We start from the raw sequence: 57671 nt of genomic DNA, 5'->3' as shown, positions 1-57671 counted from the left end.
GACCCCGGTCCCCGCGGCCGCCGAGCGGGTCTGTGCCGGCAGCGCCCTGCGGCTGTCGGACGACTCCGGCAACGACGCCACGAAGGCGAGCACCGTCGGCTCGGCCTCGGTCGCGACGGCGACCACGGGCTCGACCGTCGAGCGGAGCGAGCTGAGCGGCTCCACCACCGGGAGCAGCGCACCGCAGCTCCTCACCGCCCCGGCCGGCCGGACGACGCCGCAGGTCGCCGGCAGCAGCAGCCAGAGCGTCTCGTCGGGTGACCTCGTCGGCACCGCCGCGGCGTCCTGCGACGACCCGGGCCAGTCGACGTGGCTGGTCGGCGGGTCGACGGAGACCGGTCGCACGAGCCTCATCACGCTGTCGAACCCGACCGACGTCAACGCGACGGTCGACCTCGCGGTCTACGACGGCTCCGGGCAGGTCAGCGCACCCGGGACGACCGGCATCGTCGTCGCCCCGAACACGCAGAAGGTCGTGCCGCTGTCGGGCTTCGTGTCCGACCAGGGCTCCACGGTCGTGCACGTCACGTCCTCCGGCGGCCAGATCGTCGCGCACATGCAGGAGAGCATCGTGCGGACGCTCACCCCGGGCGGGTTCGACATCGTCTCCGGCGGTGCCGCTCCGGCGCAGCGCCAGGTGATCCCCGCGGTCGTGCTCGACCAGGCGCAGGAGGCCCAGAGCGGGGACGACGCCGCGGACGCCGGACCGATCGTCCGGATCTTCGTGCCCGGTACCCGCACCGCCCGTGTCACGCTCGGCATCACCACCGCGGACGGCGGCGGGTCGACCGTGAACGCGACCGCGGAGCCGGGTGTCGTCACCGACGTCGCGCTCGACGACTTCCCGGACGGGCGGTACTCCTTCACGGTGACCGCGACCGAGCCCGTCGTCGCCGGTGCCCGCACCACGACGCCGACCGAGGACGGCCGCACCGACCTCGGCTGGTTCGCGTCCGCCGAGCCGCTGACCGACCGCACGATCGCGGCCGTGGCCCCGGGTGACGCGCCGCAACTGTCCTTCGTGAACCCGACGCGTTCCGACGCCCGGGTGACGATCCGCTCGGGAGACGCGGAGCAGCGGGTCGAGGTGGCCTCCGGCTCGACGGCGACGGTCTCGGTGCCGGTGTCCCAGCAGCTCGTGATGACGGGGACCGAGGGGCTCGTGGCCGGGGTGTCGTACGCGGGCAGTGCGGGCATCGCCGGCTTCCCGGTCCGCGCGGCCACCGAGGCGTCGACACCGCTGCGGATCTACCCGTAGCGGGCACCGCTGCAGGGTCGGCCCGGGCGGTCCCCGCCGCGGGCGCGGCCGGCCCGGTCGTCGCCGTGCGGCATCCCCGACCGGGGGAGCCGCCGCGTCACCAGTGGCGGTAGCGGTCCGGCGCCAGGTCCCACGGGTCCTTGTCGAGCAGCTCGCCGACGGCACGGAACACCGCGGTCTCGATGATGACCCGGCGGTCGGTGTCGTCCTTCTCGGGGCTGTGGGTGACCCGTTCGACCGGGATCCGGAACAGCGTCACGCGGCGCTCGTCACGGTCCACGCGCCACCGGGGCATGCGCTCCGGCACCGGCGCCACCGTCGGCATGTCCGCGACCTGGAAGACGACGCCGGCGAGCTCCTCCGGCCAGAGCCCGAGCAGGTAGTGGGCGGTGTCGCCGACGATCCGGTCGAACAGCTCGGCGCGGGTGATCACCGGTGCGAGGTGCGGCCCGGTCACGCTCGACCGTCCGCCGCGCCCGTGTCGGGAGCGTCCCCTGGCGCGGTCGACCGGGGTGACGAGACGCGGCTTGCGGAACATCCCGCCATCGTACGCGGCGACGACCGCCGCGACGGGACCGACCGACCGACGGGCCCTCCGGTAGGGTCGGTGCCGGTATGGACGTGCGGATCTGCAGCAAGGTCGCCTGTGGCGGCAGCGCTGCGGCGACCCTGACGTACGACTACGCGGACTCGATGGTCGTCGTCGGACCGCTCTCCACACGCGTGGAACCGCACGGCTACGACCTGTGCGCCCGGCACGCCGCGCGCCTGCGGGTCCCGCTCGGCTGGGACGTCGTGCGCCGCGGCCCGGTCCGGCGCGGGTCCGACTGACGCGACCGCGAGGGGGCCGCGCGGTGCGACGGTCCGGCACGGTGTGCCGGCGCGCGACCGACCGACCCCGTCCGCGAGACGGGCCGGCGCGACACCGGTCCGTGACGTCGTCTGACGGTCCGCCGGACCCACCGTGCGAGACTGGCGCCATGACCACGGACGCCCGCACCGCCGCACCGTTCCGCATCGCCGACCCGGCCCTCGCCGCCGCCGGCCGGCACCAGGTCCGGCTCGCCGAGAACGAGATGCCCGGCCTGATGGCCCTCCGCGAGGAGTTCGGTCCCTCGCAGCCCCTCGCGGGTGCCCGGATCGCCGGCTCCCTGCACATGACCGTGCAGACCGCGGTCCTCATCGAGACCCTCGTGGCGCTCGGCGCGCAGGTGCGCTGGGCGAGCTGCAACATCTTCTCGACGCAGGACGAGGCCGCCGCCGCGGTGGCCGTCGGGCCGCACGGCACCCCGGACGAACCGGCGGGCGTCCCCGTGTTCGCGTGGAAGGGCGAGACCCTCGACGAGTACTGGTGGTGCACCGAGCGCATCTTCGACTGGAGCGCCGAGGCGGCCGTCGCCGGCGCGACCTGGACCGGCCCGAACCTCATCCTCGACGACGGCGGCGACGCCACGATGCTGCTGCACACCGCGGCCGACGCCGAGGCCGCCGGGGCCGCTCCCGAGCCCGGTCCCGACGCGAGCGCCGAGTGGCGGATCGTCCTCGACACGGTCGCGGCGTCGCTCCGCAGTTCGGGCGACCGGTGGACCCGCATCGCGGCCGACGTGCAGGGCGTCACCGAGGAGACGACCACGGGCGTGCACCGCCTCGTCGAGCTCGCGCGGGACGGCGTGCTCCGGTTCCCGGCGATCAACGTCAACGACTCCGTCACGAAGTCGAAGTTCGACAACAAGTACGGCATCCGACACTCGCTGCCCGACGGCCTGAACCGGGCGACGGACGTCCTCATCGGCGGCAAGGTCGCCTTCGTGGTGGGCTACGGCGACGTCGGCAAGGGGGCCGCCGAGGCGCTCCGCGGCCAGGGTGCGCGCGTGATCGTCAGCGAGGTCGACCCGATCTGCGCCCTGCAGGCGGCGATGGACGGGTACCAGGTCGCCCGCCTGTCCGACGTCGTCGGCCAGGTGGACATCGTCGTCACGTGCACCGGCAACCTCGGGGTCGTCGGGGTCGACGACATGCTCGGGCTGAAGCACCTCGCGGTCGTGGCGAACGTCGGGCACTTCGACAACGAGATCGACGTCGCCGGGCTCGAGGCGCTGCCCGGTGCCGAGAAGGTCGAGATCAAGCCGCAGGTGCACGAGTGGCGGCTGCCGACCGGGCGGTCGATCCTGGTGCTCAGCGAGGGGCGGCTGATGAACCTCGGCAACGCGACCGGGCACCCGTCGTTCGTGATGAGCACCTCGTTCACGAACCAGGTGCTCGCGCAGATCGAGCTGCACACCCGGCGCGACGCCTACCCGACGGGCGTGCACGTGCTGCCGAAGCACCTCGACGAGAAGGTCGCGCGCCTGCACCTCGACGCCCTCGGCGTGGGGCTCACCGAGCTCCGACCGGAGCAGGCCGCGTACATCGGGGTGCCGGTCGAGGGGCCGTACAAGCCCGAGCACTACCGGTACTGAACCGCCCCTGGTCCGCTCGCCACCCGCTCGTCAGCGCGGGAAGCCCGGGGGCCGCGCCGTCGCGGTCGCCGCTGCGCGGTCCAGCAGCGCCGCCCGCGCACGCAGCGCCGTGCGGTCGCGGTCCCGGCGGAGCACGACGACCCCGGCGAGGAACACCTCGGCGGGGACCGGCGGCACGGGGTGCACCGACGGCACGACCTCGGCCGCGAGCCGCTGGGCCGTCGCCGCACGGGCGTCCGGACGCATGTCGGCAGCGCCGCGGAAGAACGCGCCGAGCCGGTTCTCGAGCCGTTGCGGCAGCGCCGAGACGTCGGCGACCGTGGCCCACCCGACGAGCTCGGCGGGGAGCACCACCTGCGTGGGCCGGGCCCGCACGGCGCGCTCCTGCTGGACGACCGTGCCCGCGAGGAGGTCCCCGAGGCGCCGGGGCCGCGAACCGAACAGGGCCACGAGCAGCGCGATCGACCCGGCCGACCCCCACAGCTCGAGCAGCCCCACGAGCGAGCGGGTGAACGTCTGCCGGAACCCGACCGCACCCCCGTCGAGCCGGACGACCCGCGTGCCGGTGGCGTACCGCCCGACGCTCTTGCCGCGCGTGACGGCCTCGAGCGCCGCCGGGACGAGGACGAACACGACGACGAGCACCGCGATCGACAGCGCTGCCTCCCACGCCGGGTCGACGCTGCTCGGCCACAGCCGCGAGGTGCCGACGAGGAGCATCACGTACAGGGCGAGCAGGCACACCGCGTCGAGGAGGCCCGCGGCGAGCCGGAGCGCGATGCCCGCCGGCTGCACGTCGAGGGCGACGGCCTCACCGACCACGAGCTCGTCGGCCGTGTCGTCGAGCGCCCGGACGAAGCGGGCGTCGGCCAGGTCACGGGGCACGCGCGTCGTCGACATGGGATCATTCTGGCGGAGACCGGCGTCGACCGCCCGCGCGACGGTCGACACGACGACGGGGGAGACGACGTGGACCTGGACGCCTACGACGAGGTGCACCGCGACCGCTGGGGCGCGCTCGACCGGCTCGCCCGACGGCGCCCGCGGACCGGGCAGGACGTCGACCACCTCGTCGCCGGCTACCAGGAGGCCGCGACCGACCTCGCGCGCATCCGCGGCGCCGCACCGCGGACCGTGACCGGCGACCGGCTGTCGCTCACCGTGTTCCGTGCGCGGCTCCGCTTCACCGGCACCCCGGTCGATCCGCTCACCGCCGTGACCGCGTTCTTCGTCCTCCAGCTGCCGGCCGCGCTGTTCCGGATCCGCTGGCTGACGCTCTGGGTGGCCGCAGCGACCGCGGTGGTCGCGGCCGTCGTCGCGGTGTGGATCAGCACGACACCGGGTGCGGTCGACACCTTCGGCACGGCGGAGTCCCTGCGCCGGTACGCGACCGAGGACTTCCAGGCCTACTACTCCGACCACGGGCTCGGGGCCTTCACGGCGCAGGTGTGGACGAACAACGCCTACATCGCTGCGAGCATGGTCGCGTTCGGGATCACCGGGCTGTTCGTGCCGTACTCGATCGGGCAGAACGCGATCAACCTGGGGGTCTCGGCGGCGATCATGCACTCCGAGGGCCGCCTGGGCGACTTCTTCACGTGGATCGCACCGCACGGGCAGCTCGAGCTGTACTCGATCTTCCTCGCCGGCGCGGCGGGCCTGGGCATCGCGTGGTCCTGGATCGCCCCGGGGGAGCGGACGCGGGCGCAGGCGCTCGCCGAGGACGGCCGGGCCCTCCTGTCCGTCGCCGTCGGCCTCGTCCTCACCCTGCTGCTCTCCGGGCTGATCGAGGGCGTCGTGACCCGGCAGGACTGGCCGTGGCCCGTCAAGATCGGGATCGGCACGGTCGCCCTCGCGGCGGTGCTCTGGTACCAGTGGGTGCTCGGCGGCCGGGCCCACCGTGCCGGACAGCGCGGCGACGTCGAGGAGTTCGAGCGCGGCGCGACCGCGCTGACGGCCGGCTGACCCGACCGCACCGACGGCGGACCGGTCCGACGGCTCACCGGTCCGACGGGGCGGGCGCGGGGCGCGCCTCCCGGCCGCTACAGGCGACCGCCCGCCTTCGCGCGGATGTACGCGTCGGCGACCAGCGGCGGGACGTCGGCGGGCGTGCCGCGCACGACCTCCGCCCCGGCGCGGCGAGCCACGTCGGCGACGCCGTCGGCGTCGAGCAGGGTGCGTTCCGCGGCGGCCCTGCGGTAGACGTCGCGCTCCGCGCCGGACGGGAGGCCCGGCACCCGCCCGCCCCGTCGCCGGCGTGTGGAGCGGGTTGCGACCGCGTCGTCGGTCGTCCCGGGTGCGCCGGAGGCGGTCCGCTGGACCGCCGGGTCGTCGACGCCGGTGACCACGACGGCGTGCCGTCGGGCCAGACGGGGCAGGACGGCGAGCACGTCGCCCGACGCCCCGACGGACTCGAGGCCGGTGAGCAGCACCACGAGGGCGCGCGAGGTGGTGATGCCGTCGACCACGCCGGGGACGAGCGACCAGTCGGTGGCCCGGATGCCCGGCTCGGCGGCGGACAGCGCCTCGCCGAAGCGCTGCACAACGTCGGCGCGGGTGGCCCCGTGCACGCGCTCGCGGACGGCGTCGTCGAGCACGACGAGGTCGACCCGGTCGCCGGCCGCGGCGGCGAGGGCACCGAGGAGCAGGGCGGCCTCGATGAAGGTGTCCAGGCGGGGCTCGTCCTCGACGCGTCCCGCGCCCGCGCGACCGGCGTCGACGACGACCACGACGCGGCGGTCGCGCTCCGGACGCCACGTCCGGACCACGAGGTCCTGCCGACGGGCCGTGGCGCGCCAGTCGATCGACCGGACGTCGTCGCCGCGCACGTAGTCGCGGAGCGAGTCGAACTCGGTGCCGTGTCCGCGCAGCTGCAGGGTGGTCTCGCCGTCGAGCTCGCGCAACCGCGCGAGGCGGGACGGGAGGTGCCGTCGCGAGCGGAACGGCGGCGTCACGACGAGCTCGCCCGGCGCCGGCACGACGCGCTGCCGGGCCGCGAGGCCGAGCGGCCCGAACGCGCGGACCGCGACGCCGGCGGTGCGGCGGCGGCCGCGACGGAAGGGCGTGAAGCGCATCCGGGCGGTGCGCCGCTCGCCGGCCGGGACGTCGGTGCGGATCCGCCGGGGCTCGTGACCGGCGGATGGCTCCCACATGTCCCGGACGACCGCGCGCAGGCGACGGGTGCCGTCGTTCGCGAGCACGAGGGTGCCGTCGGCGGTGGCGTCACGGCGCGCGAGCCGGGGCATGCGTCGTTCCACCCGGACGCGCGCGGGGTCGGCGGCCAGCAGGACGTCGACGACGGCACCGAGCACGACGACTCCGGCCCACGCGAGGCCCGCCCAGGCGCTGCCGAGCAGCACGGTGGGCACGACGGCGACCGCGAGGAGCGCGACGAACCGGCCGGAGATCGCCACTAGATCGGCACCCGCACCTGCTCGAGGACCTGCTGCAGCACCCCGTCGGCGCCGACGCCCTCGAGCTCGGCGTCCGCGGCGACCCGGAGGCGGTGCCGCCACACCGGGACGACCATCGCCTGTACGTGGTCCGGGGTGATCGCGTCGTAGCCGGTGAGCCACGCCCAGGCCTTCGCGGCCGCGAGCAGGGCGGTCGCGCCACGCGGGCTCACCCCGACGCGCACGGACGGTGCCTGCCGGGTCGCTCGGGCCAGGTCGACGACGTACGCGAGCACGTCGTCACGGGCACCGACGGCACCGACGGCGCGCTGCGCGGCGAGGACCTCGTCCACGCCGAGCACGGGGGAGACCCCGGCGGACCGGACGTCGCGGGGGACGAAGCCGTCGGCGTGGCGACGGAGCACCTGCCACTCGACCTCGCGGGGCGGGACCTCGAGGACGAGCTTCATGAGGAAGCGGTCGAGCTGCGCCTCGGGGAGCGTGTACGTGCCCTCGAACTCGATCGGGTTCATGGTCGCCGCGACGAAGAACGGGTCCGGCAGCGGTCGGGCCGCGCCGTCGACGCTGACCTGGCGTTCCTCCATCGCCTCGAGCAGGGCGGACTGCGTCTTCGGGGGCGTCCGGTTGACCTCGTCGGCGAGGAGCACGTTCGTGAACACGGGGCCCTCGCGGAACGGGAAGGTGCCCGTCGAGGCGTCGTACACGAGCGAACCGGTGACGTCGCCGGGCATCAGGTCCGGGGTGAACTGGACGCGCTTGGTGTCGAGCGACATCGCTGCTGCGAGGCTCCGCACGAGCAGGGTCTTGGCGACGCCGGGGACGCCCTCGAGCAGGACGTGGCCCTGCGCGAGCACGCCGACGATCATCCCGGAGACCGCGCCCTCCTGGCCGACGACGGCCTTGCCGACCTCGGCGCGGAGCCGGCCGAAGGCGTCGCGGAGGGCGGCGTCGTCCTCGCCGCCGCGACGGCCGCGGGGACGACGGTCGGCGTCGAGGGCCGGGGCGGCCGCGTCCTTGCCGAGTGTAGGGCCGGCGGTGCCGGTGGGGTGCTCGGTCCGGTCGTCCGGGGTGCTGGCGGGGTCGGTCACGGGCGTGCTCCTCGTCGGTGGTCGTCGTGCGCGGTGTCGCGGCCGGTGGCGGTGGCGGTGTCGATGGTGGCGGTGGGGCCGGTGCCTGGACCGGTGCCCGGGGTCCGGCCCTCGGTGGCGGCGCGGACCGCGGCCTCGAGGGCGTCGAGCGCCGCGACCGCGTCGACCAGTCGGCGGTCGTCGCCGGCCGGCCCGCCGACCAGCACCCGGCCCACGTCGTGGTCCGGGCGTCCGGTGGCGCGGGCGGCGGCGCGGACCACCTCGTCGACGTGGGCGGAACGCGGCAGCCCGAGTCGACGAGCGGTGCGGCGGAGCGCGGCCACGCGGAGGGTGTCGAGCGCGTGCGTGCGGTCGCGGGTGCGGGCGTAGAGCCGGGCCCGTCCCTCCGTGGTCTCGGCGGCCCGCACGACGGCCGGCAGCCGTTCGACGACGAGCGGTCCGAGGCGTCGTCCGCGCCAGACCGCCGCGGCGACGACGACCAGCCCGAGGAGGCCGAGCAGCCCCGGCACCCACGGCGGCGCGAGGCTGCCGAGCGTCGGGGCCGCGTCCGGGGACCCCGCGGTCGGGACGTACCAGGTGAGGGTGTCCGTGCCGTCGGTCCCGCCGCCCTGTTCGAGCAGACCGAGCGCGAGCGCGGCGTTGCCGGCCGTCGTCACGGTGTCGTTGCGGAACGCGGCGGTCGTGCCGACCAGGGTGACGTCGCCGGCCGGGGTGTCCGTCCGGGCGAGGCCCCAAGCGCGGTCCTCGCCGGTGCCGGACGGGGCGCAGAGCTCGAGCGACCCGGTCGTGCCGGCGTCCGCGCCGTCGGAGCCCGGGCCCCCCGGGGTCCGCGCGTAGGCGGTCCCGTCCGTGGAGACCTCGCCGGCGGTGGCGGCGGCCGGGATCCCGCAGCGAGCGGTCGACACGGTGTCCCCGTCGCCGGGCCGGGCGGCCGGTTCGAGGGGGAGCCCGACGGCGTCGAGCACCCGGGGGTCCCCGCTGACGAGGACCACGTGCTCGGCCCGGCGGACCAGGCGCCGGGCGACGTCGGGGTCGAGCACACCGGAGACGTCGTCGACGAAGACCGTGCCGTCACCGACCCGGTCGGCGTCGCGCACCACGTCGACGCGGGTCCCGCGCTGCTCGAGCACCCGGACGAGCGCCATCGACCCGCTCGCGGTCGCGGAGCGCGGGTCGAGCGGGTCGCGACCGGGCGGCGTCGTGGACTGCACGACGGCCGTGAGGACGGCGAGGACGAGCGCCACGGCGACGACGAGCACCCACGCGCCGACGTGCCGGGTCCGTGCAGCGCGGCCGGTGGGTGTCGGGGTCGCCGGGGTGCCGGTCGGTGCGGGCGTCGCGGTCCGGGCGCTCACGCGGGCACCGCCGGGGAGTCCGGCCGCGCGGGGTGGGCGGTCCGGACGGCCTGCTCGGTGTCGAGGACCTCGCGGGCCGTGCGCTCGTCGGCGGTCCCACCGAGGTAGCGCACCGCGTCGAACGCCGCGGCCGCCCCGTCGAGTCGGTCGCCGAGGTCCGGGAACGGCGCGCGTGCCCGGCCGGCGATCGCACGTGCGGTCGCGCCGGGGACGTCGGGCACGAGGTCGCGCTCGCCGAGGCCGCGCGCCACGGCGCGGTAGCCCTCGAGCACGGCCGTGTCGTGGTCACCGGCGCGCAGGGCGGCGCGTGCGGCCTCGGCGATCGTGCGGGCGGAGCGCAGGTCGTCCCCGTCCAGGACACCGCCGACCGTCCAACCGGTCACGCGGGCACGCCGACGGGGCAGTCCCCGGGCGACCACGACGAGCACGACGACGGCGACGAGGACGACGACCGCCGTCCACAGCAGGGTGTGCGCGAGGACGGGGGAGTCGACCCCGTCGCCGCGGAGCGACCCGAGCCAGTCGAGGACCGACCGGGAGGCCCGGTCCCACCACGTCGGCTGGGCACCGTCGTACGTGCTCCGCTCGAGTTCGCGCTCGAGGAGTCGGCGTGCCTCGTCGGCGTCGGGGGTGGTCACGGGCGTCCGCCCGGGAGGTGCCCGCCGTGTGCCGGCGGCTGCTGGCCGGGCCACTGCTGCGGTGCCGGGGGCTGGTGCGCGGGCCACTGCGGCTGCTGGCCGTGCCATTGCTGCTGCTGGGGGCCGGGCTGCTGGCCCTGCCACTGCTGCTGCGGGCCGGGCTGCTGGCCCTGCCACTGCTGCGGGACCGGGGGCTGCTGCGCCGGCCACTGCTGGCCGGACCACTGCTGCGGCGGCTGCCACGTGGCCGGTCGGGGGCGGGGCAGCGGGTCGGCGGGCGCGAACGGGTCGGCGGGCTGCCCGGTCTCGAGGTGTGCGGCGATCCGCTGGTCGAGTCCCTCGGTGCGGATCCGTCGGTCGACGGCGAGGAACGTCGTGATCGACCCGGTCAGCACGTCGACGATGCACTGCACCGCCGTGACGAGCAGGCTGCCGACGACGAGTGCGACGACCCCGGCGATCCCGGTGCCGGTCGACACACCGGTCTGCCCGAGCGGGTCGAACGTCCCGGCGAGCAGGAGCGCACCGATGGACAGCGGCGTCGCCGCGATGGACGCCGCGAACCCGAACACCACGGTGACGAGCAGCAGGATCCCGAAGGTGCGCCAGAACGCCCCGCGCGTCAGTCGCCAGGACTGCGCGGCCGCGGCGAACACCGTGCGGCCCTCGAGCACGATCGTCGGCACCGTGAAGGCGAACTTCGTCCCGAGCCACACGCCGACGACCGCGAACGCCAGCGCGAGCACCACGAAGAGCAGGACGAACCCGCCGAACGAGGCACCGTCGAACCCGGAGCCGCCGGCACCCAGGGCGAGGGCCGCGCCGAACACGACGAGGCCGAAGACGACGCCCACCACCACGCCGGCGCCGGCCTGCAGCAGGATCCACGCGACGACCGAGCGGCGTCGTCCGGCGAGCAGCGCCCAGAGCCCTCGGAAGGTCGCGCGCCGTCCGAGGATGCGCTGACCGGTGTCCACGGCGACCGGGGCGACCAGGAAGCCACGGCCGAGCGTCGTGAGGAACGGCAGCGCGACCGTCAGCACCAGCCAGAGGGTGATCGAGCCGGCGACCACGGTGTCGCCGCCCCGCCCGCCGTCGAGCGCCGAGGAGATCCGCGACTGCAGCACGGACTGCCCGATCGTGCTCGCGAGGGTCGACAGCAGCCCGAGCACACCGCTGAGCAGCAGGCTCCAGAGCAGCAGGACCCGCGCGTTGCGCCGGAAGACCGTGAAGGCGCCCGACAGCACGTCGCCGAGCCCGAGCGGTCGGAGCGGCAGGACCGGCCGGGAGCCCGCGGGGACCGGCCCCGCGCCGGGGCCCTGTCCGGTCTGGTGACCCGGCGCACCGGGCCCGCCCGGCCACCCGCCGGACGGCTGCTGCTGCCCCGACCACGGGCCGGGCTGCTGCTGACCCGGCCACCCGCCGCGCTGCTGCTGCCCCGGAGCCGCACCGGCTGCGCCGTGACCCGGCCACCCGCCGGGCTGCTGCTGCCCGCGATCGTGCGCCGGGCCTCCCGTCCGGTCGTCCTCGCCACGCGACCCCGGCGCTCCCGGTACCTGCCAGTCGGACATCGCCGCCCCCTCGTCGTGCTCCGGCCGCGCTGCGGACGCGCGGACACTCCCATCCTGGCGGAAAACCCGCCCTGCCGGGGCCGGACGCTATCGTGGCGGTGGGTGCCGGTCCGGCACCCACCGCCCGCCACTCGGAGTCCACACGCATGACACCGCGCATCCTCGTCGTCGACGACGACCAGGCCCTCGCCGAGATGATCGGCATCGTCCTCCGCTCCGAGGGCTACGAGCCCGACTTCAGTGCCGACGGCAACGACGCCGTCGACGCCTTCCACGCGACCAAGCCCGACCTCGTGCTCCTCGACGTCATGCTCCCGGGGATCGACGGCATCGAGGTCTGCAAGCGCATCCGCGCCGAGAGCGGCACGCCGATCATCATGCTCACGGCCAAGGGCGACACCGCCGACGTCGTCGCCGGGCTCGAGAACGGTGCCGACGACTACGTCGTGAAGCCGTTCAACCCGAAGGAGCTCGTCGCCCGGATCAAGACCCGGCTGCGCCCGACCGCGACCGACGGCACCGTGCTGCACGCCGGGGACCTCACCGTCGACGTCGCCGCTCACGAGGTGCGGCGCGGCGACACCGTCATCGCGCTCACGCCGCTCGAGTTCGACCTGCTCCGCGCGCTCGCCGAGAAGCCGAACCAGGTGTTCACGCGCGAGATGCTCCTCGACCAGGTCTGGGGCTACCACTACAAGGCCGACACCCGGCTCGTGAACGTCCACGTGCAGCGCCTCCGGGCGAAGATCGAGCACGACCCGGACAACCCGCGGATCGTCACGACCGTGCGCGGCGTCGGCTACCGGGCCGGAGGGGCCTGACCACGATGCCGCCGGGACCGTCCGCCAACGGCGCACCCGGCCGCGGGTGGGCCCGTCGTGCCCGCCGCCGGGTGCGCCGCTGGGTGCGGCGTGGCTGGTACGCGCTCGCCTGGCTCTGGCGACGGTCCCTCATGGTGCGGTCCGTCGCGATCACCGTCGCGACCACCGGGCTCGCGGTCGCCGTGATCGGCACCGCGGTCATGATCAGCATCTCGAACAACGTCTACGCGCAGCGCCGCGACCAGATCGAGGCGGAGTCGGCCCGCGCGACGGTCGTCGCCCAGGGCATCTTCGACGCCGCGACCGCGGGCGAGGACAACAACCAGTCCGAGCTCGAGACACTGCAGAGCGAGGCGCAGCAGTCGATCCTGTCGAACACCACGAGCCCGGGCGGGACGACCATCGCGATCGAGCGCACGCCCGGGCAGACCAGCCCGCAGACGCTGCAGAACCTCGCGAGCCCCGAGTTCCCCGACGCCGTGATCACCGACCAGCTGCGGCGCGAGGTCGCGAAGGACACCGGCCGCCTCAGCCTGCAGGCCGTGCAGCTCGACGACGGCGGGCGCCGTGAACCCGGGCTCGCGGTCGGTTCCGTGCTGCAGATCCCGAGCGCGGGGCAGTACGAGCTGTACATCGTCTACGACCTGTCCGACGCGCAGCAGACGCTCGACTTCGTGTCGCAGACCCTGTCCATCGGCGGGGTCGCGCTCATCGTGCTCATCGCGCTCGTGACGTCGCTCGTGGTGCGGCTCGTGGTCGTCCCGATCCGCGGCGCGGCCGAGACCAGTCGCAAGATCGCCGCCGGACGCCTCGACGAGCGCATCCCGGTCCGCGGCTACGACGACATCGCGATCCTGGCGCGGAGCTTCAACGACATGGCCGACGCCGTGAGCCGCCAGATCACCCAGCTCGCCGAGCTCTCCCGGGTGCAGCAGCGCTTCGTGTCCGACGTGTCCCACGAGCTCCGGACGCCGCTGACCACGATCCGGCTCGCGGGCGACATGCTGTTCGACTCGCGGCACTCCTTCGAGCCCTCGGTCGGCCGGTCCGCCGAGCTCCTGCACACCCAGGTCGAGCGGTTCGAACTCCTGCTCGCGGACCTGCTCGAGATCTCCCGGTACGACGCCCAGGCCGTGCAGCTCGACACCGAGCCGGTGGTGCCGGCGGCGCTCGCCGCGGACATCGTCGAGGAGTTCCAGCCGCTCGCCGAGCGGGCCGACACCGCCCTGCAGCTCGTGACGCCGGGCGGGCACACGACCATGCAGCTCGACGCCAAGCGGGTGCGGCGCATCCTGCGCAACCTCGTCGGCAACGCGATCGAGCACGCCGACGGGAAGCCGGTCCAGGTCGTCGTCGACAGCGACTCGCGGTCCGTCGCGATCGCCGTGCGCGACCAGGGCATCGGGATGCCGCCCGAGGACGCCGCGCGCGTGTTCGACCGGTTCTGGCGGGCCGACCCGAGTCGCCGGCGCACCATCGGCGGCACCGGGCTGGGGCTGGCGATCTCACTCGGGGACGCCCGGCTGCACGGTGGCCGCATCGACGTCTGGTCGCGGCCGGGCGAGGGCTCGACGTTCGTGCTCACCCTGCCCCGCGGCGAGGCCGTCGGCACCGCGACCTCGGCGATCCCGCTGCCCGAGCTCGACGAGGACTACGACGGCCCCCGCGCCGTCAGGGAGGACCGCTGATGCCCACGCGTCCCGACGACCGCCCGGCGTCCGCCGTGCCCCCGCGTTCCGTGCCCCCGCGCTCTGCAGCCCGCCCGCGCGTGCGCCGCCGCCTCCGTCCGCTGGTCGCCGTCGTCACGGCGGCCCTCGCCGCCGTCGCCCTGGCAGCCTGCGCCGCGATCCCGACCGACGGCCCGGTCCGCGCCGGGCAGTCCGTGCAGGACGAGTCGATCTCGGGGTTCGACTACCGCCCCGACCGCCCGGTCGCCGGAGCCGACCAGACCGCCGTGCTGCGCGGGTTCATCGCCGCCGGCACGGGCGCGCAGGACGACTACGCGATCGCCCGGGCGTTCCTCGCCGACGGGTTCGCGAGCAAGTGGAACCCCCGCCGCGGCGTCACGATCGTCCCCGGCAACGGCACGGTCGAGCGGGCGGCCGACCGGGAGCTGACCTACACGCTGACCGCGACGGCCACGGTGGACGCGAACGGCGAGTACACCCAGGCCGTCCGACCGACGACCTCGACCCTGACGTTCCAGTTCGTCCGACAGGACGGCGAGTGGCGGATCGCGTACGCCCCCGACGGGATCGTCCTGACCCCGGTGAGCTTCGAGGCGTCGTTCCAGGAGCACGCCCTCTACTTCTTCGACCCGACCTACCAGTACCTCGTGCCCGACGAACGGTGGTTCCTGGCGCGGTCGTCGACGAGCACCCGGATCGCGAGCGCGCTGCTCGCCGGACCGGCCGAGTGGCTCAAGGGCGCGGTCGTCTCCGCCTTCCCGGAGGGCACGCAGCTGTCCCTGAACGCCGTGACGATCGAGAACGGCACCGCCGCGGTGGACCTGTCGAGCGGTGCCCTGGGCGCCAGCGGAGCCGACAAGGCGCGCATGCGCGAACAGCTCACGCGGTCGCTGGCGTCGGTCGCGTCGGTGTCCTCGGTGTCGATCACGATCGAGGGCGCGACGTTCGCGAACCCCGAGCAGGACGGCTCCGCGGCGCAGGTCAACCCCGACGTCGACCCGCGTCCGCTGGTGCTCCGCGACGACCAGGTCGGCTTCGCGGCGGCCGGCGGCAAGGTCGCCGCGCTCGGCGGCGGAACCGGCGACGCCGTGGCCGCGCTCGACCCGACGTCGTTCGCCCTCGGGTCCGACGGCTCGACGGTCGCGGTCGGCAACGCGAGCGGTGTGGTGGTCGTCCGGGGTCGTGACGCCCTGCGGGTCGACGCGTCCGAGGGCCTGGTCCCGCCGTCCGTCGACGACCTCGGGTACGTCTGGGTCGGCCGGGCCGGCGACACCCGGCAGGTCACCGCCTACGGGCTCGGCGGCGACCCGCACCAGGTCACCACGACGCTGCCCGCGGGCCAGCTCGTGTCCTTCCAGGTCTCCCGGGACTCGACCCGGGCACTCGCCCTCATCCAGACCGCGGACGGCCCGGCGCTCTACGTCATGGCGATCACCCGCGGCTCGGACCGCACCCCGACGAGCCTCGGCCCGCCGGTCCGTGTGCAGGCGGCCACCGGCCAGGCCGTCGGTGCCGCGTGGGTGAACGACAGCGACGTCGTGTCGGTCGGGCAGGCCGACAGCGGCCCCGACGTCGTCCGGTCGACGGTCGGTGGCCGCTCGACGACGCTGCCGAAGGCCGAGGGCACCGCCACGACGGTCGCGGGCGGCAGCGGTGGGTCGATGCTGCTCCGGATGTCGGACGGCACCGTGCTGCAGTCCTCGGGCGGCGGGTGGGACACCACGGGCGTGACGGCGGACGTGCTCGGCATCCAGCGCTGACGGAGGCGGAGGGGCGCGGCGCGCGGGCGGGCGGTCGTCCGGGCGGGCGGTCGTCCCAGCGGGTCCGGTCTTCCTCCACAGGGCCGTCGGACTGGAGGCCCGTCCACAGTCCGCCGCACCGGCGCGCGTCCGACGGTGGGTCGCGCCGAGCATGGGTGCGTGCCCACCACAGATCCCCCCACCACAGATCCGCCGGCCGCGGTCCGACCCGCCGCGGTCCGACCTGGTGCGGTCCGACCCGCCGCGGTTCGACCCGCCGTGGTCCGACCCGGTGCGGCCCGACCGTGGGCCGATGCCGTCGCGGCCGTCGTCGGCCTCCTCCTGCCGGTCTCGTGCGTTGTCTGCGGCGCACCCGACCGTGCGGTGTGCCGGGCCTGCCGCGCCGCCGTCGATGCCCTGCCGCAGCGCCGCCGCCTCGTCGCCGGCGTCCGACTCGACGCCGCCCACGGGTACGAGGGGGCGGTGCGGACCCTCGTCCTCGAGCTGAAGCTCCGCGGCCGGGTGGACCTCGCCGGGGTGCTCGCCGCACGGTTCGGCGCCGTCGTCGGAGCGGCACTCGCATCCTCCCCGGGGGCCGTCCTCGTCCGCGTGCCCCCGTCCCGCTCCGGGCGCCGACGCCGCGGGTTCGACCCGGTGGTCCTGCTGCTCGCCCGGGCCGGTGTCCGGCGACCGCCCGCGCTGCTGCGCGTCCCGGAACCACGTCGCCGCACCGAGCACGGTGCCGGTGGTCCGCGCGGCCGGGCGCACGGCCAGAAGGAACGGACCGCCACCGAACGGGTCGCCGCGACCGTGGGGACGCTCCGTGCGCCGATCCGGCTGCGCGGTCGCGACGTCGTGCTGGTCGACGACGTGGTCACGACGGGCGTCACGATGGCCGAGGCCGTCCGCGCCGTGCGTGCTGCCGGCGGACGGGTCGTGCGCTGCGTCGCCCTCGCCGAGGTCGAGGGATGACCGACGATGCCCGCGGCCGGTGTCCGCGCCGGGGCCGGGTGCCGTCGCACGAGGCGGACGGCCGGCGTCCGCGCCGGGGTCGAGGGTTGCCCGACCAGGACGGCGGCGAGTGTCCGCGGTCCGGTCGCCGCCGGGGTGGACGCCGGGTGTCGCCTGGGTGTCCGGTGGGTGTCCGGGCCGACCCGCCGAGGGGTGGTGACGGCCCGGCTGCCGGGGGTCTAGCCTCGCGGCAAGGCGTTCGGGATCGCCGGATGGAGGCGACGCGCCGAAGTACGGATGGGAGCCGCCACATGGACGTGACGATCACGGGCCGGAACGTCGGGGTCACCGATCGATTCCGCACCTACGTGGAACAGAAGTCCGAGAAGATCGACGTGCTCGCCGACCGCGCCCTCGCCTTCGAGGTGCGCCTCAGCCGCCACAACGAGAAGTCCGGCGGGTCCGGGGGAGAGGACCGCGTCGAGCTGACGCTGATCGGTCCCGGCCCCCTCGTGCGGGCCGAGTCGGCCGCATCGGACAAGTACGCGGCGTTCGACCTGGCCTTCGCGCGGATCACCGAGCGGCTGCGCCGGGCCCGCGACCGCCGCAAGGTGCACCGTGGCCGCCACCGCCCGACCTCGGTCGCCGAGGCCGCCGGCTCCGGGTTCGAGCACATGGACGTGACGCCCGCGGACGGCAAGCTCATCGAGACCGTCGCGACCGGAGCCGTCCCGGTGGTCGAGGCCGACCGTGACCACGACGACGACACCGAGGTCTACTCGCCCGTGGTCATCCGCCGGAAGGTCTTCGAGGAGGGCCCGATGACCGTCGACGACGCGCTCTACCGGATGGAGCTCGTCGGACACGACTTCTACCTGTTCGTCGACGCCGAGACCCAGCGCCCGAGCGTGGTCTACCGGCGCAAGGGCTGGGACTACGGCGTGATCGGCATCGCCGAGCCGGGCAGCGGCGCCGCCGACGCCGAGGCACCGCGCGAGGCGACCACCGCCGTCGCCTGACGCACCACCACCCACCGTGTGCGCGGTCCGCCCCCGCGGGCCGCGCACACCCGCGTCCCTCCCAGCGCGGGCTTCCGGCGGGTTGCTAGCATGACTGGCTGTTCGGCTCGCGCAGGTCGCGCGCGACGACCCCGTAAGGAGCTCACGTGGCAAACGTGCTGGAGAAGGTCCTCCGCATCGGCGAAGGGCGCACCCTCCGTCGGCTGAAGGCGTACGCCTCGGCCATCAACGACCTCGAGGACGACTTCTCGAGCCTCACGGACGAGGAGCTCCAGGGCGAGACCAAGGAGCTCCGCGAGCGCTACGCCAACGGGGAGACCCTCGACGACCTGCTGCCCGAGGCGTTCGCCGCGGTGCGGGAGGCGGCGAAGCGCACCCTCGGCATGCGGCACTTCGACGTGCAGCTCATGGGCGGCGCGGCCCTGCACCTCGGCAACATCGCCGAGATGAAGACCGGTGAGGGCAAGACCCTCGTCGCGACCACGGCGGCGTACCTCAACGCCATCCCGTCGCGCGGCGTGCACGTCATCACGGTCAACGACTTCCTCGCGTCGTACCAGTCCGAGATCATGGGCCGCGTCTTCCGTGCGCTGGGCATGACCACGGGCTGCATCATCGCGAACCAGTCCCCGGCCGAGCGCCGCGAGCAGTACGCCGCCGACATCACCTACGGCACGAACAACGAGTTCGGCTTCGACTACCTGCGCGACAACATGGCGTGGCAGTCGTCCGACATGGTGCAGCGCGGTCACTTCTTCGCGATCGTGGACGAGGTCGACTCGATCCTCATCGACGAGGCCCGCACGCCGCTGATCATCTCCGGCCCCTCATCGGGCGAGGCGAACCGCTGGTTCACCGAGTTCGCGTCGATCGCCACGCGGCTCATCCCGGGCGAGGACTACGAGGTCGACGAGAAGAAGCGCACCGTCGGCGTCCTCGAGCCCGGCATCGAGAAGGTCGAGGACTACCTCGGCATCGACAACCTCTACGAGTCGGCGAACACCCCGCTCATCTCGTTCCTCAACAACTCGATCAAGGCCGTCGCCCTGTTCAAGCGCGACAAGGACTACGTCGTGATGAACGGCGAGGTGCTCATCGTCGACGAGCACACCGGCCGCATCCTCATGGGCCGTCGCTACAACGAGGGCATCCACCAGGCGATCGAGGCGAAGGAGGGCGTGGAGGTCAAGGCCGAGAACCAGACCCTCGCGACCGTCACGCTGCAGAACTACTTCCGCCTGTACCAGAAGCTCTCCGGCATGACCGGTACCGCCGAGACCGAAGCGGCCGAGTTCATGTCGACGTACAAGCTCGGCGTGGTCCCGATCCCGACGAACCGGCCGATGCAGCGCATCGACCAGACCGACCTCGTCTACAAGAACGAGAAGGCGAAGTTCGAGCAGGTCGCGGTCGACATCGCCGAGCGGCACGAGAAGGGCCAGCCGGTCCTCGTCGGCACCACGAGCGTCGAGAAGTCCGAGTACCTGTCGAAGCTCCTCGCGAAGAAGGGCGTCAAGCACGAGGTCCTCAACGCGAAGAACCACGCGCGTGAGGCAGCGATCGTCGCGCAGGCGGGTCGCCTCGGCGCCGTCACGGTCGCGACGAACATGGCCGGCCGTGGTACCGACATCATGCTCGGCGGCAACTCGGAGTTCCTCGCGGTGCAGGAGATGCACGCCAAGGGCCTGTCGCCGACCGAGACCCCGGAGGAGTACGAGGCCGCCTGGGACGAGGTCTTCGCCGAGGTCAAGAAGACCGTCGAGGAAGAGGGCGACAAGGTCCGCGCAGCCGGCGGGCTGTACGTCCTCGGCACCGAGCGTCACGAGTCGCGCCGCATCGACAACCAGCTCCGTGGCCGTTCCGGTCGTCAGGGTGACCCGGGCGAGAGCCGCTTCTACCTGTCGCTGACCGACGACCTGATGCGCCTGTTCAACTCCGGTGCGGCCGAGAGCCTCATGGGCCGGTCGAACGTGCCGGACGACATGGCGATCGAGAACAAGCTCGTCAGCCGCGCGATCCGCTCCGCACAGGCGCAGGTCGAGGGCCGCAACGCCGAGATCCGCAAGAACGTCCTCAAGTACGACGACGTCCTGAACCGGCAGCGCGAGGCGATCTACAGCGACCGCCGCCACATCCTCGAGGGTGACGACATCCACGAGCGTGCGCAGACGTTCCTGAAGAGCGTCGTCGACGACGTCATCGACACCCACACGGGCGAGGGCTCGCCGGACGACTGGGACCTCGACGCGATGTGGACCGAGCTCGGGACCCTGTTCCCCATCTCGATCTCGATCGACGAGGTCATCACCGAGGCGGGCTCGAAGGGCAAGGCCTCGCGCGAGTTCCTCGGTCGGGAGATCCTCTCGGACGCGAAGCTCGCGTACCAGAAGCGCGAAGAGCTCCTCGGTGAGGAGGCCATGCGCGAGCTCGAGCGTCGCGTCGTCCTCTCGGTGATCGACCGCCGCTGGCGCGACCACCTCTACGAGATGGACTACCTCAAGGACGGCATCGGCCTCCGTGCGATGGCCCAGCGCGACCCGCTGGTCGAGTACCAGCGCGAGGGCTACGCCCTGTTCCAGAGCATGATGGGGCAGATCCGCGAGGAGTCGGTCGGCTACCTGTTCAACCTCGAGGTCCAGGTGCAGTCCGACGGCGACAACGCCGTGATCGCGGCCAAGGGGCTCGACGAGGGCGAGGCCACCGGCCTCGAGTACTCGGCACCGTCGATCGACGGCGAGGTCGAGGTCCGCGACGAGCAGGGGCGCCTCGAGCAGGCTGCCACCGCTCGCGCGCAGCAGGCCCAGGCCGAGGCCGAAGCCGAGGTCGTCGACGGCCCCGAGCAGGGGTCGGCCTTCGGCAACGCGGCGACCGCGTCGGGCCAGGCGGCCACGGCGAGCAACCGCGCCGAGCGTCGCCAGGCGGCCAAGAAGGGCTGAGCCAACCACTGACGGACGGGAGGCGCGGTGCCGGCTGGCACCGCGCCTCCCGTCCGTCGTCCACCCGGCGCACCGCGCCGGCTGACGGTCCGTCAGAGCACGCCGACGGCGGTGGCCTGCCACCGCCCCTTCCGGACCTCGAGGCGGAGCGCGACCGCGCGGGCGTGGCTGCGGGTGTGCACGACCACGACGGCTTCGGCCACCCCGGGCGCGGGCTCGCACACGCGCACGCCGCCGACCCGCAGCGCCGGGCGGGTCCGGGTGCGGCCGCCCAGGCTCCGGGACCGGGCCGCGAGCGCCGCACGCTGGAGCAGGTGCCGGTGGACGTCCTCGGTGATCCAGCGGGCGATGCTGTCGACCTCACGTCCGCCGGTGAGGACCTCGACGACGCACAGGCCGAGCGCGCGGGCCGCCGTCGACGGGTCGGGCAGCGCCGGCCGGGGCGGAGCGTGTGCACCCGGCGTCTGCTCCGGCGGTGTCCGGACGGGGACGAGCGCCACCTCGGGTGGTGCCGGGTGCCCCGCCGGGTCGTCCTCGTCCTCGAAACGTCGCGCGTGTCCTGCCACCCCGGTCCCTCCCATGCCGTGAGCGTACGAATGCGTGCAACATGAGAAATACCAAACCCGCCGACTGTGGATGGACGACGGTTGTCCACAAGAGCGCGGACCTAGACTGTCGAGGTGTCGACCCTCAGTGACCTCGTCCTCGCGCAAGGCCGATCCTCCGAAGCGGACGTGGAGTGGCTCCACCTGCTCGTGGGGGACTGGCAGCTCCTCGCCGACCTGTCCTTCGCCGACATGGTCCTCTGGGTCCCGACCGCCCAGGAGGGCTCGTTCGTGGCCGTCGCCCACGCGCGCCCCAGCTCGGCGGCGACGCTCTTCTACCGCGACATCGTCGGTCAGGAGATCCGCGAGGAGTGGCGTGAGCAGATCACCGCGTGCTTCACGAGCGCGCAGGTCGTCGACTCCGCCGAACCCGACTGGTACGAGGACACCCCGACCCGGGTCCGCGCGATCCCGGTCCTCCGCCGCCTGAGCGCCCACAGCGCCGAGACGACCGAGCGGCCGATCGCGGTCGTCACCCGGCACTCCAACCAGGACGAGATGCGGACCCCGAGCCGCCAGGAGCTCAACTTCACCGCGGGCGCGAACGACCTGTTCGGCATGATCGCCACGGGCGACTTCCCCGACCTCGGGGCCCCGGCCGGTCCCCGCCGCGGTGCGCCCCGTGCCAGCGACGGGCTGCTGCGGCTCGACACGAACGGCACGGTCACCTTCGCGAGCCCGAACGGCCTCAGCGCGTTCAACCGGATGGGCTTCGAGGGGGAGCTCGAGCGGAAGTCACTGGCCGAGGTCACCACGGAGCTCATCGGTTCGAAGCTCGACGTCGACGAGTCCCTGCCGCTCGTCGTCACCGGGCGTGCTCCGTGGCGCGCGGACGTCGAGTCGAAGGGCGTCACGGTGTCGCTCCGGTCGATCCCGCTCCGGGACCACGGGGAGCGCATCGGTGCGATCGTGCTGTGCCGCGACGTCACCGAGCTGCGGCACCAGGAGCGCGAGCTCATCACGAAGGACGCGACGATCCGCGAGATCCACCACCGCGTGAAGAACAACCTGCAGACCGTCGCGTCCCTGCTCCGGATCCAGGCACGGCGCACGCACTCCGACGAGGCCCGGACCTCCCTGCAGAACGCGATGCGTCGCGTCGCGGCGATCGCCGTCGTGCACGACACCCTGTCGACCGGCCTGAGCCAGAACGTCGACTTCGACGAGGTGTTCGACTCCGTGCTGAAGCTCGTGACCGAGGTCGCCGCGTCGCACAACACCACCGTCCGCCCGAAGAAGACCGGCGAGTTCGGCGTGCTGCCGTCCGAGGCCGCGACCCCGCTCGCGCTCGGGCTCACCGAGCTCGTCACGAACGCCGTCGAGCACGGGCTGGACGGCCGCGACGGCGAGGTGGAGATCGTGGCGAACCGCGCCGACGACCACCTCGACATCGAGGTCCGCGACAACGGTGTCGGTCTGCCGGAGGGCAAGGTCGGGTCGGGGCTCGGCACGCAGATCGTCCGCACGCTCATCCAGGGCGAGCTCGGCGGCACGATCGACTGGCACACGCTGACCGGCAGCGGCACCGAGGTCACGATCACGATCCCGTTCCGCTGGCTCACGGCCGCCGGCGCCTAGCCGGCCGCCGGCGCGTCCCGCCGCTCGGCGCCGCCCGGCGCCGCCCGCCCGCCGCGCCGTGCCGCCCCAGCTGCCGGCACGCCGCACAACAGGAAGCAGCTCGCGCCACGGACTTCCGTGGCGCGAGCTGCTTCCGGTTGTGCGAGACCCCACTGCGGCGACCCGGCGGCCCGGCGGCCCCCACACTGCGTCCCCGCCCCGCCCCGCCCCACCGGACACGACGACGCCCGCCGCTCCCGGGGGAGCGACGGGCGTCGTCGTGTGCGCGGGGCCGGTGGTCCGGCCGCTGCGTCAGGAGGCGCGGCGGGCGCGGGCGGCGCGACGCTTGAGCGCGCGACGCTCGTCCTCGCTCAGGCCACCCCAGACACCGGAGTCCTGGTTGTTCTCGAGGGCGTACTGTAGGCACATCTCGGTGACGGTGCACCGGGCGCAGACCGACTTGGCCTTCTCGATCTGATCGACGGCGGGTCCGGTGTTGCCAACGGGGAAGAAGAGCTCGGGGTCCGCGGTGAGGCAGGCTGCCTGGTCACGCCAGTCCATGTGTGGTGCTCCTTGATGTCGATGCTCGAACGGCAGGCCGGGGACGCAGTTCGGGGATCGGAACGCTGGGCATGCACGAGGCACGAGGGGGAACCTGTGGGGGAGGCTTCCGCTGGGAGCGAGTCTGACGCCCGCTGAACGCTCGGGGGAGGAGCGTCGAACTGCGGGAGACGCACACCACATCGTGCCGTCCAAACGACCTCGAATATCGTTCCATACTGGTAGGGCCAAATCAAGGGTCCGATCTGGAGGATTGCTGTGCCCGACACCACCCCGCCGCGTTCGCCCGCGGTCATCGTGCTCCTCGTCGTGGTCGGCCTCGAGGCCCTCGCGCTGGCCGTGGTCACCGTCGTCCTGCTCGTCGAGCTCGTGACCGCACCGGCCGCGAGCATCGCGTCCGCGATCGCGCTCACCGTGCTCTCCGCCGTCGCCACGATCTGGCTGTGCGCGATGGTCGTCGGGCTCCGCAACCGCCGTCCGTGGGTGCGCGCCGGCATCGTCGTCTGGCAGGTCCTGCAGGGCGCGCTCGCGATCGGTGCGTTCCAGGGCGTGTTCCGCGTCGCCTGGGTCGGGTGGCTGCTCCTCATCCCGGCACTGCTCGGGCTCACCCTGGTGCTGTCCCGCGCGGTCTCGGCATGGCTGCTGCCGCGCGACGGCCAGGGCGACTGACCCCGCCAGCGCGACCCGCGTCGCGCTCGTGACGACCGACGGACGGGAGGCGCGGTGCCAGCTGGCACCGCGCCTCCCGTCCGTCTGCCCGTTGGGTCCGTGACCGGTCAGACCAACCCGAGCTTCTTCCGCAGGCTGGCGACGTGGCCCGTGGCCTTCACGTTGTAGAGGGGGAGCTGCACGCGGCCCTCCTCGTCGACGACGATGGTCGATCGGATGGTGCCGGTGACGATCTTGCCGTAGTTGTTCTTCTCGCCCCAGGCCCCGTAGGCCCGGTGCACGGTCAGCTCGGGGTCGCTCAGCAGGGGGAAGGTCAGCGCCTGCTCGTGCTGGAAGGTCTTGAGCTTCGCGGGCTCGTCCTTCGAGACGCCGAGCACCTCGTAGCCGGCTGCCTGGAGCGAGGACATGTTGTCGCGGAAGTCGCACGCCTCGGTGGTGCAACCAGGGGTGGATGCCGCCGGGTAGAAGTACACGATGACCTTCCTGCCGCGCAGGTCGGCGAGTGCGTGCTGCACGCCGTCCTGGTCCGGAAGGGTGAAGTCGGGGGCCGTGTCGCCGGCGGCCAAACGCTCCGTCATGGTGCTCCTGTTCGTGTCCGGTGCTCGAGTGGTCATGAGCACGCCGAAGCCATGCTATTGTTGTTTCCCGTTGCAGGACGGAGTTCCGGACAGCAACGAACAGCACGACAGCACGCACCTCTAGCTCAATTGGCAGAGCAACTGACTCTTAATCAGTGGGTTCTCGGTTCAAGTCCGAGGGGGTGCACCACCAAGGCCCGGTCGACATCGTTCGACCGGGCCTTCGTCGTTGTGGCACAGCGCCTGATCGGAGCGACACGCCCGAGTGCTCCTGTGCGGTCGAACTCGTCGGAGCGGCCGCGACGGTCGTCGTCCGGCCCGGACCGTTCGCCCCGACCGTCGGCGTTGACCGGTCGATGACCGGGCGCGAGCCGTCAGGCGGGGACGTCGACGACCCGGACCGGGCCCACGACCGGGACGAGCGCGCCGGCCGACGCCGCGGCGAGGTCGTCCCGGAGCCGTCCGAGCGCGGTGTCGGGCACCCAGAGCGTGAAGTCGACCGCCGCGCCGTACGCGGGGTCGTCGAAGCGGGCGTCGTGGTGTCGCACCCAGTCGCGCAGGACGTTGTCGATGCGACCGGCCTCGGCGTGCGGGACGGTGACGTCCACGCGGGTCAGCTCGGCACGGCGGAGGACCGTGGCCCGGTCGAGCGCCTCGGACACCGACGTCGAGTACGCCCGCACGAGGCCGCCGGCACCGAGCTCCACGCCGCCGAACCACCGGGTGACGACCGCGACCACGTCGGTGAGCTCCCGGCGCCGCAGCACCTCGAGCATCGGCACGCCCGCGGTGCCGGACGGCTCGCCGTCGTCGTTCGACCGGGCCTGGTCGCCGAGCACGCCGGTGACCATCGCGGTGCAGTGGTGCCGGGCGTCCCACGCGGCCCGGCGGACCTCGGCGACGACCCGCTCGGCGTCGGCCACGCCCGTGACGGGTGCGATGGTGGTCCGGAAGCGCGACTTCGTGATGGTGACCTCGTGCTCGACCACCGCGGCGACGGTCGACGGGAGGGTGCGGGCCACACGGTCAGGGTAGTGCGCCGCCGGGGGCCGGCGACGGCGGCGGGCTGTGGGTGGTCCGCGCTAGCATGACGACCAGCCGGTGACTGGGGAGCAGTGCCGGCGACTGGGGAGGAGTCCGATCGACATGGCGACACCAGCTCCGAAGGGCGGCGCGCTCGACGCCGCCGAACTCGCCCGGCGCCTGAACCTGCTGCTCGACTTCGAGGAGTCGCAGCGTGGTGCGCCGGTGCCCTTCGCCGCGATCGAGGAGTACGTGGCCGCGCGGGGTGGGTCGCTCTCGCGGGCGAAGTGGACCTACATGCTCTCCGGGGACGGGCGGCGCAACCGCGACACCGAGCTCCTCACGATGCTCGCGGGCTTCTTCGAGGTCGACGAGCGCTTCCTGCTCGAGGACAGCGCGGTCCCGGAACGGATCGGCGCGCAGATCGAGCTCGTGCGCGCGCTCCGTTCTGCCCGGGTCAGCGGGTTCGCGGCCCGCACCTTTCCCGGCGAACTGTCGCCGGAGGCGCTCCGGCGCATCGCGCAGGTGCTCGAGGAGGAGTCCGCGCGGGGGAGCGTCGCGTGACCGGGGCGACGGTCGAGTCCTGGTGGCGCCGCGGTGACGCCGAGGGCTGGTCGGACATCGAGCACGCGGTCGCGGCGGCGACGGACCACCTCGGCAAGCCGGTCGTGGTGCGTGAGGAGTCGTTCCTCGCCACCGAGCCGGTGTGCGGCTTCGTCGCGACGCTCCAGCACCAGCACCTCGTGATGATCTCCCCGACGACCTCGGAGACGTTCCGGTCGTTCGTGATCGGGCACGAGCTCGGACACCTGCTGCACCGCCACCAGGACCACGCCCCGCAGTCGGCGTACGTGCGCGACGTCATCCCCGACGTCCCCGAGTACAAGGTCGAGCGCGCGCTGGCCCGCGGTGCCTTCTCGAACGACTACGAGCACGAGGCCGAGCTGTTCGCCGACCGGCTGGCGGCGCTCATCCGTCGCCACCGCGGCCGCCCGAGCGCCTTCCGCGGGGTCTTCGGGTGATCCTCGCCGTCGCCCAGGCCGTCCTCCTGGTCGTCGGGTCGGGTGTGCTGCTCTGGCTGCAGCGCGGGCAGGACCGCACGCTCGCGCTCACCTTCCTGCTGTTCGCGGCGACCATCGTCACCAACGTCGACCCGCTGTACCGCTGGCTCGACCCGCTGCTCGGCGGGCAGAACGTCGTCACCGTCCTCAGCGACTGCCTGATGGTGGCGGGCACGAGCACGCTGCTCTGGGGCGTGGCGAAGGCCGTCGGCGCCGCCCGCCCGTGGATGCGCACGGCGATCGTCACATCGTGCGTCGTCGTCGGCGTGGTCGTGCTCGGCGCGTTCCTCGTCCTCGACCGGCCGGCGACGACCACGACCTTCATGCTGACGGCCGGCGACCAGCCCGCAGCGGCCGTGTACTCGATCGCGCAGACCGTGTACCTCGGGGTGACGCTCGGGGCCACCGCACTGATATGTCTCCTGCACCTGCGCGAGGCCCGCGGTGCGACCGACCTCGTGGGGCTCTGGGCGATCGTGCTCGGCGGCGTGCTCGGCGCGGTGCGGATGGTCGTCGTCGTGGTCATGGACCTGGCGCACGTGCTCGGCCGCACGGACGTCACCCGGGCGCTGGCCCTGCCCTACGACGTCACGACGCCCGGGGCGGTCCTGTGCGTCGCCTCGGGCATGCTCCTGCTCGTGGTGGGGCTCCGGCTCGCCCGACGCCGTGCGACCCGCCGCGTCGAGGCCGCCCTCGCCGCGCTGGCGCCGCTGCACGAGCGCGTCGGCACCGACAACGCCTACCCCGACTCCGACGACCCCGCGACGCGGCTCAGCCGCACCATCGTCGAGATCAACGACGGCGCCCGGCGGGCGCGGCAGCCGCTCGCGCCGGACGAGCAGGCCGCCCTCGCCGACGCCGAGGCGGCGCTGCTCGAGGCTCCCGGCCGGTCCTGACCGGACGTCGGGCCCCGGGACACGAGGACGACTCGACGCTCGCGCGCGAGCCGTGTAGGGTCTGTAGCAGGTGCTACACGTCGTGGAGTGCCGCCGGGGCGGACTCGGCCGCGTTGGGGGCGGCCGAGCACCCCCGGTCCTCCCGCGGGGCGCACGCCTCGGTGGCTAGGATCGTCGCGTGTTCGTCTTCGCCGCCATCGTCCTGTTCGTCGCCGCCGTCTTCAACGTCGTCACGTGGCCGCGGTTCTTCCAGCGGGTCGCGACCGACCCCCGTGCGCGTGACGCCGCCGGCGGGCCGACGACGTTCTACACGGTGCACCTCGTCCTGCTGCTGATCGCGCTCGCGATCGCGGTGGCCGCGGTCGTCGCGGGGATCCTGCTGCTCGTCTGACGGCCGGGAGGCGCGGGTCGCGCCCGCCTCGCAGGCCGCGGCTGCACGGTGGCCGCGTCGCCCGCCGCCGCGCGGTCGCCACGTCGGTGCCCGCCGCTGCGCGGTCGCCACGTCGGTGCCCGCCGCCGCGCGGTGGCCCCTTCGGCGCCGGCCTCGGCCGCCGCGGCGCTGCCCGGCGGCTCCGGCGGCGGCGCCTCAGCCCTCGGACGGCAGCGACGCCCCGAGGACCCGTTCGAGCGCCAGTCGCGCGACCGGTTCGTCCCGGGTGTCGAGCAGCACCCGGTAGGTGTCACGCGCGGTCACGAACTCGACGCACACCGCGTCGAAGTCGCACGGCTCGATGCGCCAGCCGTGCACCTCGTCCATCGGGACCTGCGTGGGTGCGTCGCGCTCGAAGCTCGTCTCGGCGTGCACCGTGTGGTCGTAGAACCGGAGCCGTCCGGTGGTGGCCCGCCAGCTGAGCTGCAGGTCGAGCGTGGGGGAGACAGAAGGGTCCGGCACGCGCCGATCGTAGCGGCGTGTGCCGGACCCGTGCCATCCCCACCGGGGACGAGAGCGTTGTCCGGACGACGAGGACGGTGTCCGCGTCGCGCGGCGGTCAGTCCTTGCCGGACCGGCCGTCGCGCCGGACCTGGTTCGCGGGGTCGCGACCGGTGATCGGGTACGGCCCGGTGACACCCTCACGCAGGGCGGCGATGCGCAGGATCCGGTCGCGCTGCAGGAACCAGCCGACGACGAGCAGCGGGATGATGACGACGAGCGAGGCGATCGTGTAGGTGCCCACCGGCCAGTCGATCGCCATGAGCACGACGACGGACACGAGGAACGCGAGCGTCAGCCACGACGTCACTGGGGCACCGGGCAGCTTGAAGCTCGGTTCCTTCGCCAGGCCCTGCTTCGCCCACTGCCGCAGGCGCATCTGGCAGAGGATGATCGTGCCCCACGCGGTGATGATCCCGAGGCTCGCGACGTTGAGCGCGATCTCGAACGCCTGCGACGGGACGAAGTAGTTGAGCGCGACACCCGCGACGGTGAACGCGGCGGTGAGCAGGATGCCGGCGTAGGGGACGCCGCCCTTCGACATCTTCGTGGTCCACTTCGGCGCGGAACCGTTCATGCCCATCGAGTGCAGCGCGCGGCCGGTCGAGTACAGGCCGGCGTTGAGCGACGACAGCGCCGCGGTGAGCACCACGAAGTTCATGATCGAGCCGGCGACCACCCCGACCTGCGGGTTGCCGAGCGACGAGAAGAACGTCACGAAGGGGCTCACGCCCTCCTTGTACGACGTGTACGGCAGCAGCAGCGACAGCAGCACGACCGAGCCGACGTAGAAGACCGCGATGCGGAAGACGACCGAGTTGATGGCGCGCGGGATGACCTTCTCGGTGTCCTGCGTCTCGCCGGAGGCCGTGCCGACGAGCTCGATCGCGGCGTAGGCGAACACGACGCCCTGCACGACGAGCACGGCGGGCAGCACGCCGTTCGGGATGAGGCCGCCGTTGTCCTGCCAGATCGAGAAGCCGGTGCGGACCGCCTCGCCGCCGGTCTCCACCGGGAAGGCGAAGACGAGCCACACGAGCGCGATGACGAGGAAGGCGACGAGCGCCGCGACCTTGATGAGGGCGAACCAGAACTCGAGTTCACCGAAGACCTTGACGGCGACCATGTTCGCGGCGAGGACCACCACGAGCGCGATGAGCGCGAGGAGCCACTGCGGCGCGGCGGTGAACGCCTTCCAGTACTGCAGGTAGAGCGCGACCGCCGTGGTGTCCACGATCGAGGTCATCGCCCAGTTGAGGAAGTACATCCACCCGGCGGCGTACGCGAACTTCTCGCCGTAGAACTCGCGGGCGTAGGAGATGAACGACCCCGAGGACGGGCGGTGCAGCACGAGCTCGCCGAGCGCCCGCAGGATGAAGAAGGCGAAGATGCCCGCGATCAGGTACGTCACCGCCAACGCCGGTCCGGCGGTGTGCAGGCGGCCGCCCGCGCCGAGGAAGAGTCCGGTGCCGATGGCCCCGCCGATCGCGATCATCTGCAGTTGCCGGGGCTTCAGACCGTGCTGGAAGCCCTCCTGCTCGTGCGAGAAGTCGTTCGCGGGCTTCGAGACACCCGTGTCGTTCTGCGCTGTCATGCGCGCCAACCTACATCGGCGGCGGCACCGGGGCGGCACGGCCACGATGCCTGTACGCTCCGACAGGTTGTCGTGCCGCGTCGGGGTCGCCGCTCCGACCGGCGAACACGGTCAGGGCGCGACCGCCACGATGGAGGGATGGACATCCTCCTCCGACTCCTCGTCGCGATCGGGTTCGCCCTGCTCGTCACGGCCGCCGCGGCGCTCGTCCTGCACCTGGTGCTCCGCACGATCGCCCGCCGGGAACGTTGGGCCGCCGTGCTCTCCCGCCGGACGAAGCACCCCTTCCGGACCGTGCTCCTGGTCGCACTCCTCTGGGCGGCGTTCGCGGCGACGATCCCGCACGACGCGGAGCAGTACCCGTGGCGGGACGAGGTCTCGCACGCGTTCCTCATCGCCACGATCGCGGTCGGGTGCTGGCTGGCGTGCGAGGTCGCGATCTTCCTCGAGGACCTCGGCCTGCACCGCTACCGCGTCGACGTGCCCGACAACCGGGTGGCCCGACGCATCCGCACGCAGGTCCTCATCATCCGTCGGCTCACGGTGGCCGTGCTCGTGATCATCGCGGTCGGCGCGATCCTGCTCACCTTCCCGGGCGTCGAGGCGGCCGGCGCGAGCGTGCTGGCCTCGGCCGGGCTCATCTCGGTCGTGGCCGGGCTCGCGGCGCAGTCGACGCTCGGGAACGTGTTCGCCGGCATGCAGCTCGCCTTCTCGGGTTCCATCCGCGTCGACGACGTCGTGGTCGTCGAGCAGCAGTGGGGGCGGATCGAGGAGATCACCCTCACCTACGTGGTGGTGCACCTCTGGGACGACCGTCGCTTCGTCCTGCCCTCGACGTACTTCACGAGCACGCCGTTCGAGAACTGGACGCGCACGGGCAGTGAACTGCTCGGCGCCGTCGAGTTCGACCTGGACTGGCGGATCAGCCCCACCGAGATGCGCACCGAGCTCGACCGCATCCTCGCCACCTCGACGATCTGGGACGACCGCACGAAGGTCCTGCAGGTCACCGAGGCCGTCGGCGGACTGGTGCGCGTGCGCATCCTCGTCAGCGCCCCGGACGCGGGCGGCCTGTTCGACCTCCGCTGCTACGTGCGCGAGGAGATGGTCGAGTGGCTGCAGCGCGAGCACCCGGACGCCCTGCCGCGCCAGCGCGTGCAGGTGACGCAGGGCCACGAGTCGGTCGGCAAGCGGCGTCCCCGCACCGACGAGCAGGACGCCTCGCTGTTCCGCGAGGGCGACGAGCGCTCCGCGCTCTTCACCGGACCGATCCAGACCTCCGGCATCCGCCCCGACCAGGTGCCGGACGCCCCGACCGCGCACCCGCGCCCGCAGGAGCGCTGACCGGCCGCCGCGACCCACCGCACGACGGACGGGAGGCGCGGTGCCAGCCGGCACCGCGCCTCCCGTCCGTCCGCGGTCACGTCGGTGACCGCGGGCCGCGTCGCTACTTCTGGCGCGCCTTCACCGCGCGGTCGTCCTCGACGACCGTGCCGAGCGCCACGATCGTCGTGGAGAGCCACGCGATCCAGGTGAGCGCCAGGCGCCAGTCCCGCGGCCCCTGCCGCGTGGTCTGCACGACGCTGTAGCCGCTGATGATCGAACTCCACACCGCACCGCTGAACATGAACTTCCGCACGGGTTCCTCCTCCTGGTCGTCCCGGCCACGCTACCGGCCAGTACATTGGAGCGCCGCCGGTCACCCTGCCCGGCGACGGCCGGTCGACCTGGCCGTGACGAGAACGAGGAGTCAGCGTGCGTCAGGCCGTCATCGGGGGAGTCCTGCTCGCGGTCGGGGCGGTGTGCGTCCTGCTCGGGCTGCTGCCCCTGTCCGAGCTCGCCACCCTGGCCGACCGGGTCGTCCCGGTGCTGGCGTTCGTGCTCGGCCTGACGATCGTGTCCGAGCTCGCGGCCGACGCCGGCGTCTTCGACCGGCTCGCCGACCTGGCCGCCCGGGTCGGTGGCGGCCGCACCATCGGGCTCTGGGGCGCGGTCGTCGTGCTCGCCGTGGTCTGCACGGTGTTCCTGTCCATCGACACCACCGCGGTGCTGCTCACCCCGATCGTGATCACGCTCGCCCGCCGGGTGGGCCTGCCGCCGATGCCCTTCGCGCTGACCACCGTGTGGCTCGCGAACACGGCGTCGCTGCTGCTGCCCGTGTCGAACCTCACGAACCTGCTCGCGGTCGACAAGATCGGGCTCGACGGGCCGATCCCGTTCGCCGGCCTCATGGTGTGGGCGGCGCTCGCGGGCGTCGTCGTGCCGTGCGCCGTGCTCCTCGTCGTGTTCCGCGGCAAGCTGTTCGGCCGGTACACGCCGGTCGCGGTGCGCCGCCCGAGCGACCCGGTGTTCTTCTGGTCGGCGTCGGTCGTGCTCGTCGCCCTGGTCGTCGCGCTCACGGCCGGCGTCACGGTGTGGATCGCGGCCCTCGCCGCCGCGGCCGCCCTCGTCGTCGTCGCGGCGTTCCGCGCCCCCGCGGAGCTCCGTCCGTCCCGGGTGCCGTGGGCGACGCTCGTGTTCGCCGCCGGGCTGTTCGTCGTCGTCGAGACCCTGCACGCCACCGGGCTCACCGACCCGATCGTGCAGGCGCTCTCGGGCGGGACCGACACCGGGTCGCTCCTGCTGCTCGGCGGGGCCGGCGGGGTCGCGGCGAACGCGATCGACAACCTGCCCGCCTACCTCGTGCTCGAGCCGGCCGCCGGGCACGAGGCCCTGCGGTACGCGGCGCTCCTCGTCGGCGTGAACGCCGGGTGCCTCATCACGCCGTGGGCCTCGCTCGCGACGCTGCTCTGGCACGCGCGGCTGTCGAGCGAGGGCGTGCACTTGTCGTGGGGGCGCTACATGGCGCTCGGCTGCGTCGTCGCGCCCCTCACGGTCGTCGCGGGCGTGCTCGCCCTGCAGCTGTAGCCGCTCCCGCCCGGCCGCGGCGTCCGTCGCGGCGACGGACGCCGCCCCGGTGGTGGCGGCAGCTTCCGGCTAGAGCCAGTCCTTCGTCTTGAACACGCGGTAGAGCACGAGCGACGTCGCGACGATGAGCGACACCGAGGCCGCCAGCCCGCTCCAGTGCCCCTCGCCGGGGAACGACACGTTCTGCCCGAAGAAGCCCGTGATCGCGGTGGGGATCGCGATGATCGCCGCCCAGCTCGTGACCTTCTTCATGACCGTGTTCTGCCGGTTCGACGCCAGGTTGAGGTTCGTGTCGAGGACGCTCGACACCGAGTCGCGCAGCTGCTCGACCGAGTCGGCGATCGTCACCAGGTGGTCCTCGACGTCGCGGAAGTACGGGCGGATGCCGTCCGCGATCGACTGGGCGTCGCCGTGCAGCAACGAGGCGACGCTGTCCCGCGTGGGCACGACCTGCCGCCGGAGCACCCCGAGGGCCTTCCGGAGCCGGAACGAGCGGCGCTGGACCTGCTGCTCGCGCGGGTCGCCGTGCTCGAAGAGGTCGTCCTCGAGCGTCTCGATGCGCGCCTCGACGTCCTCGACGGTCGACGTCGCGTGGTCGACGACCGCGTCGAGCAGCCCCCAGACGAGCCACGGCACGCCGTGCTCGCACACGTCGACGTTCGCGTCGAGCCGGCGGTCGACCGCGCCGAGGTCGACGTCCGGGCCGTGCATCGTGACGAGGGCCCGCCGGGTGATGAACGCCTTCACCTCGTGCGTCACGAGGTCGCCCTGCGCGTCGAGCCCCTCGACGTCGTAGACGACCAGGAACAGGCTGTCCCGGTACCGGTCGAGCTTCGGACGCTGCCCGGGTTCGAGGGCGTCCTCGAGGGCCAGGGCGTGGATGCCGAGCTCCTCCTCCACGTGCCGCAGGTCGTCCGGACCCGGGTCGGTGTGGTCCACCCACACGAAGGTGTCGTCGTTCCGGCCCAGCAGGTCCGACACCTCGTCCACCGGGAAGTCCCGCTCCGCGGGCCTGCCGTTCCGCCACGCGCGTGTTGCGACCATGTCCGCGAGCCTAGCCAGCCGACCGGTGCGGTCCCGCCGGGGGACCGGCCGACCCCGCGCTGGTACCGTCGGCGGGGAACCCGGTGCACCGTCCGGGCGGAACGGAGACCCCACCACCCCATGGCAACACCCACCCACCAGGACCGGTACGCCTTCGTCGTCGCCTCGAACCGTCTGCCCGTCGACCGCGTGGTCGACGAGGACGGCAACGAGGGGTGGCGGCACTCCCCGGGCGGCCTCGTGACCGCCCTCGAGCCGGTGATGCGCGCCAACGACGGCGCCTGGGTGGGATGGGTCGGCCAGCCCGACGTCGAGGTCGCCCCGTTCGACAACGACGGCATCCACATCGTCCCGGTGCCGCTCAGCGCGAGCGAGGTCGAGGACTACTACGAGGGCTTCAGCAACGACACGCTCTGGCCGCTCTACCACGACGTCATCGAGCACCCGAGCTACCACCGCGACTGGTGGAACGCGTACAAGACCGTGAACGCCCGGTTCGCGGAGCAGATCGCGGCGATCGTCGAGCAGGACGGAATCGTCTGGGTGCAGGACTACCAGCTGCAGCTCGTGCCGGCACTGCTGCGCGAACTCCGTCCCGACCTGACGATCGGCTTCTTCAACCACATCCCGTTCCCGCCGGTCGGCATCTACGCCCAGCTGCCGTGGCGGGCGCAGATCCTCGACGGTCTGCTCGGCGCCGACGTCATCGGCTTCCAGCGCCACGACGACGCGAGCGACTTCCTCCGCGCCGTGCGCCACATCAAGGGCTACACGACCAAGGGCTCGACCATCGACGTGCCGGTCGACGACCCGGACGCGCCGCGCAGCCGCAAGGGCATCACGGTCCGGCACGTCGAGGCGCGCCACTTCCCGATCTCGATCGACGCCGAGAGCTTCGAGGAGATCGCCCGTCGGCCCGAGGTCCAGGAGCGCGCCCGTGAGATCCGTGCCGGCCTCGGCAACCCGAAGACCGTGCTGCTCGGCGTCGACCGGCTCGACTACACCAAGGGCATCCGCCACCGCATCAAGGCCTTCGGTGAGCTCGTCGAGGACGGCCGCATCGCCGTCGAGGACGCCACCCTGGTGCAGGTCGCGAGCCCGAGCCGCGAGCGGGTGGACACGTACCGCACGCTGCGCGACGAGATCGAGCTGAGCGTCGGGCGGCTGAACGGCGACCTCGGCACGATCGGCCACCAGCCGATCTCGTACCTGCACCACGGGTACCCGCGCGAGGAGATGGTCGCCCTGTACCTCGCGGCCGACATCATGCTCGTCACCGCGCTGCGCGACGGCATGAACCTCGTCGCCAAGGAGTACGTCGCGAGCCGGTTCGACAACGACGGCGTGCTCATCCTGTCCGAGTTCGCCGGCGCCGCCGACGAGCTGAAGCAGGCGGTCATCATCAACCCGCACGACATCGGTGCCCTGAAGGACGCCATCCAGCGCGCGGTCGAGATGCCCCGCCGCGAGCGCTCGACGCGGATGCGCGCCCTCCGCAAGCGCGTCCGCGACAACGACGTGGCCCGCTGGTCGCGTTCGTTCCTCGAGGCCCTCGACCGGCACGCGCCCCGTTCCGCGCGCATCGACCCGTCGGGCGCCGAGCGCGAGGTGCACCGCGAGGCGCAGACCGACACGATGTCGATCTTCGACCAGGACGCGCAGACCGCGCGCGCCGCCGAGGACACCCGGGAGGCGCACGGTGCCTGAGCAGACCACCAGCGGTCAGCAGACCGGCGGTCAGCAGACCGACGGCCAGCAGTCGAGCGGCCCCACCACCGACCCGTCCGCCCTGTCGTCGGCCCTCGGGACGCTCGCGGCCGCGCCGCGCCTCCTCGTCGCGCTCGACTTCGACGGCACCCTCGCACCGTTCGCCGACGACCCCGCCCAGGTCGGGGCGCTGCCCGGTTCGTGGGCGGCCGTGTTCACCCTGCAGCGCGGCCGGGACACCGAGGTCGTGCTCGTCTCGGGCCGCCCGCTCGAGGGGCTCGAACGCGTGTCGCACGCCCCGGAGGAGATGGCGCTCGTCGGCTCGCACGGCGTCGAGTGGCGGGTCGACGGCCACGCCGAGGCCGCGCTCACCGAGGACGAGCAGGCCCGGGTCGCCCGGGTCGGCGCCGCGCTCGACGCGGTGGGAGAGCGCTTCCCCGGGGTCGTCGTCGAGCACAAGCCCGCCGGCCACGGCGTGCACACCCGGCGCGTGGGGGCCGACGTCGCGGCCGAGGCGAACGCCGCCGCGAGCCGCGCGGCGCACGAGGCCGACCCGGACGTGCTCGAGCGCGGCGGCAAGGACATCGTCGAGTTCGCCGTGCGGCACGTCACGAAGGGCGACGCGATCGAGCGGCTCCGCGAGCTCCGTGGCGCCGACGCCGTGTTCTTCGCGGGCGACGACGTGACCGACGAGGACGCCTTCCGGGTGCTCCGCGACGGCGACGTCGGCGTCAAGGTGGGGGAGGGCGACTCGGTCGCCGGCCACCGCGTGGCCGACCCGGCCGCGCTGACCGACGTCCTGAAGCAGCTCGCCCGCCTGCGCGCGACGCGCTGACGGCGGCGAGCCGCGCCTCCCGTCCGTGGGGTGTGGTGTCCCGCTGGTATCCCAAACGGTCCTAGACTCACTGCATGCCTGACATCGACGTGAAGCCGCGCAGCCGGGTCGTCACCGACGGGATCGAAGCGACCACCTCGCGTGGCATGCTCCGGGCCGTGGGGATGGGCGACGCCGACTGGGACAAGCCGCAGATCGGGATCGCGTCCTCCTGGAACGAGATCACCCCCTGCAACCTCTCCCTCGACCGCCTCGCCCAGGGCGCGAAGGAGGGCGTGCACTCCGGCGGCGGGTACCCGCTGCAGTTCGGCACCATCTCCGTCTCGGACGGCATCTCGATGGGCCACGAGGGCATGCACTTCTCGCTCGTCTCGCGCGAGGTCATCGCCGACAGCGTCGAGACGGTCGTCAACGCGGAGCGCCTGGACGGCACCGTCCTGCTCGCCGGCTGCGACAAGTCGCTCCCCGGGATGCTCATGGCCGCGGCGCGCCTCGACCTCGCGAGCGTCTTCCTCTACGCGGGCTCGGTCATGCCGGGCTACGTGAAGCAGGCCGACGGCTCCTTCAAGGAGGTCACGATCATCGACTCCTTCGAGGGCGTCGGTGCCTGCAAGGCCGGCACCATGAGCGAGGCCGAGCTCAAGGAGATCGAGTGCGCGATCGTCCCGGGCGAGGGCGCCTGCGGCGGTATGTACACCGCGAACACCATGGCGAGCGTGGCCGAGGCCCTCGGCATGTCGCTCCCGGGGTCGGCTGCCCCGCCGAGCGCCGACCGTCGCCGCGACTACTACGCGCGCCGCTCGGGCGAGGCCGTCGTGAACATGCTCCGCCTCGGTCTCACCGCCCGGCAGATCCTGACGAAGGAGGCGTTCGAGAACGCCATCGCCGTCGCCATGGCACTGGGAGGCTCGACCAACGTCGTGCTGCACCTCCTCGCGATCGCGCACGAGGCCGAGGTCGAGCTGTCCCTCGACGACTTCAACCGCATCGGCTCGAAGGTCCCGCACCTGGCCGACATGAAGCCGTTCGGCAAGTACGTCATGGTCGACGTCGACCGCAACGGCGGCATCCCCGTGATCATGAAGGCGCTGCTCGAGGCCGGCCTGCTGCACGGCGACGTGATGACCGTCACCGGCAAGACCCTCGCCGAGAACCTCGCCGAGATCGACCCGCCGGAGCTCGACGGCGAGGTGTTCCGCAAGATCGACAACCCGATCCACGCCACCGGTGGTCTGACCATCCTCAAGGGGTCGTTCGCGCCCGAGGGCGCCGTCGTGAAGACCGCGGGCTTCGATGCCTCGGTGTTCGAGGGACCCGCCCGCGTGTTCGACCGCGAGCGTGCCGCGATGGACGCCCTGACGGAGGGCCGCATCCAGAAGGGCGACGTGGTGGTCATCCGCTACGAGGGCCCCAAGGGCGGCCCGGGCATGCGCGAGATGCTCGCGATCACCGCCGCCATCAAGGGCGCTGGGCTCGGCAAGGATGTACTACTGTTGACGGACGGACGATTCTCAGGCGGCACAACCGGCCTGTGCATCGGCCACATCGCACCGGAGGCCGTGGACGCAGGTCCAGTGGCGTTCGTGCGCGATGGCGACCGCATCCGTGTCGACATCGCGGCTCGCTCGCTCGACCTACTGGTCGACGACGCCGAGCTGGAGGCCCGCCGAGCAGGCTGGGCCCCGCTGCCCCCGCGCTACACCCGCGGAGTCCTCGCGAAGTTCGCGAAGCTCGTCCAGTCCGCCGCCAAGGGCGCGGTCACGGGCTAGCGTCGACACGTTCGAACCGCCATCCCTCCAGGCAAGGACCACCTCATGCCCACGGAAGCAACACCGTTGTCCGCGGCCGCCGGCACCCGCCGGTCGCCCGAGACCCTGACCGGCTCGGGAGCCGTCCTCCGGACGCTCGAGCACCTCGGGATCACCGACGTCTTCGGCCTGCCCGGCGGCGCGATCATCCCGTTCTACGACGAGCTCATGGCGTCGACCACGATCCGGCACATCCTCGTCCGCCACGAGCAGGGCGCCGGCCACGCTGCCGAGGGCTACGCATCGGCGTCCGGCAAGGTCGGCGTCGCGATCGCCACCTCCGGTCCCGGGGCGACGAACCTCGTCACCGCGATCGCCGACGCCTACATGGACTCGGTGCCGTTCATCGCGATCACCGGGCAGGTGTTCTCGACCCTGATGGGCACGGACGCCTTCCAGGAGGCCGACATCGTGGGCATCACGATGCCGATCACGAAGCACTCGTTCCTCGTGACCGACCCCGCCGACATCCCGGCGACCCTGGCCGCCGCGCACCAGATCGCGACGACCGGACGCCCGGGCCCGGTGCTCGTCGACATCACGAAGGACGCGCAGCAGAAGTCCGCGCCGTACGTCTGGCCGCCCAAGGTCGACCTGCCCGGGTACCGCCCGGTCACGAAGGCGCACGGCAAGCAGATCACGGCGGCCGCCCAGCTCCTCGCCGCGGCCGAACGCCCGGTGCTGTACGTCGGCGGCGGCGTCATCCGCTCCGGTGCGACCGCCGAGCTGCTGCGCTTCGCCGAGGCGACGAACACCCCCGTGGTGACGACGCTGATGGCCCGAGGCGCGTTCCCCGACTCGCACCCGCAGCACCTCGGCATGCCCGGCATGCACGGCACCGTCCCCGCGGTGCTCGGCCTGCAGGACAGCGACCTGCTCATCGCCCTCGGCGCCCGCTTCGACGACCGCGTCACCGGCAAGGCGGACGAGTTCGCGCCGGACGCCAAGGTCGTGCACGTCGACATCGACCCGGCGGAGATCTCGAAGATCCGGTTCGCCGACGTCCCGATCGTCGGCGACGCCCGCGAGGTCCTCGTCGACCTGCTCGAGGCCTGGAACGAGGTCGCCGCGGACCGTGCCGACACGAGCGCGTGGTGGGCGAAGCTCGACCGGCTCAAGCAGGACTTCCCGCTCGGCTACGTCGAGCCGACCGACGGGCTGCTCGCCCCGCAGGCGATCATCCGTCGCATCGGCGAGCTGACCGGACCCGAGGCCGTGTACGCCTCGGGCGTCGGGCAGCACCAGATGTGGTCCGCGCAGTTCATCAAGTACGAGCGGCCGAACGCGTGGCTCAACTCGGGCGGCGCGGGCACGATGGGCTACTCCGTCCCGGCGGCGATGGGTGCGAAGGTCGCCCAACCCGACCGCGTGGTGTGGGCGATCGACGGCGACGGCTGCTTCCAGATGACGAACCAGGAGCTCGCGACCTGCGTCATCAACGACATCCCGATCAAGGTCGCGATCATCAACAACTCGTCGCTCGGCATGGTGCGGCAGTGGCAGACGCTGTTCTACGACGGCCGCCACTCGTTCACCGACCTCGAGACCGGCCACCAGTCGCGTCGGGTCCCGGACTTCGTGAAGCTCGCCGACGCCTACGGTGCGCTCGGCATCCGCGTCGAGTCGGCCGACCAGGTCGACGACGCGATCAAGCTGGCGCTCGAGACGAACGACCGCCCGGTCGTCATCGACTTCGTCGTCAGCCGCGACTCGATGGTGTGGCCGATGGTCCCGCAGGGCGTCGGCAACTCCTCGATCCAGTACGCCCGCGACCACGCGCCCAGCTGGGACGTCGAGGACGCCGACATGACCGGAGACCCCGCATGAGCCACGTCCTCTCCCTGCTCGTCGAGGACAAGCCGGGTCTGCTGACGCGCGTCGCCGGACTGTTCGCCCGCCGCGGCTTCAACATCGAGTCGCTCGCGGTGGGCAACACCGAGGTCGCCGGCCTGAGCCGCATCACGGTGGTCGTCGACGTGGAGGACCTCCCGCTCGAACAGGTCACGAAGCAGCTCAACAAGCTCGTCAACGTGATCAAGATCGTGGAGCTCGACTACTCCCAGTCGGTGCAGCGCGAGCACATGCTCGTCAAGGTCCGCGTCGACAACCAGACGCGGTCCGCCGTGCTCGAGGCCGTCTCGCTCTTCCGCGCGCAGGTCGTCGACGTGGCGACCGACTCGCTCGTGGTCGAGGTGACCGGCGACCCCGGCAAGATCCAGGCGATCCTGCGGGTGCTCGAGCCCTACGGCATCAAGGAACTCGCCCGGGCGGGCCTGCTCGGCATGGGCCGCGGCCCGAAGAGCATCACCGACCGCGTGCGCTGAGCGCGCTCCCCGACACCCGGACGGGAGGCGCGGCCCGCCCCCGGCAGGCCGCCGACGGTCCGCCGGACCACCGGCACCGATCCGCCTCCCGCCCTCCAGACCACCAGAACCAAGGAGACACACCCTCGTGACTGACATCGTGTACGACGCCGACGCCGACCTGACGCTCATCCAGGGCAAGAAGGTCGCCGTCATCGGCTACGGCTCGCAGGGCCACGCCCACGCCCTCAACCTCCGCGACTCGGGCGTCGAGGTCAAGATCGGCCTCAAGGAGGGCTCGAAGAGCCGCCAGAAGGCCGAGGAGGCCGGCTTCGAGGTGCAGACCCCGGCCGAGGTCACGAAGTGGGCGGACGTCGTCGTCATCCTCGCTCCGGACCAGGTCCAGCGCATCGTCTACCGCGAGGACATCGAGCCCAACCTGAAGCCGGGCGCCACGCTCGTCTTCGGCCACGGCTTCAACATCCGCTACGGCTACATCGAGGCGCCCGAGGGCGTCGACGTGTCGCTCGTCGCGCCGAAGGGCCCGGGTCACACCGTGCGCCGCGAGTACGAGGCCGGCCGTGGCGTCCCCGTGATCGTCGCGGTGGAGGTCGACGCGTCCGGTTCCGCCTGGGACCTCGCGTGGTCGTACTCCAAGGCCATCGGCGGTCTCCGCGCCGGCGGCATCAAGACGACCTTCACCGAGGAGACCGAGACCGACCTGTTCGGCGAGCAGGCCGTCCTGTGCGGTGGCACCTCGCAGCTCATCCAGTACGGCTTCGAGACCCTGACCGAGGCGGGCTACCAGCCGCAGATCGCGTACTTCGAGGTCCTGCACGAGCTCAAGCTCATCGTCGACCTCATCTGGGAGGGTGGCCTCACCAAGCAGCGCTGGTCGATCTCCGACACGGCCGAGTTCGGTGACTACGTCTCCGGCCCGCGCGTGATCTCGCCCGAGGTCAAGGAGAACATGAAGGCCGTCCTCGCGGACATCCAGGACGGCACCTTCGCGAAGCGCTTCATCGCCGACCAGGACGCCGGTGCGCCGGAGTTCACCGCGCTGCGCGAGAAGGGCGAGAACCACCCGATCGAGGCGACGGGTCGCGAGCTGCGGTCGCTGTTCGCCTGGAAGTCGGCCGACGCCGACTACGTGGACGGCTCGGCCGCGCGGTAGTCTGCGGAGACCACTCGACGACGAGGCGGCGGTGCGATCGCACCGCCGCCTCGCGATGTGACCCGAACCTCATGCACCAGTACGCACCCAGTCCCAGCGCCCGCGACCGGCGTCCCTCCGGTGAACCCGGACGAGCCGCGACCCGCCCCGTCGGCGGAGCCGGACGACCGTCGGCACGCCGCTCCGCACCCACCCCGTCGCCGTCCGCGGTCATGACGAGGAGTGGTCACGACCGGGTGCTCCGACGTGCGAGGATCGTCGGATGGCGGTGACGAAGCGAGCGGTCCACATCGGCGCCGGCAAGATCGGGCGGGGATTCGTGGGCCAGTTCCTGGTCGCGAGCGGCTACGAGCTCACCTTCGTCGACGTCGACGACCGCGTCGTGCGGGCCCTCGAGGAGTCCCGGCGCTTCGTCGTCCACGAGGTCGGCGAGATGCCCGTCGAGCACCTCGTGCACGGGTTCCACGCGCTGAGCAGCAAGACCGACCGTGAGCGCGTCGTGCAGGCCATCGCCCACGCCGACGTCGTCACCACCGCGGTCGGTGCGCGCACGCTGCCGCTCGTCGCGCCGATCATCGCCGAGGGCCTGGCCGCCCGTCCGGCCGACCTCGGCGAGGTGACGGTCGTGGCGTGCGAGAACGCGTTCAACGCCACCGACTCGCTGCACGCGAGCATCCGCCGCGCCCCGATCCTCGAGGACCGGGACGTCGCAGCGGTCTTCGCGAACTGCGCGATCGACCGCATCGTGCCGGATCAGTCCGGGGTGCTCGGCCAGTCCGGCGGCCTCGACGTCGTCCTCGAGCCCTTCTACGAGTGGGTCATCGAGCGCACGCCGTTCGCCGAGTCCTCCGTCGACCACCCGGTGATCGACGGCGTGACCTGGGTCGACGACCTGCAGCCCTTCGTCGAGCGCAAGCTCTACACGGTCAACACCGCCCACGCGACCGCGGCCTACCACGGCTTCGTGCGCGGGATCCGCCTCATCCGCGAGGCACTCGAGGACCGCGAGGTCCGCGCGGAGGTCGACGGCGTCCTCGCCGAGACCACCGCGCTGCTCATCGCGAAGCACGGCTTCGACCCGGCGGACCACGCCCGGTACGTCGCGGCGAACCTGTCCCGGATCGCGAACCCGCACCTGCCGGACACCACGGCGCGCGTCGGACGCAACCCGCTGCGCAAGCTCGGCCGTCGCGAGCGCTTCGTCGGCCCCGCGTCGCAGCTCGCCGAGCGCGGCCTGCCCGTCGACCACCTGCTCGGCGCCGTGCGGGTCGCCCTCGCGTTCGACGACGAGGCCGACCCCGAGTCGATCGAGCTGCACGCCCTGCTGCGCTCCGGTGCGACCGCGCACGCGCTCACCGAGATCCTCACGGGCCTGGTCGAGAGCCACCCGCTGTTCCCGGCCGTGCGCGAGGTCGTCGCCGAGGTGCTCGAGACCCAGCCCGCCGACGTCTGACGGCCGGGCCCACCCCGCACCGGTACGCGGTGCCGCGGGTGTCCGTCGCTCGGCCGTGACGCCCTCGGTTCGGCGTCCGGTGTCCACGGCTCGTAGGATCGGACCATGACGACGGCAGCATCCCCGCCCGACGGCTCGGTCGACCACGACGACGACGCCGCCCTCAGCTGGGGTGACGCCGACGACGCGACCCACGTCGACGCGGCCCACAACCCGGTCGCCGTCGCCGACCGCGGCGCCCGTGACCCGGAGACCCCCGAGACGTCCGGCTCCCTCGTCGGGTTCGGTGTCTTCGGCGGCCTCTACCTGCTCTACACCGTGGCGTGGCTGCTCACGGCGTCGACCGCGTACGTCGCCGACGTCGACACCGTGCTGACGGTGTTCGTCGACGTGCTGCGCTTCCTGTCGATCGTCGCCCCCGCGCTCTGGTTCACGGTCGTCCTCTGGGCAGCACGCGGACGTCGCACCCGCACGCGCCTGCTGTGGATGCTCCTCGGTGCCGCGGTGCTGTTCCCGTGGCCGTTCCTCATGACGCGGAGCTTCGGGTGACCGCCGCCACGCCGACGACCCGCCGCAGCCCGGCCCCGCTGGCCGGTCGGCTCGTCGTGTGGATCGTGTTCGGCGCGCTGTTCGCCTACATGACGGTGCAGAGCGTCGGCAACCTGCTGACGGTGTCGCAGTCGGTCCGCGCCTTCAACGCCTTCCTCGGTTCGACGTCCGGGGGCGACTCGCTCGCGCGGAGCACGCCCTGGGTCTGGCTGGTGCTCGACATCCTCATCGCGCCCCTCGCGTTCGCGGTCGCGCTGTGGATCACGCGGCGCACGCGCCTCGCCGTGACCGTCGGGGTGTTCGTGCTCGCGTTCGCCGCAGCCGGCGCGCTCTGGTTGGACCTGCAGCTCTTCGTGCCGCGCCTGCTCGACTTCTGACGCGGTCGCGCGGCCCCGTCGCGTCACCGGCCCGGCGGTGCGCCCTGCGCCCGGGTGGGGGACCGGCGGACGGGAGGCGCGGTGCGGGCCCGCACCGCGCCTCCCGTCCGAACGCGGTCGCGACCACCGCGTCGGACCGGTCGTCGACCGTGGTCGCGACCACCGCGGCGGACCGGTCGTAACGACCGGTCGCGCGTCAGTACGATGGTCGGACACCGCCCGTCTCGTGTGAGGAACTGCAGCTGTGCCGAAGCCGGTCGTCCTGATCGCCGAAGAACTCTCGCCCGCCACCGTCGACGCCCTCGGGCCCGACTTCGAGATCCGGGAGGTGGACGGCACCGACCGCCCGGCGCTCCTGGAGGCCCTCGCCGACGCGCACGCCGTGCTCGTCCGGTCCGCCACGAAGATCGACGCCGAGGCCATCGCCGCGGCGCCGCAGCTCAAGGTCGTCGCCCGTGCCGGCGTCGGCCTCGACAACGTCGACATCAAGGCCGCGACCACGGCCGGTGTGATGGTCGTCAACGCACCGACGTCGAACATCATCTCCGCCGCCGAGCTCACGGTCGGTCACATCCTGTCGCTCGCCCGGCACATCCCGGCGGCGCACGCGTCCCTCGCGGCCGGTGCGTGGAAGCGGTCGTCGTACACCGGCGTCGAGCTCTACGAGAAGACCGTCGGGATCATCGGCCTCGGCCGCATCGGCGCGCTGATCACCCAGCGGCTGCAGGCGTTCGGCGTCTCGGTCATCGCCTACGACCCCTACGTGACGTCGGCCCGCGCGCAGCAGCTCGGGGTCGAGCTCGTGTCGCTCGAGGACCTCCTGCGTCGCGCGGACTTCACCACCATCCACATGCCGAAGACGCCCGAGACGGTCGGCATGATCTCGGACGAGCAGTTCGCGCTCATGAAGCCGACGGCCTTCGTCGTCAACGTCGCCCGCGGCGGCCTGATCGACGAGGACGCGCTGCACCGTGCGCTCACGTCGGGCACGATCGCCGGCGCCGGGCTCGACGTCTTCGTCTCCGAGCCGCCGAAGGACTCGCCGCTCCTCGCGCTGCCGAACGTCGTGGTCACCCCGCACCTGGGTGCGTCGACCGACGAGGCCCAGGAGAAGGCGGGCGTCTCGGTCGCGAAGTCGGTCCGGCTCGCGCTCGGCGGCGAGCTCGTCCCCGACGCGGTCAACGTCGCCGGCGGCGTCATCGACCCGTACGTCCGTCCCGGCATCCCGTTGATGGAGAAGCTCGGCCAGGTCTTCACGGGCCTCGCGACCTCGCCCGTCACGAGCATCGACGTCGAGGTGCACGGCGAGCTGGCGCAGTACGACGTCAGCGTGCTGAAGCTCGCGGCGCTCAAGGGCGTCTTCACCGACGTCGTCAGCGACCAGGTCTCGTACGTCAACGCCCCGCTCATCGCGGAGCAGCGCGGCGTCACCGTCCGGCTCATCACCGACGCCGACAGCCCCGAGTACCGCAACCTGCTCACGATCCGCGGCGCACAGTCCGACGGGCCCGCGATCAGCGTCTCGGGCACGCTCACCGGTCCGAAGCAGGTCGAGAAGCTCGTCGAGGTCAACGGGCACGACGTCGAGGTCGCCCTCGAGGCGCACCACGTGGTGATGGTCTACACGGACCGTCCGGGCATCGTCGCCGTGTACGGCAAGGAGTTCGGCGAGGCCGGCATCAACATCGCGGCCATGCAGATCGCCCGTCGCGAGGCCGGCGGCCAGGCGCTCAGCGTCCTGACCGTCGACTCGCCCGTGCCCGCCGAGATCCTCGAGCACGTGCGGTCCGCGATCGACGCGACCTCGCTCCGCGAGATCGACATCACCCTCTAGGGGAGCGGCAGACGTGACGACGACGGTGAAGCTCGCGGTCATCCGCGGGGACGGCATCGGCCCCGAGGTGGTCGACGAGGCGCTCAAGGTGCTGCACGCGGTCCTGCCCGACGACCTCGTGGTCGAGGAGACCGCGTTCTCGCTCGGTGCGACGCGGTACCTCGAGACGGGCGACGTCCTGACCGACGAGGACATGGCCGCCGTCGCGTCGCACGACGCGATCCTGCTCGGTGCGGTCGGCGGGGACCCGCGGGACCCGCGGCTCGCCGGCGGGATCATCGAGCGTGGCCTGCTGCTGAAGCTGCGGTTCGCGTTCGACCACTACGTGAACCTCCGCCCGACCCGGGTGTACGACAGCGTGTCGACGCCGCTCGCCGACCCCGGCGCGGTCGACTTCGTCGTGGTCCGCGAGGGCACCGAGGGGCCGTACGTCGGCAACGGCGGAGCGATCCGCGTGGGTACCCCGCACGAGATCGCCACCGAGGTCTCGCTCAACACCGCACACGGTGTCGAGCGGGTGGTCCGGCACGCGTTCGCCCTGGCCGCCCGGCGTGCCCGGAAGCACCTGACGCTCGTGCACAAGACGAACGTGCTCGTGCACGCCGGAGCACTCTGGCAGCGCCTCGTGGCCGAGGTCGGTGCGGAGTACCCGGACGTCACGGTCGACTACCAGCACATCGACGCCGTCACGATCCACATGGTCCAGGACCCGGGACGGTTCGACGTGATCGTCACCGACAACCTGTTCGGCGACATCATCACCGACCTGGCCGGCGCGATCAGCGGCGGCATCGGGCTCGCGGCGTCCGGGAACGTCAACCCGGACGGCACCTTCCCGAGCATGTTCGAGCCCGTGCACGGCTCCGCACCCGACATCGCCGGGCAGCAGAAGGCCGACCCGACGGCCGCGATCCTCTCGGTCGCACTGCTGCTCGAGCACCTCGGCCGGGCCGACCTGGCCGCCACCGTGACGCAGGCGGTCGAGGCCGACCTCGCGAGCCGGGGCACCGCACCGCGACGCACGGCGGAGGTCGGCGACGCGATCGCCGCCGCCGTCCGCACCACCACCGACCGACAGGAGTCCCGCCGATGACCAGCGACACGAGCACCGACGGCGGGACGACCGAGTCCTTCGGCCCCGAGTTCGCCGACGTCCCGTCGTCCGCGCGCCGCGCCGCGGCCGAGCGCGAGGAGATCCTCGCCGACCCGGGCTTCGGCAAGCACTTCACCGACCACATGGCCACCGTGCAGTGGACCCTCGAGGACGGCTGGCACGACGCGTCGATCCACCCGTACGGTCCGCTGTCCCTCGACCCGAGCGCGAGCGTGCTGCACTACGCGCAGGAGATCTTCGAGGGCATGAAGGCGTACCGCCACGCGGACGGCTCCGTCTGGTCCTTCCGTCCCGAGGCGAACGCGCACCGGTTCGCTCGGTCGGCCCGGCGGCTGGCGCTGCCCGAGCTGCCCGTCGAGACCTTCGTCGAGTCGATCCGTCGGCTCGTGCAGGCCGACGTCGACTGGGTGCCCTCGGCGCCCGAGACGAGCCTGTACCTGCGGCCGTTCATGATCGCGACCGAGGCGTTCCTCGGCGTCCGCGCGGCGCACGCGGTCGCCTACCACTGCATCGCGAGCCCGGCCGGCGCGTACTTCACCTCCGGGCCGAAGCCGGTGTCGATCTGGCTGTCGACGCAGTACGCCCGTGCGGCACGGGGCGGTACCGGTGCCGCGAAGACCGGTGGCAACTACGCGGCCTCGCTGCTGCCGCAGCAGGAGGCGTACGAGCAGGGCTGCCAGCAGGTGATGTTCCTCGACTCCGAGGAAGGCGTCTGGCTCGAGGAACTCGGCGGCATGAACGTCGTGCTCGTCAAGGCCGACGGGACCCTGGTCACGCCGGACTCGGCGTCGATCCTCGAGGGGATCACCCGCGACTCGATCCTGCAGCTCGCGGAGGACCGCGGCCTCCGGGTCGAGCGTCGCCGGGTGTCGCTCGACGAGTGGCGCGACGGGGTCGCCGACGGGTCGATCACCGAGGCGTTCGCGTGCGGCACCGCGGCGGTCGTCACCCCGATCGCCGAACTGCGCGGCGAGGGCTTCACGATCGGCTCGCCCACGGTCGGCGCCGGGGAGCTCACCATGTCCCTGCGTGAGGAGCTGACCGACATCCAGTACGGCCGTCGTCCCGACCCGCACGGGTGGATGACGCAGCTGACGGACCCGGCCTGAGCCGGGGATCGGTAGGGTCGAACGGTGAAGATCGCACGGTTCAGCAGCACGGGTGAAGACCCGCGGTACGGCATCCTCGACGAGCGCCACCTGGTCGTCCTCGCGGGGGACCCGATGTACCAGGGGTTCGAGACGACGGGGGAGCGGGTCGCGCTCGCGGACGCGAAGCTCCTCGCCCCGGTGATCCCCCGGTCGAAGGTCATCGGCGTCGGGCTCAACTACAGCGAGCACGCGTCGGAGATGGACGAGCGTGCCGGTGACGACCCGGTGGTGTTCCTCAAGCCGAACACCGCCGTCATCGGTCCGGACGACCCGATCCGCCTGCCCGCCGACGTCGGCCGGGTCGACCACGAGGGCGAGCTCGCCATCGTGATCGGGTCCCTCGCCAAGAACGTGCGACGTGAGGACTTCGCGAGCGTCGTCCTCGGCTACACGATCGCGAACGACGTGACCGCCCGCGACCTGCAGGCACGCGACGGCCAGTGGACCCGGGCCAAGGGCTTCGACACCTTCTGCCCGCTCGGTCCGGTCATCGAGACCGAGATCGACCCGTCGGACATCCGCCTCGAGACCCGCGTCGACGGCGAGCTCCGGCAGGCCGCGTCGACGAGCGAGATGGTGCACGACATCCCGTCGCTCGTCGAGTTCGTCTCGTCGATCTGGACGCTCCTGCCCGGCGACGTCATCCTGACCGGGACCCCGGCCGGGGTCGGGCAGATCCGCGACGGTCAGGTGGTCGAGGTCCTCATCGAGGGCATCGGCTCCCTGAAGAACCCGGTCATCGCACGGCACTGAGCCCGTCGGACACCACACGGCCCGTTCCCCTCGCGCGGGGGAGCGGGCCGTTGTGCATCCCGGCTGGACCCGCCCCTGCGGGGCCATCGCAGACCGCCGGCCAGGGCGACACGCCCGGGATGCGAGCGCTGTTGGCGGTGCCCCGGAGTCCTGCGTAGAGTCATCACTCGTTGCCGCTGAGGCGGAGAACGGAACGGCCGAGACGGTCACCGGGTCATCGATCCGGAGATGCAGTCCGGACGGGGTCCCGCTCGGCAACGAACCTCATCTGGTCACCACGTCAGTGGTGGTCCTGAGGTTCATCGACACAAGCCCCTCTGGCGGAATCCGGTTCGACCGGGTCGAGCGGTGGGTGCGTCTGGTCCTTGAGAACTCAACAGCGTGCACATTGTCAATGCCAATTTATTGACCCCGTGCCTGGCTGGCCTTTTGGTTGGTCGGGTCGGAGACAATTCCTTTTGGATTGAAGATTGTCCAGTGGACAGTCGACAGTCAGTTTCAACTCGCTGACACTTCGGTGTTGGTTGTAATTTTTTTACGGAGAGTTTGATCCTGGCTCAGGACGAACGCTGGCGGCGTGCTTAACACATGCAAGTCGAACGATGATCAGGAGCTTGCTTCTGTGATTAGTGGCGAACGGGTGAGTAACACGTGAGTAACCTGCCCCTGACTCTGGGATAAGCGTTGGAAACGACGTCTAATACTGGATAGGACTACTGGCCGCATGGTCTGGTAGTGGAAAGATTTTTTGGTTGGGGATGGACTCGCGGCCTATCAGCTTGTTGGTGAGGTAATGGCTCACCAAGGCGACGACGGGTAGCCGGCCTGAGAGGGTGACCGGCCACACTGGGACTGAGACACGGCCCAGACTCCTACGGGAGGCAGCAGTGGGGAATATTGCACAATGGGCGAAAGCCTGATGCAGCAACGCCGCGTGAGGGATGACGGCCTTCGGGTTGTAAACCTCTTTTAGTAGGGAAGAAGCGAAAGTGACGGTACCTGCAGAAAAAGCACCGGCTAACTACGTGCCAGCAGCCGCGGTAATACGTAGGGTGCAAGCGTTGTCCGGAATTATTGGGCGTAAAGAGCTCGTAGGCGGTTTGTCGCGTCTGCTGTGAAATCCCGAGGCTCAACCTCGGGCTTGCAGTGGGTACGGGCAGACTAGAGTGCGGTAGGGGAGATTGGAATTCCTGGTGTAGCGGTGGAATGCGCAGATATCAGGAGGAACACCGATGGCGAAGGCAGATCTCTGGGCCGTAACTGACGCTGAGGAGCGAAAGCATGGGGAGCGAACAGGATTAGATACCCTGGTAGTCCATGCCGTAAACGTTGGGCGCTAGATGTAGGGACCTTTCCACGGTTTCTGTGTCGTAGCTAACGCATTAAGCGCCCCGCCTGGGGAGTACGGCCGCAAGGCTAAAACTCAAAGGAATTGACGGGGGCCCGCACAAGCGGCGGAGCATGCGGATTAATTCGATGCAACGCGAAGAACCTTACCAAGGCTTGACATACACCGGAAACGGCCAGAGATGGTCGCCCCCTTGTGGTCGGTGTACAGGTGGTGCATGGTTGTCGTCAGCTCGTGTCGTGAGATGTTGGGTTAAGTCCCGCAACGAGCGCAACCCTCGTTCTATGTTGCCAGCGCGTTATGGCGGGGACTCATAGGAGACTGCCGGGGTCAACTCGGAGGAAGGTGGGGATGACGTCAAATCATCATGCCCCTTATGTCTTGGGCTTCACGCATGCTACAATGGCCGGTACAAAGGGCTGCGATACCGTAAGGTGGAGCGAATCCCAAAAAGCCGGTCTCAGTTCGGATTGAGGTCTGCAACTCGACCTCATGAAGTCGGAGTCGCTAGTAATCGCAGATCAGCAACGCTGCGGTGAATACGTTCCCGGGCCTTGTACACACCGCCCGTCAAGTCATGAAAGTCGGTAACACCCGAAGCCGGTGGCCTAACCCTTGTGGAAGGAGCCGTCGAAGGTGGGATCGGTGATTAGGACTAAGTCGTAACAAGGTAGCCGTACCGGAAGGTGCGGCTGGATCACCTCCTTTCTAAGGAGCATCTGGCTCGTCTCGTGTCTGCAGATGCAGGTGTGGGGTGGGTCCAGGCGCCCGGTTCGGACCGAACGTGTCCGACGGGTAGCTCATGGGTGGAACATTGACAGTGCAGGTGGGAGTCATGCTCTCGGCGTCAGTACATCGATCGTTCGCGGTTGGTTGGAAGGGGTCGGGGTGTGGTGAGCATCTGGTGCACGTTGTTGGGTCCTGAGGGACCAGGCTTCCCGGCCCGTTGTGGTTGGGGGTTGAGCCGTCTGGTGCTGCCCTGTGTGGGTGGTGCTGGGGACGCGGTTCTTCGAGTGGGCCATGTGATGCCGGCGCGGTTGCGTTGGTGGAGGATGGTGCCGATCGTATGTTGAGAACTACACAGTGGACGCGAGCATCTTTAGATTCGCGTCATCGCATGATCGCCGGCTTCGGTTGGTGGTTGTGGTTGGCGTTGGATCGCAATTTTAATCTTTGTGGTCAAGTTTCTAAGAGCAAACGGTGGATGCCTTGGCATCTGGAGCCGAAGAAGGACGTAGAAATCTGCGATAAGCCTCGGGGAGCTGATAATCGAGCTGTGAGCCGAGGATTTCCGAATGGGGAAACCCCGCCAGGCGCTTTTGTGACCTGGTGACTCCCGCCTGAATATATAGGGCGGGTAGAGGGAACGTGGGGAAGTGAAACATCTCAGTACCCACAGGAAGAGAAAACAACATGTGATTCCGTGAGTAGTGGCGAGCGAAAGCGGATGAGGCTAAACCGATCATGTGTGATAGCCGGCGGGCGTTGCATGGTCGGGGTTGTGGGACACGTCACTCAGTTCTGCCGGACTGGGGCGGTTACAGCGCATCATAGTCGAACCGGTTTGAAAGCCGGGCCGTAGTGGGTGCCAGCCCCGTAGACGAAATGGTGTTATGGCCGGATGTGTATCCCAAGTAGCACGGGGCCCGAGAAATCCCGTGTGAATCTGTCAGGACCACCTGATAAGCCTAAATACTCCCAGATGACCGATAGCGGACAAGTACCGTGAGGGAAAGGTGAAAAGTACCCCGGGAGGGGAGTGAAATAGTACCTGAAACCGTTTGCTTACAAACCGTCGGAGCCTCCTTAGTAGGGGTGACGGCGTGCCTTTTGAAGAATGAGCCTGCGAGTTAGTGATATGTGGCGAGGTTAACCCGTGTGGGGCAGCCGTAGCGAAAGCGAGTCTGAATAGGGCGGTTCAGTCGCATGTCCTAGACCCGAAGCGAAGTGATCTATCCATGGCCAGGTTGAAGCGACGGTAAGACGTCGTGGAGGACCGAACCCACTTCAGTTGAAAATGGAGGGGATGAGCTGTGGATAGGGGTGAAAGGCCAATCAAACTTCGTGATAGCTGGTTCTCTCCGAAATGCATTTAGGTGCAGCGTTGCGTGTTTCTCGCCGGAGGTAGAGCTACTGGATGGCCGATGGGCCTCAACAGGTTACTGACGTCAGCCAAACTCCGAATGCCGGTGAGTGAGAGCGCAGCAGTGAGACGGTGGGGGATAAGCTTCATCGTCGAGAGGGAAACAACCCAGACTACCAACTAAGGCCCCTAAGCGTGTGCTAAGTGGGAAAGGATGTGGAGTTGCACAGACAACCAGGAGGTTGGCTTAGAAGCAGCCACCCTTGAAAGAGTGCGTAATAGCTCACTGGTCAAGTGATTCCGCGCCGACAATGTAACGGGGCTCAAGCACACCGCCGAAGTTGTAGATTTCGCACACAGACAAGCCTTCGTGGTTCAGTCGTGCGGAGTGGTAGGAGAGCGTCGTGTGGCGAGTGAAGCGGCGGAGTAATCCAGCCGTGGACGCCACACGAGTGAGAATGCAGGCATGAGTAGCGAAAGACGGGTGAGAAACCCGTCCTCCGAAAGACCAAGGGTTCCAGGGCCAGGTTAATCCGCCCTGGGTAAGTCGGGACCTAAGGCGAGGCCGACAGGCGTAGTCGATGGACAACGGGTTGATATTCCCGTACCGGCGAACAACCGCCCAAGCTAATCCAGTGGTGCTAAGAGTCCTAACCCGGTTCGTCGGATCCCTTCGGGGTGATGGTGTCCGGTCTAACGCTCGACCCCATGCTGGTGCGGCTAGCGTATGAACAGGTGTGACGCAGGAAGGTAGCTGAGCCAGGCGATGGTATCCGTAAGGTGAACCTGGTGTAAGGATGTAGGGCTGACGATAGGCAAATCCGTCGTCTGTACGCCTGAGATCCGACGCGTACCCGTAAGGGGAAATCAGTGATCCTATGCTGCCGAGAAAAGCATCGACGCGAGGTTGCAGCCGCCCGTACCCGAAACCGACTCAGGTGGTCAGGTAGAGAATACCAAGGAGATCGAGATAATCGTGGTTAAGGAACTCGGCAAAATGCCCCCGTAACTTCGGGAGAAGGGGGGCCGGACACGTGACCGGACTTGCTCCGTGAGCGTTGAAGGCCGCAGAGACCAGTGGGAAGCGACTGTTTACTAAAAACACAGGTCCGTGCGAAGTCGCAAGACGATGTATACGGACTGACGCCTGCCCGGTGCTGGAAGGTTAAGAGGAAGGGTTAGCCCTCGGGCGAAGCTCTGAATTTAAGCCCCAGTAAACGGCGGTGGTAACTATAACCATCCTAAGGTAGCGAAATTCCTTGTCGGGTAAGTTCCGACCTGCACGAATGGCGTAACGACTTCCCAGCTGTCTCAACCGCGAACTCGGCGAAATTGCACTACGAGTAAAGATGCTCGTTACGCGCAGCAGGACGGAAAGACCCCGTGACCTTTACTACAGTTTGGTATTGGTGTTCGGAGTGGCTTGTGTAGGATAGGTGGGAGACTGTGAAGCGGGCACGCTAGTGTTCGTGGAGTCATTGTTGAAATACCACTCTGGTCACTTTGGATGTCTAACGTAGGACCCTGATCGGGTTCATGGACAGTGCCTGATGGGTAGTTTAACTGGGGCGGTTGCCTCCCAAAGAGTAACGGAGGCGCCCAAAGGTTCCCTCAACCTGGTTGGCAATCAGGTGGCGAGTGTAAGTGCACAAGGGAGCTTGACTGTGAGACTGACAGGTCGAGCAGGGACGAAAGTCGGGACTAGTGATCCGGCAGTGGCTTGTGGAAGCGCTGTCGCTCAACGGATAAAAGGTACCTCGGGGATAACAGGCTGATCTTGCCCAAGAGTCCATATCGACGGCATGGTTTGGCACCTCGATGTCGGCTCGTCGCATCCTGGGGCTGGAGTAGGTCCCAAGGGTTGGGCTGTTCGCCCATTAAAGCGGTACGCGAGCTGGGTTTAGAACGTCGTGAGACAGTTCGGTCCCTATCCGCTGCGCGCGTTGGAAATTTGAGAAGATCTATCCCTAGTACGAGAGGACCGGGATGGACGAACCTCTGGTGTGTCAGTTGTTCTGCCAAGGGCACCGCTGATTAGCTACGTTCGGACCGGATAACCGCTGAAAGCATCTAAGCGGGAAGCCGTCTTCGAGATGAGATTTCCATGCACCTTGAGTGTGAGAGGCTCCCAGCAGACTACTGGGTTGATAGGCCGGATGTGGAAGCGGGGACTAACGACCCGTGGAGCTGACCGGTACTAATAAGCCGAAGACTTGACAACACAATTATTTCCCCACCCTTGTGGTGGGGGCTCGCGTCCACTTTGTGGTTCCCGACAGACGATCGGGAATCAAACTGAATACTTCAGCTGAACCAGCATGAAGGAACAGTGTTTGATCCGTTTCGGGTCGACAGTGTTCCGGTGGTCATAGCGAGAGGGAAACGCCCGGTCACATTCCGAACCCGGAAGCTAAGCCTCTCAGCGCCGATGGTACTGCAAGGGGGACCTTGTGGGAGAGTAGGACGCCGCCGGACTCAACTTCACGTACGACCAGGGAACCCCTGACCATTCATGGTCAGGGGTTTTCTGCATTCCCGGGGCGATCTCGGTCCGCGCACCGAGCTGTGGAGAACCGTCGTGGGGCTCGGTGGCCCCGGTAGGATCGAGGGCGTCATGACTGCGCCATTCACCACTGCCACCGGCTCCGACGTCCGAGTCCGCTTCTGCCCGAGCCCGACCGGGACCCCGCACGTGGGGCTCATCCGGACGGCGCTCTTCAACTGGGCGTACGCACGCCACACCGGCGGCAAGCTCGTCTTCCGCATCGAGGACACCGACGCCGCGCGCGACAGCGAGGAGTCGTACCAGCAGATCCTCGACGCGCTCCGGTGGCTGCGGCTGGACTGGGACGAGGGTGTCGAGGCGGGCGGCCCGCACGGTCCGTACCGGCAGTCCGAGCGGTCGGACGTCTACGACGAGGTGATCGCGACGCTGCGGGCCTCGGGGCACGTGTACGAGTCGTACGTCACGCCGGAGGAGATGGAGGCGCGGAACATCGCGGCCGGCCGTGACCCGAAGCAGGGCTACGACAACCACGAGCGTGACCTGACCGATGCCGAGCGCCAGGCGTTCCGCGACGAGGGCCGGAGCCCTGCGCTGCGCCTCCGGGTGCCGGACCGCGACCTGAGCTTCGACGACCTCGTGCGCGGCGAGATCACGTTCAAGCAGGGGACCTTCCCCGACTTCGTGGTCGTCCGGCCCAACGGCAAGCCGCTGTACACCTTCACGAACCCGGTCGACGACGCCCTGATGGGGATCACGCACGTGCTCCGCGGTGAGGACCTGCTGTCGTCGACACCACGGCAGATCGCGCTGTACGAGGCGCTCGTCGAGGTCGGCATCACCTCGTTCGTCCCGCTGTTCGGGCACCTGCCGTACGTGATGGGCGAGGGCAACAAGAAGCTCTCGAAGCGCGACCCGGAGTCGAACCTGTTCCACCACCGCGCCGCCGGCATGGTGCCCGAGGGGCTCCTCAACTACCTCGCGCTGCTCGGCTGGTCGATCGGGCCCGACCGCGACGTGTTCTCGTCCGACGAGATGGTCGCCGCGTTCGACGTCCGGGACGTCAACCCGAACCCCGCCCGGTTCGACCACAAGAAGGCCGAGGCGATCAACGGGGACCACATCCGGATGCTCGGTGCCGAGGACTTCCGCGCGCGTCTCCTGCCGTACCTGACGGACCTGGTGTCCGACCCGCCCACGGCCGAGCAGGAGCGCGTGCTCGAGGCGGCGGCCCCGCTCGTGCAGGAGCGCATGCAGCTGCTGGGGGAGGCCCCCGGGCTGCTCGGCTTCCTGTTCACCGACGACGACGCGCTCGTGGTCGACGAGGACGCGCTCGCGAGCCTCAAGGGCGACTCGTCGGCCGTGCTCGAGGCCGGCATCGCTGCGCTCGAGCCGCTCGACGACTGGACGACCCCGGCGATCGAGGGAGCGCTCCGCGCCGCACTGATCGACGGGATGGGGCTCAAGCCCCGTGTCGCCTTCGGGCCGCTGCGCGTCGCCGTCTCCGGTCGTCGGATCAGCCCGCCGCTCTTCGAGTCGATGGAGATCCTGGGCAAGGGCTCCGTCCTCGCGCGCCTGCGCAGCCTCGCGGCACGGTGACCCGACGGTGACGACCCCGGGCCAGGACGGTCGGCGACCCGACGAGGCCGCTCCGGACGCCGTGCGCACGGCCGACGTCGCGGTGATCGGCGCCGGGCCGGCCGGGTTGAGCGCCGCGCTCAACCTCGTGCGTGCGCGCCGCACCGTGCTGCTCGTCGACGCGAACCGGCCCCGGAACGCAGCGACCCTGCTGTCGCACGGGTTCATCACCCGCGACGGCATCTCGCCGCTCGAGCTCCGACGCCTCGGCAGGACCGAGGTCGAGGGGTACCCGGAGGCGACCGTCGTGCAGTCGGTGGTGGACAGCGTGCGACCCGACGGCGACGGCTGGGCCGTCCACGGGACCTGGCGCGGCACCGAGCTCGACGCCGGGGTCCGGGCGGTGGTCGTGGCGACGGGGCTCCGTGAGGAGTTCCCGGCGCTCCCGTCCCTCCGCGCGTTCTACGGCACCTCGGTGCACAGCTGCGTCGAGTGCGACGGCTACGAGGAGGCGGGGGAGCCCCTCGCCCTCGTGTGCGAGACACCGGACGTGGTGGACCGGGCGCTGCTCCTGGCCTCGTGGAGCGACGACCTCGTCGTGTACACGAACGGTGTGGCGCCGCTCGACGACCGCGGTCGTGCGCGGCTCGCGGCCGCCGGCGTCCGGGTGGACGAACGTCCCGTGGCCGACCTCGAGGGCGGTCGGGACGGGCTTACCGGCGTCCGGCTCGCCGACGGC

At 71.1% G+C, this 57671-nt stretch carries 48 protein-coding genes, 1 tRNA gene and 3 rRNA genes (2 of these 52 cut by a window edge); 37 read left to right on the top strand and 15 right to left on the bottom strand.

Annotation, left to right across the window (positions count from 1 at the left end):
* A protein-coding gene (locus tag QOL16_RS10900) for a DUF5719 family protein (RefSeq protein ID WP_071285136.1) crosses the window boundary here: on the top strand, positions 1 to 1258 show its 3' portion. Its footprint begins 146 nt before the window's first position; only the last 1258 of its 1404 coding nucleotides appear in the window; its start codon lies beyond the left edge, outside the window; the stop codon is at positions 1256 to 1258.
* Between the two features lie 97 nt (positions 1259 to 1355).
* Here QOL16_RS10900 and QOL16_RS10895 read toward each other — a convergent pair whose 3' ends face one another.
* The gene (locus QOL16_RS10895) at positions 1356 to 1796 is read right to left on the bottom strand and encodes a metallopeptidase family protein (protein WP_065960685.1); all 441 of its coding nucleotides are present in this window, start codon (positions 1794 to 1796) and stop codon (positions 1356 to 1358) included.
* Between the two features lie 77 nt (positions 1797 to 1873).
* Between QOL16_RS10895 and QOL16_RS10890 the strand changes: the two genes are divergently transcribed.
* On the top strand, positions 1874 to 2089 hold the full coding sequence (locus QOL16_RS10890; RefSeq protein WP_071285137.1) for a DUF3499 family protein: 216 nt from the start codon (positions 1874 to 1876) through the stop codon (positions 2087 to 2089).
* Positions 2090 to 2238: 149 nt separating this feature from the next.
* Entirely contained in the window at positions 2239 to 3717 is a 1479-nt protein-coding gene (gene ahcY / locus QOL16_RS10885) for an adenosylhomocysteinase (RefSeq protein ID WP_071285138.1), read from the top strand.
* Between the two features lie 30 nt (positions 3718 to 3747).
* On the opposite strand, the gene QOL16_RS10880 is transcribed toward ahcY, so the two are convergent.
* Positions 3748 to 4617: an RDD family protein gene (locus QOL16_RS10880; protein ID WP_071285152.1), complete on the bottom strand. Its 870-nt coding sequence runs from the start codon at positions 4615 to 4617 to the stop codon at positions 3748 to 3750.
* A gap of 69 nt (positions 4618 to 4686) precedes the next feature.
* On the opposite strand from QOL16_RS10880, the gene QOL16_RS10875 reads away from it, so the two are divergent.
* Positions 4687 to 5682, top strand: coding sequence for a stage II sporulation protein M (locus QOL16_RS10875; RefSeq protein ID WP_071247621.1), 996 nt, complete (start codon positions 4687 to 4689; stop codon positions 5680 to 5682).
* A 77-nt stretch (positions 5683 to 5759) separates the two neighbouring features.
* Here QOL16_RS10875 and QOL16_RS10870 read toward each other — a convergent pair whose 3' ends face one another.
* Genes QOL16_RS10870 through QOL16_RS10850 form a run of 5 tightly spaced genes read right to left on the bottom strand, consistent with a single transcriptional unit; the run spans position 5760 to position 11782 of the window.
* Positions 5760 to 7130, bottom strand: coding sequence for a DUF58 domain-containing protein (locus QOL16_RS10870; protein WP_071285139.1), 1371 nt, complete (start codon positions 7128 to 7130; stop codon positions 5760 to 5762).
* Complete coding sequence (locus tag QOL16_RS10865) at positions 7130 to 8218, bottom strand: MoxR family ATPase (protein ID WP_083395128.1); 1089 nt, start codon at positions 8216 to 8218, stop codon at positions 7130 to 7132. Before QOL16_RS10865 ends, QOL16_RS10870 begins: the two co-directional genes overlap by 1 nt.
* On the bottom strand, positions 8215 to 9573 hold the full coding sequence (locus QOL16_RS10860; protein WP_071285140.1) for a DUF4350 domain-containing protein: 1359 nt from the start codon (positions 9571 to 9573) through the stop codon (positions 8215 to 8217). The genes QOL16_RS10865 and QOL16_RS10860 overlap by 4 nt, the downstream gene beginning before the upstream one ends.
* On the bottom strand, positions 9570 to 10211 hold the full coding sequence (locus QOL16_RS10855) for a DUF4129 domain-containing protein (RefSeq protein WP_071247629.1): 642 nt from the start codon (positions 10209 to 10211) through the stop codon (positions 9570 to 9572). The genes QOL16_RS10860 and QOL16_RS10855 overlap by 4 nt, the downstream gene beginning before the upstream one ends.
* Entirely contained in the window at positions 10208 to 11782 is a 1575-nt protein-coding gene (locus tag QOL16_RS10850; protein ID WP_071285141.1) for a glycerophosphoryl diester phosphodiesterase membrane domain-containing protein, read from the bottom strand. Before QOL16_RS10850 ends, QOL16_RS10855 begins: the two co-directional genes overlap by 4 nt.
* A gap of 146 nt (positions 11783 to 11928) precedes the next feature.
* Here QOL16_RS10850 and mtrA point away from each other — a divergent pair, with 146 nt between their 5' ends.
* The 6 genes from mtrA (at position 11929) to secA (ending at position 20936) form a co-directional block, all read left to right on the top strand.
* Positions 11929 to 12603, top strand: a complete 675-nt coding sequence (mtrA, locus tag QOL16_RS10845) for an MtrAB system response regulator MtrA (protein WP_065964678.1) — start codon at positions 11929 to 11931, stop codon at positions 12601 to 12603.
* Between the two features lie 5 nt (positions 12604 to 12608).
* Positions 12609 to 14291 (top strand): MtrAB system histidine kinase MtrB, encoded by a 1683-nt coding sequence (gene mtrB, locus QOL16_RS10840; RefSeq protein WP_139266487.1) that lies wholly within the window; start codon positions 12609 to 12611, stop codon positions 14289 to 14291.
* Positions 14291 to 16051 (top strand): LpqB family beta-propeller domain-containing protein, encoded by a 1761-nt coding sequence (locus tag QOL16_RS10835; protein ID WP_083395129.1) that lies wholly within the window; start codon positions 14291 to 14293, stop codon positions 16049 to 16051. Before mtrB ends, QOL16_RS10835 begins: the two co-directional genes overlap by 1 nt.
* Before the next feature lie 258 nt (positions 16052 to 16309).
* The gene (locus QOL16_RS10830; RefSeq protein ID WP_071247642.1) at positions 16310 to 17002 is read left to right on the top strand and encodes a phosphoribosyltransferase family protein; all 693 of its coding nucleotides are present in this window, start codon (positions 16310 to 16312) and stop codon (positions 17000 to 17002) included.
* A gap of 290 nt (positions 17003 to 17292) precedes the next feature.
* Complete coding sequence (hpf, locus tag QOL16_RS10825; protein ID WP_071247645.1) at positions 17293 to 18000, top strand: ribosome hibernation-promoting factor, HPF/YfiA family; 708 nt, start codon at positions 17293 to 17295, stop codon at positions 17998 to 18000.
* 146 nt (positions 18001 to 18146) lie between these two features.
* Positions 18147 to 20936 (top strand): preprotein translocase subunit SecA, encoded by a 2790-nt coding sequence (secA, locus tag QOL16_RS10820; protein WP_065964963.1) that lies wholly within the window; start codon positions 18147 to 18149, stop codon positions 20934 to 20936.
* A gap of 92 nt (positions 20937 to 21028) precedes the next feature.
* On the opposite strand, the gene QOL16_RS10815 is transcribed toward secA, so the two are convergent.
* The gene (locus QOL16_RS10815; protein ID WP_139197503.1) at positions 21029 to 21517 is read right to left on the bottom strand and encodes an Rv3235 family protein; all 489 of its coding nucleotides are present in this window, start codon (positions 21515 to 21517) and stop codon (positions 21029 to 21031) included.
* Positions 21518 to 21616: 99 nt separating this feature from the next.
* On the opposite strand from QOL16_RS10815, the gene QOL16_RS10810 reads away from it, so the two are divergent.
* Positions 21617 to 23119 (top strand): sensor histidine kinase, encoded by a 1503-nt coding sequence (locus QOL16_RS10810; protein WP_071247648.1) that lies wholly within the window; start codon positions 21617 to 21619, stop codon positions 23117 to 23119.
* Positions 23120 to 23410: 291 nt separating this feature from the next.
* Here the strand turns inward: QOL16_RS10810 and QOL16_RS10805 are convergent, their stop codons facing one another.
* Positions 23411 to 23659: a WhiB family transcriptional regulator gene (locus tag QOL16_RS10805; protein ID WP_022904217.1), complete on the bottom strand. Its 249-nt coding sequence runs from the start codon at positions 23657 to 23659 to the stop codon at positions 23411 to 23413.
* 258 nt (positions 23660 to 23917) lie between these two features.
* Here QOL16_RS10805 and QOL16_RS10800 point away from each other — a divergent pair, with 258 nt between their 5' ends.
* Positions 23918 to 24328 (top strand): hypothetical protein, encoded by a 411-nt coding sequence (locus QOL16_RS10800; RefSeq protein ID WP_083395132.1) that lies wholly within the window; start codon positions 23918 to 23920, stop codon positions 24326 to 24328.
* A 107-nt stretch (positions 24329 to 24435) separates the two neighbouring features.
* Here the strand turns inward: QOL16_RS10800 and bcp are convergent, their stop codons facing one another.
* Entirely contained in the window at positions 24436 to 24906 is a 471-nt protein-coding gene (gene bcp / locus QOL16_RS10795) for a thioredoxin-dependent thiol peroxidase (RefSeq protein ID WP_071247015.1), read from the bottom strand.
* Between the two features lie 114 nt (positions 24907 to 25020).
* Between bcp and QOL16_RS10790 the strand changes: the two genes are divergently transcribed.
* A tRNA-Lys gene (locus tag QOL16_RS10790) sits at positions 25021 to 25096 on the top strand.
* A gap of 184 nt (positions 25097 to 25280) precedes the next feature.
* Here QOL16_RS10790 and QOL16_RS10785 read toward each other — a convergent pair.
* Positions 25281 to 25928 carry a YigZ family protein gene (locus tag QOL16_RS10785; RefSeq protein ID WP_071285143.1) on the bottom strand — a complete coding sequence of 216 codons (648 nt, stop codon included), beginning with the start codon at positions 25926 to 25928 and terminating at the stop codon, positions 25281 to 25283.
* 124 nt (positions 25929 to 26052) lie between these two features.
* On the opposite strand from QOL16_RS10785, the gene QOL16_RS10780 reads away from it, so the two are divergent.
* The 4 genes from QOL16_RS10780 (at position 26053) to QOL16_RS10765 (ending at position 28277) form a co-directional block, all read left to right on the top strand.
* A complete protein-coding gene (locus QOL16_RS10780) occupies positions 26053 to 26493 on the top strand; it encodes a hypothetical protein (protein WP_071285144.1) in 441 nt (146 codons plus the stop codon).
* Entirely contained in the window at positions 26490 to 26951 is a 462-nt protein-coding gene (locus tag QOL16_RS10775) for an ImmA/IrrE family metallo-endopeptidase (protein WP_065963313.1), read from the top strand. Before QOL16_RS10780 ends, QOL16_RS10775 begins: the two co-directional genes overlap by 4 nt.
* The gene (locus tag QOL16_RS10770) at positions 26948 to 27886 is read left to right on the top strand and encodes a hypothetical protein (RefSeq protein ID WP_071285145.1); all 939 of its coding nucleotides are present in this window, start codon (positions 26948 to 26950) and stop codon (positions 27884 to 27886) included. The genes QOL16_RS10775 and QOL16_RS10770 overlap by 4 nt, the downstream gene beginning before the upstream one ends.
* A gap of 178 nt (positions 27887 to 28064) precedes the next feature.
* Positions 28065 to 28277 (top strand): SCO4848 family membrane protein, encoded by a 213-nt coding sequence (locus QOL16_RS10765; RefSeq protein ID WP_065963319.1) that lies wholly within the window; start codon positions 28065 to 28067, stop codon positions 28275 to 28277.
* A gap of 195 nt (positions 28278 to 28472) precedes the next feature.
* Here the strand turns inward: QOL16_RS10765 and QOL16_RS10760 are convergent, their stop codons facing one another.
* Positions 28473 to 28778, bottom strand: coding sequence for a hypothetical protein (locus tag QOL16_RS10760; protein ID WP_065963322.1), 306 nt, complete (start codon positions 28776 to 28778; stop codon positions 28473 to 28475).
* 97 nt (positions 28779 to 28875) lie between these two features.
* Positions 28876 to 30411, bottom strand: coding sequence for an amino acid permease (locus tag QOL16_RS10755; protein WP_065963323.1), 1536 nt, complete (start codon positions 30409 to 30411; stop codon positions 28876 to 28878).
* A 138-nt stretch (positions 30412 to 30549) separates the two neighbouring features.
* Between QOL16_RS10755 and QOL16_RS10750 the strand changes: the two genes are divergently transcribed.
* Entirely contained in the window at positions 30550 to 31755 is a 1206-nt protein-coding gene (locus QOL16_RS10750) for a mechanosensitive ion channel family protein (protein WP_071285146.1), read from the top strand.
* 103 nt (positions 31756 to 31858) lie between these two features.
* On the opposite strand, the gene QOL16_RS10745 is transcribed toward QOL16_RS10750, so the two are convergent.
* Positions 31859 to 32050, bottom strand: coding sequence for a hypothetical protein (locus tag QOL16_RS10745; RefSeq protein ID WP_065963327.1), 192 nt, complete (start codon positions 32048 to 32050; stop codon positions 31859 to 31861).
* A gap of 116 nt (positions 32051 to 32166) precedes the next feature.
* Between QOL16_RS10745 and QOL16_RS10740 the strand changes: the two genes are divergently transcribed.
* A complete protein-coding gene (locus QOL16_RS10740; RefSeq protein ID WP_065963329.1) occupies positions 32167 to 33318 on the top strand; it encodes an SLC13 family permease in 1152 nt (383 codons plus the stop codon).
* A 69-nt stretch (positions 33319 to 33387) separates the two neighbouring features.
* On the opposite strand, the gene QOL16_RS10735 is transcribed toward QOL16_RS10740, so the two are convergent.
* Entirely contained in the window at positions 33388 to 34362 is a 975-nt protein-coding gene (locus QOL16_RS10735; protein WP_071285147.1) for a magnesium transporter CorA family protein, read from the bottom strand.
* A gap of 120 nt (positions 34363 to 34482) precedes the next feature.
* On the opposite strand from QOL16_RS10735, the gene otsA reads away from it, so the two are divergent.
* The 18 genes from otsA to QOL16_RS10645 form a co-directional block, all read left to right on the top strand.
* Entirely contained in the window at positions 34483 to 36069 is a 1587-nt protein-coding gene (otsA, locus tag QOL16_RS10730) for an alpha,alpha-trehalose-phosphate synthase (UDP-forming) (protein ID WP_065963332.1), read from the top strand.
* Positions 36062 to 36904, top strand: a complete 843-nt coding sequence (otsB, locus tag QOL16_RS10725) for a trehalose-phosphatase (RefSeq protein WP_083395133.1) — start codon at positions 36062 to 36064, stop codon at positions 36902 to 36904. Before otsA ends, otsB begins: the two co-directional genes overlap by 8 nt.
* 74 nt (positions 36905 to 36978) lie before the next feature.
* Positions 36979 to 38673 (top strand): dihydroxy-acid dehydratase, encoded by a 1695-nt coding sequence (ilvD, locus tag QOL16_RS10720; RefSeq protein ID WP_071247021.1) that lies wholly within the window; start codon positions 36979 to 36981, stop codon positions 38671 to 38673.
* Between the two features lie 45 nt (positions 38674 to 38718).
* Positions 38719 to 40539 carry an acetolactate synthase large subunit gene (locus tag QOL16_RS10715; protein WP_071285148.1) on the top strand — a complete coding sequence of 607 codons (1821 nt, stop codon included), beginning with the start codon at positions 38719 to 38721 and terminating at the stop codon, positions 40537 to 40539.
* A complete protein-coding gene (gene ilvN / locus QOL16_RS10710; protein ID WP_065963342.1) occupies positions 40536 to 41036 on the top strand; it encodes an acetolactate synthase small subunit in 501 nt (166 codons plus the stop codon). Before QOL16_RS10715 ends, ilvN begins: the two co-directional genes overlap by 4 nt.
* Before the next feature lie 127 nt (positions 41037 to 41163).
* Positions 41164 to 42189: a ketol-acid reductoisomerase gene (ilvC, locus tag QOL16_RS10705; RefSeq protein ID WP_065963344.1), complete on the top strand. Its 1026-nt coding sequence runs from the start codon at positions 41164 to 41166 to the stop codon at positions 42187 to 42189.
* A gap of 262 nt (positions 42190 to 42451) precedes the next feature.
* Positions 42452 to 43642, top strand: coding sequence for a mannitol-1-phosphate 5-dehydrogenase (locus tag QOL16_RS10700; protein WP_065963346.1), 1191 nt, complete (start codon positions 42452 to 42454; stop codon positions 43640 to 43642).
* 105 nt (positions 43643 to 43747) lie between these two features.
* Positions 43748 to 44191: a hypothetical protein gene (locus tag QOL16_RS10695; protein ID WP_065963349.1), complete on the top strand. Its 444-nt coding sequence runs from the start codon at positions 43748 to 43750 to the stop codon at positions 44189 to 44191.
* The gene (locus tag QOL16_RS10690; RefSeq protein ID WP_071285149.1) at positions 44188 to 44568 is read left to right on the top strand and encodes a hypothetical protein; all 381 of its coding nucleotides are present in this window, start codon (positions 44188 to 44190) and stop codon (positions 44566 to 44568) included. The genes QOL16_RS10695 and QOL16_RS10690 overlap by 4 nt, the downstream gene beginning before the upstream one ends.
* A gap of 244 nt (positions 44569 to 44812) precedes the next feature.
* Positions 44813 to 46402: a phosphoglycerate dehydrogenase gene (serA, locus tag QOL16_RS10685; RefSeq protein WP_065963356.1), complete on the top strand. Its 1590-nt coding sequence runs from the start codon at positions 44813 to 44815 to the stop codon at positions 46400 to 46402.
* 13 nt (positions 46403 to 46415) lie between these two features.
* The gene (locus tag QOL16_RS10680) at positions 46416 to 47495 is read left to right on the top strand and encodes a 3-isopropylmalate dehydrogenase (protein ID WP_065963358.1); all 1080 of its coding nucleotides are present in this window, start codon (positions 46416 to 46418) and stop codon (positions 47493 to 47495) included.
* Entirely contained in the window at positions 47492 to 48625 is a 1134-nt protein-coding gene (locus QOL16_RS10675) for a branched-chain amino acid aminotransferase (protein WP_065963360.1), read from the top strand. Before QOL16_RS10680 ends, QOL16_RS10675 begins: the two co-directional genes overlap by 4 nt.
* Positions 48626 to 48649: 24 nt before the next feature.
* A complete protein-coding gene (locus QOL16_RS10670) occupies positions 48650 to 49420 on the top strand; it encodes a fumarylacetoacetate hydrolase family protein (RefSeq protein ID WP_065963362.1) in 771 nt (256 codons plus the stop codon).
* Positions 49421 to 49954: 534 nt separating this feature from the next.
* Positions 49955 to 51476: ribosomal RNA gene (locus QOL16_RS10665) — 16S ribosomal RNA — on the top strand.
* 469 nt (positions 51477 to 51945) lie between these two features.
* Positions 51946 to 55072 (top strand): 23S ribosomal RNA (locus QOL16_RS10660).
* A gap of 137 nt (positions 55073 to 55209) precedes the next feature.
* A 5S ribosomal RNA gene (gene rrf / locus QOL16_RS10655) occupies positions 55210 to 55326 on the top strand.
* Together the 16S, 23S and 5S rRNA genes form the textbook arrangement of a ribosomal RNA operon.
* Positions 55327 to 55465: 139 nt before the next feature.
* Entirely contained in the window at positions 55466 to 56953 is a 1488-nt protein-coding gene (gene gltX / locus QOL16_RS10650) for a glutamate--tRNA ligase (protein ID WP_065964695.1), read from the top strand.
* A 7-nt stretch (positions 56954 to 56960) separates the two neighbouring features.
* Positions 56961 to 57671 carry the 5' portion of an NAD(P)/FAD-dependent oxidoreductase gene (locus tag QOL16_RS10645; protein WP_065964696.1) on the top strand. Its footprint extends 273 nt past the window's final position, so 711 of the gene's 984 nt are visible here — the first part of the coding sequence; it begins with the start codon at positions 56961 to 56963; the stop codon falls past the right edge of the window.

The organism is Curtobacterium sp. MCBA15_004 (assembly GCF_001865055.2).
GTDB lineage: Bacteria > Actinomycetota > Actinomycetes > Actinomycetales > Microbacteriaceae > Curtobacterium.
The sequence above is the reverse complement of the archived record's forward strand: the minus strand, read 5'-3'. Positions and strand labels throughout refer to the sequence as shown.

Excerpts from the sequence above, each read along its gene's own strand:
- gltX (WP_065964695.1), top strand. The coding sequence starts at position 55,466 with ATGACTGCGCCATTCACCACTGCCACCGGCTCCGACGTCCGAGTCCGC.
- bcp (WP_071247015.1), bottom strand. The coding sequence starts at position 24,906 with ATGACGGAGCGTTTGGCCGCCGGCGACACGGCCCCCGACTTCACCCTT.
- QOL16_RS10880 (WP_071285152.1), bottom strand. The coding sequence starts at position 4,617 with ATGTCGACGACGCGCGTGCCCCGTGACCTGGCCGACGCCCGCTTCGTC.
- mtrA (WP_065964678.1), top strand. The coding sequence starts at position 11,929 with ATGACACCGCGCATCCTCGTCGTCGACGACGACCAGGCCCTCGCCGAG.
- QOL16_RS10890 (WP_071285137.1), top strand. The coding sequence starts at position 1,874 with ATGGACGTGCGGATCTGCAGCAAGGTCGCCTGTGGCGGCAGCGCTGCG.
- ilvD (WP_071247021.1), top strand. The coding sequence starts at position 36,979 with ATGCCTGACATCGACGTGAAGCCGCGCAGCCGGGTCGTCACCGACGGG.
- QOL16_RS10850 (WP_071285141.1), bottom strand. The coding sequence starts at position 11,782 with ATGTCCGACTGGCAGGTACCGGGAGCGCCGGGGTCGCGTGGCGAGGAC.
- QOL16_RS10895 (WP_065960685.1), bottom strand. The coding sequence starts at position 1,796 with ATGTTCCGCAAGCCGCGTCTCGTCACCCCGGTCGACCGCGCCAGGGGA.
- QOL16_RS10805 (WP_022904217.1), bottom strand. The coding sequence starts at position 23,659 with ATGGACTGGCGTGACCAGGCAGCCTGCCTCACCGCGGACCCCGAGCTC.
- QOL16_RS10780 (WP_071285144.1), top strand. The coding sequence starts at position 26,053 with ATGGCGACACCAGCTCCGAAGGGCGGCGCGCTCGACGCCGCCGAACTC.
- QOL16_RS10715 (WP_071285148.1), top strand. The coding sequence starts at position 38,719 with ATGCCCACGGAAGCAACACCGTTGTCCGCGGCCGCCGGCACCCGCCGG.
- otsA (WP_065963332.1), top strand. The coding sequence starts at position 34,483 with ATGGCAACACCCACCCACCAGGACCGGTACGCCTTCGTCGTCGCCTCG.
- ilvN (WP_065963342.1), top strand. The coding sequence starts at position 40,536 with ATGAGCCACGTCCTCTCCCTGCTCGTCGAGGACAAGCCGGGTCTGCTG.
- hpf (WP_071247645.1), top strand. The coding sequence starts at position 17,293 with ATGGACGTGACGATCACGGGCCGGAACGTCGGGGTCACCGATCGATTC.
- QOL16_RS10835 (WP_083395129.1), top strand. The coding sequence starts at position 14,291 with ATGCCCACGCGTCCCGACGACCGCCCGGCGTCCGCCGTGCCCCCGCGT.
- QOL16_RS10750 (WP_071285146.1), top strand. The coding sequence starts at position 30,550 with ATGGACATCCTCCTCCGACTCCTCGTCGCGATCGGGTTCGCCCTGCTC.
- mtrB (WP_139266487.1), top strand. The coding sequence starts at position 12,609 with ATGCCGCCGGGACCGTCCGCCAACGGCGCACCCGGCCGCGGGTGGGCC.
- ahcY (WP_071285138.1), top strand. The coding sequence starts at position 2,239 with ATGACCACGGACGCCCGCACCGCCGCACCGTTCCGCATCGCCGACCCG.
- QOL16_RS10755 (WP_065963323.1), bottom strand. The coding sequence starts at position 30,411 with ATGACAGCGCAGAACGACACGGGTGTCTCGAAGCCCGCGAACGACTTC.
- QOL16_RS10695 (WP_065963349.1), top strand. The coding sequence starts at position 43,748 with ATGACGACGGCAGCATCCCCGCCCGACGGCTCGGTCGACCACGACGAC.
- QOL16_RS10700 (WP_065963346.1), top strand. The coding sequence starts at position 42,452 with ATGGCGGTGACGAAGCGAGCGGTCCACATCGGCGCCGGCAAGATCGGG.
- QOL16_RS10815 (WP_139197503.1), bottom strand. The coding sequence starts at position 21,517 with ATGGGAGGGACCGGGGTGGCAGGACACGCGCGACGTTTCGAGGACGAG.
- QOL16_RS10675 (WP_065963360.1), top strand. The coding sequence starts at position 47,492 with ATGACCAGCGACACGAGCACCGACGGCGGGACGACCGAGTCCTTCGGC.
- QOL16_RS10735 (WP_071285147.1), bottom strand. The coding sequence starts at position 34,362 with ATGGTCGCAACACGCGCGTGGCGGAACGGCAGGCCCGCGGAGCGGGAC.